The organism is Mongoliimonas terrestris (genome assembly GCF_001927285.1).
Taxonomy (GTDB): Bacteria; Pseudomonadota; Alphaproteobacteria; order Rhizobiales; family Pleomorphomonadaceae; genus Chthonobacter; species Chthonobacter terrestris.
In genome coordinates, this window is sequence record NZ_MSIG01000002.1 from 455,702 (window position 1) to 502,653 (window position 46,952).

Annotated in this window: 37 protein-coding genes and 1 other RNA gene; 14 read left to right on the forward strand and 24 right to left on the reverse strand. The window is 68.5% G+C overall.

The annotated features are described in order from the left end of the window. Positions 1-23: 23 nt before the first annotated feature. The 6 genes from rnpB to nrdR all read right to left on the reverse strand — a co-directional run bounded on the left by rnpB (position 24) and on the right by nrdR (position 4,524). Positions 24-402, reverse strand: an RNA gene (gene rnpB, locus BUQ68_RS04465) — RNase P RNA component class A. Positions 403-506: 104 nt separating this feature from the next. After that, on the reverse strand, positions 507-1,133 hold the full coding sequence (locus BUQ68_RS04470; RefSeq protein WP_075214716.1) for a lytic transglycosylase domain-containing protein: 627 nt from the start codon (positions 1,131-1,133) through the stop codon (positions 507-509). Positions 1,134-1,452: 319 nt separating this feature from the next. Then, positions 1,453-2,196: an N-acetylmuramoyl-L-alanine amidase gene (locus BUQ68_RS04475; RefSeq protein ID WP_075214717.1), complete on the reverse strand. Its 744-nt coding sequence runs from the start codon at positions 2,194-2,196 to the stop codon at positions 1,453-1,455. 10 nt (positions 2,197-2,206) lie between these two features. Next, on the reverse strand, positions 2,207-2,809 hold the full coding sequence (locus BUQ68_RS04480; protein ID WP_075214718.1) for a riboflavin synthase: 603 nt from the start codon (positions 2,807-2,809) through the stop codon (positions 2,207-2,209). Between the two features lies 1 nt (position 2,810). Next, positions 2,811-3,980, reverse strand: a complete 1,170-nt coding sequence (ribD, locus tag BUQ68_RS04485; RefSeq protein ID WP_075214719.1) for a bifunctional diaminohydroxyphosphoribosylaminopyrimidine deaminase/5-amino-6-(5-phosphoribosylamino)uracil reductase RibD — start codon at positions 3,978-3,980, stop codon at positions 2,811-2,813. A gap of 79 nt (positions 3,981-4,059) precedes the next feature. Next, positions 4,060-4,524 (reverse strand): transcriptional regulator NrdR, encoded by a 465-nt coding sequence (gene nrdR, locus BUQ68_RS04490; protein ID WP_075214720.1) that lies wholly within the window; start codon positions 4,522-4,524, stop codon positions 4,060-4,062. Between the two features lie 194 nt (positions 4,525-4,718). Here nrdR and BUQ68_RS04495 point away from each other — a divergent pair, with 194 nt between their 5' ends. Then, the gene (locus BUQ68_RS04495) at positions 4,719-6,455 is read left to right on the forward strand and encodes a monovalent cation:proton antiporter-2 (CPA2) family protein (RefSeq protein WP_075214721.1); all 1,737 of its coding nucleotides are present in this window, start codon (positions 4,719-4,721) and stop codon (positions 6,453-6,455) included. Between the two features lie 83 nt (positions 6,456-6,538). Here the strand turns inward: BUQ68_RS04495 and clpA are convergent, their stop codons facing one another. The 3 genes from clpA to BUQ68_RS04510 all read right to left on the reverse strand — a co-directional run bounded on the left by clpA (position 6,539) and on the right by BUQ68_RS04510 (position 10,065). Continuing rightward, the gene (clpA, locus tag BUQ68_RS04500; protein WP_075214722.1) at positions 6,539-8,992 is read right to left on the reverse strand and encodes an ATP-dependent Clp protease ATP-binding subunit ClpA; all 2,454 of its coding nucleotides are present in this window, start codon (positions 8,990-8,992) and stop codon (positions 6,539-6,541) included. Positions 8,993-9,001: 9 nt separating this feature from the next. After that, positions 9,002-9,337: an ATP-dependent Clp protease adapter ClpS gene (gene clpS / locus BUQ68_RS04505; protein WP_075214723.1), complete on the reverse strand. Its 336-nt coding sequence runs from the start codon at positions 9,335-9,337 to the stop codon at positions 9,002-9,004. A 395-nt stretch (positions 9,338-9,732) separates the two neighbouring features. Then, positions 9,733-10,065: a phasin family protein gene (locus BUQ68_RS04510; protein WP_075214724.1), complete on the reverse strand. Its 333-nt coding sequence runs from the start codon at positions 10,063-10,065 to the stop codon at positions 9,733-9,735. Positions 10,066-10,619: 554 nt separating this feature from the next. Between BUQ68_RS04510 and BUQ68_RS04515 the strand changes: the two genes are divergently transcribed. Beyond that, positions 10,620-12,137 (forward strand): D-alanyl-D-alanine carboxypeptidase, encoded by a 1,518-nt coding sequence (locus BUQ68_RS04515; RefSeq protein WP_245293156.1) that lies wholly within the window; start codon positions 10,620-10,622, stop codon positions 12,135-12,137. Between the two features lie 61 nt (positions 12,138-12,198). Here the strand turns inward: BUQ68_RS04515 and BUQ68_RS04520 are convergent, their stop codons facing one another. Continuing rightward, the gene (locus tag BUQ68_RS04520) at positions 12,199-12,801 is read right to left on the reverse strand and encodes a DnaJ domain-containing protein (RefSeq protein WP_210215581.1); all 603 of its coding nucleotides are present in this window, start codon (positions 12,799-12,801) and stop codon (positions 12,199-12,201) included. 205 nt (positions 12,802-13,006) lie between these two features. Further along, positions 13,007-13,786, reverse strand: coding sequence for a hypothetical protein (locus BUQ68_RS04525; RefSeq protein ID WP_095407270.1), 780 nt, complete (start codon positions 13,784-13,786; stop codon positions 13,007-13,009). 142 nt (positions 13,787-13,928) lie between these two features. Between BUQ68_RS04525 and BUQ68_RS23010 the strand changes: the two genes are divergently transcribed. Then, on the forward strand, positions 13,929-14,921 hold the full coding sequence (locus tag BUQ68_RS23010) for a calcium-binding protein (protein ID WP_095407271.1): 993 nt from the start codon (positions 13,929-13,931) through the stop codon (positions 14,919-14,921). Between the two features lie 17 nt (positions 14,922-14,938). Here BUQ68_RS23010 and BUQ68_RS04535 read toward each other — a convergent pair whose 3' ends face one another. From BUQ68_RS04535 to BUQ68_RS04545, 3 genes are all read right to left on the reverse strand, one after another. Next, positions 14,939-15,313, reverse strand: coding sequence for a RidA family protein (locus BUQ68_RS04535; protein WP_095407282.1), 375 nt, complete (start codon positions 15,311-15,313; stop codon positions 14,939-14,941). Between the two features lie 293 nt (positions 15,314-15,606). Continuing rightward, positions 15,607-17,139, reverse strand: a complete 1,533-nt coding sequence (locus BUQ68_RS04540) for an acyl-CoA carboxylase subunit beta (RefSeq protein ID WP_075214727.1) — start codon at positions 17,137-17,139, stop codon at positions 15,607-15,609. Positions 17,140-17,650: 511 nt separating this feature from the next. Further along, on the reverse strand, positions 17,651-18,910 hold the full coding sequence (locus BUQ68_RS04545; RefSeq protein ID WP_245293157.1) for an amidase: 1,260 nt from the start codon (positions 18,908-18,910) through the stop codon (positions 17,651-17,653). Between the two features lie 134 nt (positions 18,911-19,044). On the opposite strand from BUQ68_RS04545, the gene BUQ68_RS04550 reads away from it, so the two are divergent. Beyond that, a complete protein-coding gene (locus BUQ68_RS04550) occupies positions 19,045-21,348 on the forward strand; it encodes a PAS domain-containing sensor histidine kinase (RefSeq protein ID WP_175577728.1) in 2,304 nt (767 codons plus the stop codon). Positions 21,349-21,443: 95 nt separating this feature from the next. Further along, entirely contained in the window at positions 21,444-22,664 is a 1,221-nt protein-coding gene (locus BUQ68_RS04555; protein WP_075214729.1) for an alanine racemase, read from the forward strand. Between the two features lie 80 nt (positions 22,665-22,744). Here the strand turns inward: BUQ68_RS04555 and BUQ68_RS04560 are convergent, their stop codons facing one another. The 3 genes from BUQ68_RS04560 to BUQ68_RS04570 form a co-directional block, all read right to left on the reverse strand. Continuing rightward, complete coding sequence (locus BUQ68_RS04560) at positions 22,745-23,416, reverse strand: hypothetical protein (RefSeq protein WP_075214730.1); 672 nt, start codon at positions 23,414-23,416, stop codon at positions 22,745-22,747. Between the two features lie 416 nt (positions 23,417-23,832). Next, positions 23,833-24,819: an aldo/keto reductase gene (locus tag BUQ68_RS04565; protein ID WP_075214731.1), complete on the reverse strand. Its 987-nt coding sequence runs from the start codon at positions 24,817-24,819 to the stop codon at positions 23,833-23,835. A gap of 273 nt (positions 24,820-25,092) precedes the next feature. Further along, positions 25,093-26,457 (reverse strand): aminotransferase, encoded by a 1,365-nt coding sequence (locus tag BUQ68_RS04570; RefSeq protein WP_075214732.1) that lies wholly within the window; start codon positions 26,455-26,457, stop codon positions 25,093-25,095. A gap of 363 nt (positions 26,458-26,820) precedes the next feature. Here BUQ68_RS04570 and BUQ68_RS24150 point away from each other — a divergent pair, with 363 nt between their 5' ends. The 4 genes from BUQ68_RS24150 to BUQ68_RS23565 all read left to right on the forward strand — a co-directional run bounded on the left by BUQ68_RS24150 (position 26,821) and on the right by BUQ68_RS23565 (position 30,821). After that, positions 26,821-27,327, forward strand: a complete 507-nt coding sequence (locus BUQ68_RS24150) for a CinA family protein (protein WP_075214733.1) — start codon at positions 26,821-26,823, stop codon at positions 27,325-27,327. 8 nt (positions 27,328-27,335) lie between these two features. After that, the gene (locus BUQ68_RS04580) at positions 27,336-29,411 is read left to right on the forward strand and encodes an NAD(+) synthase (protein WP_075214794.1); all 2,076 of its coding nucleotides are present in this window, start codon (positions 27,336-27,338) and stop codon (positions 29,409-29,411) included. Between the two features lie 356 nt (positions 29,412-29,767). Beyond that, positions 29,768-30,421, forward strand: a complete 654-nt coding sequence (locus BUQ68_RS04585; RefSeq protein WP_075214734.1) for a TerC family protein — start codon at positions 29,768-29,770, stop codon at positions 30,419-30,421. Between the two features lie 226 nt (positions 30,422-30,647). Further along, positions 30,648-30,821 carry a hypothetical protein gene (locus BUQ68_RS23565; RefSeq protein ID WP_175577729.1) on the forward strand — a complete coding sequence of 58 codons (174 nt, stop codon included), beginning with the start codon at positions 30,648-30,650 and terminating at the stop codon, positions 30,819-30,821. A 59-nt stretch (positions 30,822-30,880) separates the two neighbouring features. Here the strand turns inward: BUQ68_RS23565 and BUQ68_RS04590 are convergent, their stop codons facing one another. Beyond that, on the reverse strand, positions 30,881-31,180 hold the full coding sequence (locus BUQ68_RS04590; protein ID WP_075214735.1) for an Rdx family protein: 300 nt from the start codon (positions 31,178-31,180) through the stop codon (positions 30,881-30,883). Between the two features lie 189 nt (positions 31,181-31,369). Between BUQ68_RS04590 and BUQ68_RS04595 the strand changes: the two genes are divergently transcribed. Both BUQ68_RS04595 and BUQ68_RS04600 read left to right on the forward strand, forming a co-directional pair. Further along, positions 31,370-31,636 carry a DUF6455 family protein gene (locus BUQ68_RS04595; RefSeq protein WP_139315151.1) on the forward strand — a complete coding sequence of 89 codons (267 nt, stop codon included), beginning with the start codon at positions 31,370-31,372 and terminating at the stop codon, positions 31,634-31,636. A 348-nt stretch (positions 31,637-31,984) separates the two neighbouring features. Then, on the forward strand, positions 31,985-32,545 hold the full coding sequence (locus tag BUQ68_RS04600; RefSeq protein ID WP_075214737.1) for a BA14K family protein: 561 nt from the start codon (positions 31,985-31,987) through the stop codon (positions 32,543-32,545). A 67-nt stretch (positions 32,546-32,612) separates the two neighbouring features. Here the strand turns inward: BUQ68_RS04600 and BUQ68_RS04605 are convergent, their stop codons facing one another. Next, positions 32,613-33,188, reverse strand: coding sequence for a glutathione peroxidase (locus BUQ68_RS04605; RefSeq protein WP_075214738.1), 576 nt, complete (start codon positions 33,186-33,188; stop codon positions 32,613-32,615). Positions 33,189-33,230: 42 nt separating this feature from the next. Next, positions 33,231-34,877, reverse strand: a complete 1,647-nt coding sequence (locus BUQ68_RS04610) for an EAL domain-containing protein (RefSeq protein ID WP_075214739.1) — start codon at positions 34,875-34,877, stop codon at positions 33,231-33,233. 264 nt (positions 34,878-35,141) lie between these two features. Between BUQ68_RS04610 and BUQ68_RS04615 the strand changes: the two genes are divergently transcribed. Continuing rightward, positions 35,142-36,308: a hypothetical protein gene (locus tag BUQ68_RS04615; RefSeq protein ID WP_139315152.1), complete on the forward strand. Its 1,167-nt coding sequence runs from the start codon at positions 35,142-35,144 to the stop codon at positions 36,306-36,308. A 119-nt stretch (positions 36,309-36,427) separates the two neighbouring features. Beyond that, positions 36,428-38,482, forward strand: a complete 2,055-nt coding sequence (locus BUQ68_RS23570) for a hypothetical protein (protein WP_075214741.1) — start codon at positions 36,428-36,430, stop codon at positions 38,480-38,482. Positions 38,483-38,575: 93 nt separating this feature from the next. Here BUQ68_RS23570 and aspS read toward each other — a convergent pair whose 3' ends face one another. Continuing rightward, positions 38,576-40,360 (reverse strand): aspartate--tRNA ligase, encoded by a 1,785-nt coding sequence (gene aspS / locus BUQ68_RS04625; protein ID WP_075214742.1) that lies wholly within the window; start codon positions 40,358-40,360, stop codon positions 38,576-38,578. A gap of 240 nt (positions 40,361-40,600) precedes the next feature. On the opposite strand from aspS, the gene rnd reads away from it, so the two are divergent. Further along, positions 40,601-41,794, forward strand: a complete 1,194-nt coding sequence (rnd, locus tag BUQ68_RS04630) for a ribonuclease D (RefSeq protein ID WP_075214743.1) — start codon at positions 40,601-40,603, stop codon at positions 41,792-41,794. A 213-nt stretch (positions 41,795-42,007) separates the two neighbouring features. On the opposite strand, the gene BUQ68_RS04635 is transcribed toward rnd, so the two are convergent. From BUQ68_RS04635 to BUQ68_RS04645, 3 genes are all read right to left on the reverse strand, one after another. Beyond that, complete coding sequence (locus tag BUQ68_RS04635; protein WP_075214744.1) at positions 42,008-42,922, reverse strand: hypothetical protein; 915 nt, start codon at positions 42,920-42,922, stop codon at positions 42,008-42,010. A 153-nt stretch (positions 42,923-43,075) separates the two neighbouring features. After that, positions 43,076-44,509 carry a Ppx/GppA phosphatase family protein gene (locus BUQ68_RS04640; RefSeq protein WP_280949693.1) on the reverse strand — a complete coding sequence of 478 codons (1,434 nt, stop codon included), beginning with the start codon at positions 44,507-44,509 and terminating at the stop codon, positions 43,076-43,078. Positions 44,510-44,588: 79 nt separating this feature from the next. Then, entirely contained in the window at positions 44,589-46,766 is a 2,178-nt protein-coding gene (locus tag BUQ68_RS04645) for an RNA degradosome polyphosphate kinase (protein ID WP_075214795.1), read from the reverse strand. Between the last annotated feature and the right edge of the window lie 186 nt (positions 46,767-46,952).

A 46,952-nucleotide genomic window follows, 5' to 3' on the forward strand; every position in this document is an offset into this window, starting at 1 on the left:
GTGATGGCCGGGATCGAGGATGCTATGCCAGCCGGTCTGTAAGCCGGGTTCTGTAAGCGGTTGCCCGCCTGACGACCATTCATCTGGGACGCCCGTTGCCGGACGCCTCGCGCAACCTACCCGGGCGACTGGCTCGGAAACGAGCTGGGTTGCCCCGCGCCGCCCCTATTCGGTCTTGCTCCCGGTGGGGTTTGCCGTGCCGGTTCCGTTGCCGGTCCCGCGGTGGGCTCTTACTCCACCGTTTCACCCTTACCCCGGCACGCCAGGGCGGTTTGTTTTCTGTGGCACTTTCCCTAGGGTCGCCCCCGCCGGGCGTTACCCGGCACCGTGTTTCCGTGGAGCCCGGACTTTCCTCCCGAACGCGCTTTCGCGCCTTGTTCGAGCGGCCGTCCAACCGGCTGGCGTGCGGGGTGTGGCACGCGGGCGCCGGGGGGTCAAGGGCGCGGCCGGCGGGTTCGGCGCCGCGCCTCCCCCGCTCCGGCCGCGTGCGTCATCAGCCGGTTGCCTCAGAGCGAGGCGACGTAGCGGTTGACCTTGGAGCAGTAGGCGCGGACGCCCTTGGTCATGCGCTTGGCCGCGTGGCCGCCGTTGTAGCGCAGGATCGTGCCGCAGGTGTCGCCGCCGGCCATCTGGTAGGCCTTGGCGAGATAGAGCATGCCCCAGCGGATGTTGGTGTCCGGATCGTAGAGATCCTTGGTGCTGCCCAAGTAGCCGATGCCGCGCGCCGTCGCCGGCTTGATCTGCATCAGACCCACTTCGCCGGCGCGCCCGCGGGCCCGCGGGTTGAAGCGGCTTTCCACATGGACGACCGCCTCGGCGAGGTCTGCCGGAACCCCATGCGCCTTGGCGTGTTTCTGGATGAGAGCCCGGATGGCGGTCGGCGCGGTGTTGCTGGCGGACGGCGCAGCCTTGGACTCCGTGGTCGTCTCCACGTCCGGGGCCGGTTCCTCGTTGGCGCGCTGGGCGCGGCGGATCATGTCGAGGAGGCTCTTCGGCTCGTCGTCGGCCGGCTCGACCGACGCAGTGTCGATCTTCGCGCCCTTGTCAGTGTCGGACGCCGCCCAGGCTGCGTTTGCGTTTAAGGCAACTGCCGCCACAACGACAGCGCTCAGCAGCGCGATGCGTCCGCCCATCAGATCATTCATTCCGCTAAACCCACTTTTTGTTAAGTCTTGATGGGCTCTTCTTCGCGGCTCAATGAGGCAGAATTGGGCCATAAGCCAAAACGCGGAAATCTGATCGCTCAGACGAAAACTAAATCTATCCTATACTGTCGAGGGGGCGGGCATCTTACCGGACCATGCGGCGGTAGCAGGGCGCAAATGCGGCCATTTCGCGATCGGGCTGCGCGCGGACGTCGCACGACCCCGCTCCGGCCCTTCGGCATGGCGACGGATCGGGACGCCCGGCGGCGGGTCCGGACCGGCGGGACCCTGTGCGGGACGGTCTCGATCAAGAGAGGCTCGGCAACGCCTTCAGCAGCTGGTGCAAGGTGTCGATGGTGGAGACGTCCGCCACCCCGTCGACCCGTGATGGCCGGAAATGGCGCTGGAAGGCCGTCACCACGGCGGCCGTCTGCGGGCAGAAGGTGCCGGAGATCGGCACCTCGTAGCCGTAGATGGCGAGCATGGACTGCAGCGCCTCGATCGGCTGCCCGCTCTCGCCGCGCTGCAGGAAGCGCCCGCCGCGAATGGGCGCCGGCGCCACGTGGTGGCCGACCCCGGCGGCGGCGAGGCGGTCCCAGGGGAAGAGCTCGCCCGGATCCTCCTTGCGGGTCGGGGCCACGTCCGAGTGGGCCACCACGTTGCGCGGCGGAATGGGATGGCGATCCAGGATGGCGAGGCAGAGATCCGTGACCGCCTCGATCTGCCGGTCCGGGAACGGCCGGTACCCCCACTCGTGGCCCGGGTTGGCGATCTCGATACCGACCGACCGGCTGTTCACGTCGCCCGCCCCGCGCCAGGACGAGCGTCCGGCGTGCCAGGCGCGGCGGCCCTCGTCGACCAGCCGGTGGATCCGTCCGTCCTCGTGCACATACCAGTGGCAGGAGACCTCGCTGCGCGTGTCGCAGAGCCAGGAAAGCGCCTGATCCGCCGACGGCATGCCGGTGTAGTGGAGGACGAGCATGTCGACGGGCACGCCCTCCGGGCGCGGGCCGTGGTTGGGCGACGGGCAGTCGGTGATCGGACCGGTCATCGGGAGAGGGTCATTCCGCTTCGCGCAGGCGCGCCACGTAGCGGGCCATCATGTCGATCTCCAGGTTGACCCTGTCGCCGGCGCGCGACGCGCCCCAGGTGGTCACCGTCAGGGTGTGCGGGATCAGGAAGACCGAAAAGGTATCCGCGCCGACGTCGTTCACCGTCAGCGAGGTGCCGTCGAGGGTGACGGATCCCTTCTGGGCGATGAAGCGCGCCAGGGGCTTCGGCACCTTGAAGGTGAGCTTGGCCATGTCGCCCACGTTCTCGCGGGCGATCAGGTCCGCCACCCCGTCCACGTGGCCGGTGACGATGTGGCCGCCGAGCTCGTCGCCGATCTTCAGCGCCCGCTCCAGGTTGATGCGCGTGCCGGGCTGCCAGCCGCCGAGGGTGGTCTTGTCGAGGGTCTCGATGGAGGCCTCCACGTCGAACCAGTTGCGACCGCCGTCCCGGCCCTTGGCGATGACCGTGAGGCAGGCGCCGGAATGCGCGATGGAGGCGCCGAGCGCGATGCCGTCCGGGTCGTAGGCGGTGGCGATGGTCAGCTTCACGCCGGTCTCGCGCGGAGTGATGGAGACGACTTCGCCGACGTCGGTGATGATCCCGGTGAACATGTCAGCCGATTTCCTTGCGGACCAGTTGGATGAGCCGATCGTCGCCGAGCCGGCGCCGAAGGCGGGTTTGAAAGCGCGGGCTCGCGATGAGATCCTCGACGGGCAGTCCGGCGAGCGCCGGCACGCCGCCGGCCCCGATCGTTACGGACCCGAACACCAGTTGGACCTCGTCCACGAGATCCTCCTCGATCAGCCGCCGGGCGACGGTGGACCCGCCTTCGACCATCAGCCGCGTGAGACCCTTCTGGCCCATCTGGAAGAGCACGTCGGCGAAATCGACCCCGCCGGACCTGTCCCGCTCGGCGACCGCGATGGAGACGCCTGCGTCCGCCAGGGTCTCCACCGCGTCGGAGGGCGCGTCGGGCGCGGTGAAGATCCAGGTCGGCACCGTGCGGGCCGTCGCGACGATCTTCGCCGTCGGCGGGGTGCGCGCCATGCTGTCGAGGATGATGCGGACCGGCGACCGGTCGAACAGGCCGGGCAGCCGGCAGGTCAGCTCCGGGTCGTCGGCCAGCACGGTGCCGACGCCGACCAGGATGGCGTCGTTCTCCAGACGGAGCGTGTGGGCGTAGGCGCGCGACAGCGGACCGGAGATGGAAATCTGGCCGTCGCCTTCCCGGCCGATGCAGTGGTCGGCCGAAAGCGCGAGCTTCAGCATCACCCGCGGGCGGCCGAGGCGGATGCGGGTGACGTGGCCGGAGAGATCGTACCGGGCGTCGCGCTCGCAGCAGCCGCAGGTGACGATGACGCCGGAGCGGCGGAGGAGTTCGTGGCCGCGGCCGGCGACCCGCGGGTCCGGGTCCTCGATGCCGGTGACCACGCGGGAAACGCCGGCGCGGATGAGCGCCTCCGAACAGGGCGGCGTGCGGCCGTGGTGGGAGCACGGCTCCAGCGTGACATAGGCCGTGGCGCCGCGGGCCCGCTCGCCCGCCATGGCAAGCGCAACCGCCTCCGCGTGAGGACGGCCGCCCGGAGCGGTGGTGCCGCGGCCGACGACCTCCGGGCCGTTCGGGCCGAACTGCACCAGGAGGGCGCCGACGGACGGATTGGGCCAGGCGACGCCGTTGTTCCGCCGGCCGAGCGCCAGGGCGGCCGCCATGAAGCGGCGGTCCAGCTCCGGGTCGACGGTTGGGCGCTTCACGGCGCCAGGGGCACGCACCGGCCGGTTCATGGGCATGAGATCCTGATGACGATCGTCGTCGGCAGTGGTGGCACGCCGCATGCCGCACTGCAACGCGCGATGTGGCGACCTATTCTCCGGGAGAATCCGATGTAAGCTCGCCGATCAGGGTCTCGAAGTCCTTGGCTTCGCGAAAGTTGCGATAGACGGAGGCGAAGCGCACGTAGGCGACGTCGTCGAGACCCTTGAGGCCGTCCATCACCAATTGGCCGATCTGCTCGGCGGAGACATCGGACTCGCCGTTGCTCTCCAGTTGGCGCACGATGCCGCTGACCATCCGCTCGATCTTCTCCGGCTCCACCGGCCGCTTGCGCAGCGCCACGGACACGGACCGCATCAGCTTGTCGCGGTCGAACGGCACGCGCCGGCCGCTTCGCTTCAGGACCGTGAGCTCGCGCAGTTGCACCCGCTCGAAGGTGGTGAACCGGCCGCCGCAGGTGGAGCAGACCCGCCGGCGCCGGATGGCACCGCCGTCCTCGGTCGGACGGCTGTCCTTCACCTGGGTATCGTCTCCGCCGCAATAGGGACAACGCATGAAACGCCCCTCCCCGGGGCATCGGGCCAAGAGAATCGGATCTGCCGAGAAGTAGCGTACCGCGCGGAATAATTCACCCGTTCCGCCCACCGAACCCGACGCGGCCCGATCCGGCACCGAAATTGCCGGGCATCAACGGTTCGTCGCCGCGCCTCGGATAGACTGGACGGCAGCCAGCAGAATCGGACCTGTCGATGCACTCCGAGATCCCCGACCTTCGCGAACTCATCGTCTTTTTGGCCGCCGCCGGGGTGATCGTGCCGCTGGCGCAGCGCATGCGCGTCAGTCCGGTGCTGGGATTCCTGCTCATCGGCCTCCTGATCGGACCCTACGGCGCCGGGCGCCTCGCCGACAGCGTGCCGCTGATCGGCTACCTGACCATCGCCGATCATCCGGGCATGCACCTTCTGGCGGAACTTGGGGTGGTGCTCCTCCTCTTCGTCATCGGGCTGGAGCTTTCGGTGGACCGGCTGATCGCCATGCGCCGGCTGGTGTTCGGGTTCGGGGGCGCCCAGGTGTCGGTGACGGCCCTGGTGATCGGCCTCATCGCCTTTCTCTTCGGCAACACCCTGCAGGCCAGCATGGTGCTCGGCCTTTGTCTCGCGCTCTCGTCGACGGCGATCGTGATGCAGCTCCTGACCGAGCACCGCCAGCTCGGCTCGCCAACCGGCCGGGCGGCCTTCTCGGTGCTGCTGCTGCAGGACCTCGCGGTGGTGCCCATCCTCTTCCTGGTGGGTCTCTTCAGCGCCGGAGAGACCGAATCCCCGGCCCTTGCCTTCCTGACCTCCGTCGCCGAGGCGGTGGCGGTGATCGCGGTGATCGCCATCGCGGGCCGGCTTCTGGTGCGCCCCCTCTTCCGTCTGGTGGGCGCCACTGGCAGCCGCGAGCTCTTCATGGCGACGGTGCTTCTGGCGGTGATCGGCACCGCCTGGATGACGGCGGCGGCGGGGCTTTCCATGGCGCTCGGCGCCTTCCTCGCCGGCCTGCTCCTCGCCGAGACCGAATACCGACACCAGATCGAGGTGGACGTGGAGCCGTTCAAGGGCCTCCTCCTCGGCGTGTTCTTCATCTCGATCGGCATGGGCATCGACCCGCTGGTGGTGCTGCCGGATGTCTGGCGCATGCTGATGGGCGTCGTCGGGCTCCTCGTCATCAAGGCGAGCCTGCTCTTTGCCATCGGCCTCCTGTTCCGCCTGCCAAAGCCGGTGGCGGCGGAGACCGCCATCCTGCTCGGACAGGCCGGGGAGTTCGCCTTCGTGGTGATCTCGCTCTCGGTCGCCGGCGGCGTGATCGAGCCCGGCATCGCCCAGTACATGCTGATCGTGACGGGGCTTTCCATGATGCTGACGCCGCTGATGGCGCGGCTCGCCCGGTCGGCGGCGCTTCACCTGGAAGCGCGCGAACGGTCGGCCAACACGGACAGGCCGGACGGCGGGGCGGAGGGGCTGGACCGGCACGTGGTGGTGGCCGGATACGGCCGGGTGGGCCAGATGCTCGGCTCGCTCCTCGACGAACAGTCGGTCGCCCATGTGGGGCTGGACCTCGACGCCGTGCTGGTGTCGCGCTTCCGCAAGGACGGCGCGGCCGTCTACTTCGGCGACGCCAGCCGGCCGGAGATCCTCGACAAGGTGGGCATCGACCGGGCGAGCGCCTTCGTGGTCACCATGGACAGCATGGCGGCGAGCGAACGGATCGTGCGGGCGGTCCGCACCTCCCGGCCGGGGCTGCCCATCTACGTGCGCGCGCGGGACTCCGGGCATGCGCACCGGCTGGTGGAGGCGGGCGCCACGATGGCGGTGCCGGAGACGATCGAAGCGAGCCTGCAGCTCGGCGAGGCGGTGCTCTCGGGCGCCGGCCTGCCGGAGGACGCCGCCCGCGCGGTTGTGGAGACCCGCCGGCTGGCCGAGCGGTCGCGCTACAGCCGGCACTAACGGATCAGGGCGGTCGTGGCCACGAAAAAGGACCCGCGGATCGCTCCGCGGGTCCCGATGGTCTGTTCCGATCGCGCGACGGCTCAGGGCGTCTTCAGCGGCACCTTGGGCACGAGGCTGCGGCGCGGCTTGTCGCCGCCGTCCGGGGCCGGGCCGCTGGAGGCCGCCGGCTTGGACGGCTTCTTCGGCGGACGGCGGGCGGCCTTCTTCTCCTCGGCCGCCTCCTCGCCCTCGACCTTGCGCTTCAGCGCCGGATCCGGGATGGAGTCGAGCTTGAGGCCGGTCTCGCCGTCTTCCAGCGTCTCCACCGAGACCTTCACCGTGCCGCCCTTCTTCAGGACGCCGAAGAGCACCGCGTCCGCGAGCGGGCGCTTGATGTACTCCTGGATCACGCGGCCGAGCGGACGGGCGCCCATGCGCTCGTCGTAGCCCTTGACGGCCAGCCAGTCGATCGCCTCGTCGGTCAGCTCGAACGTCACGTTGCGGTCGGCGAGCTGAGCCTCCAGCTGCATGACAAACTTCTGCACCACCGAGCGCACCACCTCGGCCGGCAGGGCGCCGAACGGGATGATGGCGTCAAGCCGGTTGCGGAATTCCGGCGTGAACAGGCGGTTGATCGCCTCCTCGTCGTCGCCTTCCCGCTTCGACCGGGTGAAGCCCACCGCCGCCTTGGCCATGTCGGCCGCGCCGGCATTGGTGGTCATGATCAGGATCACGTTGCGGAAGTCGACCTGCTTGCCGTTGTGGTCGGTCAGCTTGCCGTGGTCCATCACCTGCAGAAGGATGTTGAAGAGGTCCGGGTGGGCCTTCTCGATCTCGTCCAGCAGGAGGACGCAGTGCGGGTGCTGGTCGACGCCGTCGGTCAGCAGGCCGCCCTGGTCGAAGCCCACATAGCCCGGGGGCGCGCCGATGAGGCGGCTCACGGTGTGGCGCTCCATGTACTCCGACATGTCGAAGCGGATCATCTTGACGCCGAGCACCGCCGCCAGCTGACGGGCCACCTCGGTCTTGCCGACACCCGTGGGGCCGGAGAAGAGGTAGTTGCCGATCGGCTTCTCCGGCTCGCGCAGGCCCGCCCGGGCGAGCTTGATGGCCGACGCCAGCGTGGTGATGGCCTTCTCCTGGCCGTAGACGACGCGCTTCAGGCTCTGCTCCAGGTGCTCCAGCACCTCGGCGTCGTCCTTGGACACGCTCTTCGGCGGGATGCGGGCCATGGTGGCGATCGTGTTCTCGATCTCCTTGACGCCGATGGTCTTCTTCCGGCGGTTCTCCGGCAGCAGCATCTGCGAGGCGCCCGTCTCGTCGATCACGTCGATCGCCTTGTCGGGCAGCTTGCGGTCGTTGATGTAGCGGGCCGACAGTTCCACCGCCGCCTTGATGGCGTCGTTGGTGTAGCGGACGCGGTGGTAGTCCTCGAAGTAGGGCTTCAGGCCCTTCAGGATTTCGATGGCGTCCGGGATGGTCGGCTCGTTCACGTCGATCTTCTGGAAGCGCCGGACGAGGGCCCGGTCCTTCTCGAAGAACTGCCGGTATTCCTTGTAGGTGGTGGACCCGACGCAGCGCAGCGTGCCGGAGGCAAGAGCCGGCTTCAGGAGGTTGGACGCGTCCATGGCGCCGCCCGAGGTCGCGCCGGCGCCGATCACCGTGTGGATCTCGTCGATGAACATCACCGCGCCGGGATAGTTCTCGATCTCCTTGACGACCTGCTTCAGCCGCTCCTCGAAGTCGCCGCGGTAGCGGGTGCCGGCGAGAAGCGCGCCCATGTCGAGGGCGAAGATGGTGGAGCCCATCAGCACCTCCGGCACGTCGCCTTCGACGATCCGCTTGGCGAGGCCCTCGGCGATGGCGGTCTTGCCGACGCCGGGATCGCCCACGTAGAGCGGGTTGTTCTTGGAGCGCCGGCAGAGCACCTGGATCGTCCGGTTGATCTCGTCGGCACGGCCGATGAGCGGGTCGATCTTGCCCTTTTTGGCCTTCTCGTTGAGGTTGACGCAGTAAGCCTCGAGCGCGTCGGTCTTCTTCTTCTCGCCGCCCGGACCCTCGGTCGCCGCGGCGTCCTCGTCCGCGCCGCGCGCCGGACGGCTGTCCGACATGCCCGCCCGCTTGGCGATGCCGTGGCTGATGTAGTTGACCGCGTCGTAGCGGGTCATATCCTGCTCCTGCAGGAAGAAGGCCGCGTGGCTCTCCCGCTCGGCGAAGATGGCGACGAGCACATTGGCGCCCGTGACCTCGTCGCGCCCGGACGACTGGACGTGGATGACCGCGCGCTGGATGACGCGCTGGAAGCCGGCGGTCGGCTTGGACTCCTCACCGAGTTCGGTGACGAGGTTGTCGAGTTCGGTGTCGACATACTCGACGAGATTGCGCCGCAGCAGGTCGAGATCGACGTTGCACGCCCGCATGACGGCGGCCGCGTCCTGGTCCTCGATCAAGGCCAGCAGCAGATGTTCGAGCGTCGCATATTCCTGGCGCCGCTCATTGGCCAGGGCGAGGGCCTGGTGCAGGGCCTTTTCGAGGCTACGGGAGAATGACGGCACGGGCGTACCTCACTTCTTTTCCATGACGCACTGCAGAGGGTGCTGATGACGCCGGGCGAAATCCATCACCTGGGTGACCTTCGTCTCGGCCACTTCGTAGGTGTAGACCCCGCATTCCCCGACGCCGTGATGATGTACGTGGAGCATGATCCGGGTCGCTTCTTCCCGCCCCTTGTTGAAGAAGCGCTCCAACACATGCACGACGAACTCCATGGGCGTGTAGTCGTCGTTCAGAATGAGAACGCGGTACATGCTCGGCTTCTTGGTCTTCGGCCGCGTTTTCGTAACGACGCCGGTGCCGTTGTCGTTGTCGTCAGACTCGTTCCGGCGGTTGTCTTTGCTCATCGTGACCGCAAAGCCTGTCTCTTCTCGGTAATCGCCGACCCGACGCTGATGGGTTTCGCTCCACCCGTCGGGGAGACGGGCGGGACGGGACGCGCTCGGCTTGGACCAGACCGGCTCTCCCGAACCGGTCGCGACAGACGGCCCGAGCGGCCTCGGCAGAACCCCATATAGGGTGCCCCCTTCATCCAAAACAGGTCGGCTTCGGTTCCTCATGTTGAGGGAGTCGAACACGTCCCGCGGCGTTTGTGAAGACGAGACTTTCATCGACGTTGCCACAGGTGTTCCGCGGCGGACGCGCGCCTTCCGGGCAAACGGAAAGAGGCCCGGTGCAGGGCACCGAGCCTCTCAATTCCGCGTGATGAACGCCTGGCGTCGCCCGTCGACGGGCGCCGGCCTTACTTGGCGAACTTGACGCCGAAGCTCTCGTACGGCTTCACCATCTCCTTGGCGAGGTCCATGTAGAGTTCGGTCATCTTGGTGGCCTGACCGACCGCTTCCTCGTAGGACTTCTTGAGGAATTCCGACTGGATCTCCATCACGGCGTCGAGCGACTTGGCGCCCATCAGCTTCTCGCCATGCTTGCTGAAGTCCTCGACGGACTTCTTGGAGTAGTCGGTCGCCTCGACGGCGATCGCCTGGAAGCCCTTCGACACGACGCCGGCCGACTTGATGGCGTTCTCCATGTTGTCCTTGATCAGCTTCTGGACGTCTTCATAGCCATTGGTCATCGGGGCATTCCCTTGCGCTGCTGGATGTCGGTCTCCCGATCCGCACTGCACAGTCCATGCGCAGTTCCGCTCGGGGTTGTGCGGATTATATGCAATGCCACAGGTCCGTCAAGATTTTTTGTGCAGCGCACAACAGAAACCAAGGACTATGAGACGAAGGTCGACCCGCCGGCCTCCTCTATAGACGGCCCGCCCGGGGAGGATGGGCGCCCTCTGGTCGGCTTGGCACAAGCAAGCCGGCTCAGGCTGGAAAGCAGTGGCGGACCGGTGGTCGGCACCGCCGCCGAACCCGAGCCGATCATCCGACGGCCCCGCTTCCGCTCGCGCTGCGCCGCAACAGGACCGTTTAACTTTACCGAATGGTAACCGCGATCCCTCTACCTTGACCGTCATGGGGGCACGGCCTCCGGGGGTGCCTTTGCGGTCACCCGCCGAGGCTGCCGATCGCAGGCGACGAGGTCGGCTGTCGGACGAACTCGCTCAACCGCGGGGATGTGCACGTGTTTTGTAAGCGTTTCCAGGTCAATCCGCGCGTTCGCGTCGCGGTTCGTGGTGTGGCTGCGGCGGTTCTCGCCCTCGGCATGGTGGCCGCGGCCCCGAAGATCAGCGAAGCCAATCCGAAATATGCGGCGATCGTGGTGGATACCGCGACCGGCAGCGTCCTCTATGAGGCGAACCCGGACGCGCGCCGCTATCCGGCCTCGCTGACCAAGATGATGACGCTCTATGTCCTCTTCGAGGATCTGGAGCGGGGTCGCTTCAAGCTGAGCTCCGAGTTGAAGGTGTCGAAGAACGCGGCCGCGCAGGCGCCGTCGAAGCTCGGCCTGCGGGCCGGCGGCACCATCAACGTGGAGGACGCCATCAAGGCGCTGGTGACCAAGTCGGCGAACGACGCGGCGGCGGCCATCGGCGAGAACGTCTCCGGCTCCATCCCGGCCTTCGCGGAACGGATGACCCGCACGGCCCATGCCATCGGCATGCGCTCCACGCGGTTCCGCAACGCCAACGGCCTGCCGGACAACGGGCAGTACACCACCGCGCGCGACATGATGAAGCTCGGCGTCGCCCTGCAGGTTCGCTTCCCGCGCTACTACGAGTTCTTCAAGACCCGCTCCTTCGCTTTCCGCGGCCGGGTCTACGGCAACCACAACAACCTGCTCGGCAACGTGGCGGGCGTGGACGGCATCAAGACCGGCTACATCAACGCCTCCGGCTTCAATCTGGTGAGTTCGGTAAAGCGCGACGGCCGCAAGATCGTCGCCGTGGTGATGGGCGGACGCACCGCCCGGTCCCGCGACGCCCACATGGTGCAACTCATCAACACCTATCTGCCGAAGGCGAGCCGCGGCCGCGGCTACGACCAGGATCTGGTGGCGGCGGTGAAGTCCGCCCCCCGGGTCGCCGCCTCGGTGCCGCATCCGGAACCGGCGGCGCTCGCCGGCCTCGGCACCCATCCGACGCCGGAAGCCCGCCCGTCCATGCCCACGATGGCGTCCGTCGATCCGGCCGACAGCTTCGGCCAGGCGCGCCTGCCGCGGGTGCTGACCATGGCCGAGGCCACCTTGCCGTCGTCCGCGGCGGAAGCCTTCGCCGACGTCGCCGCCATGGAGCAGGGCTCCACCGACGAGGGCGAACTGGAAGGCGAGACCCAGGACCTTCTCGGCGAGATGATCGCCCGCAAGACGGGGGTTCCCGCCGCCACGGAGATCGCCGCCCTGGCGCCGGCCCCGGTGGTTCCGGTTCCGCCGGCGAGTGTGCCCGCCGCGCCGCGCAAGATCGCGACCGCGTCGGTCGCCGCCGCCCCGGCCGCGCCCCGCGCCGCCGCCAGCGGCTGGCTGATCCAGATCGGTGCGGTGGGCGACCAGACCGCCGCCGAGGCGCTGCTTCAGAAGGCCCGGGCGAAGGCTGCCTCGGCGCTGGCCGGCGCCGATCCGGTGACCGAGCCCTTCGCCAAGGGCGGCCAGACCTACGTGCGCGCCCGGTTTGCCGGCTTTGCCAACGAGAAGCAGGCGCAGAAGGCCTGCGCCCAGCTGAAGAAGAACGACTTCGCCTGCTACGCGCTGCGGCTCTGAGCCGCCGCGCCGGGCGTCCGGTCCACCCTTTGTCCCGCGAATTTGTGTGCGCGTTCGGGAGCTAGCGATGTTTGGAGAGAAGACGGTCCTTGGCTTCGTTGATCCGCGCCGCCAGGAAGGTGGAGCCGCCGTGGTCGGGATGAACCTTCTTCATCAGCCGGCGGTGGGCGGCCCGGATCTCGGGCTCTCCGGCGCCCTTCTGAAGCCCAAGGATCTGGTACGCTTCCTCCTCGCTCATGGCGCCCGCGTACGCCGGTCCACGCTCCCCCGCTGCGGCGTCAGCCTTCATGTGCTCGCGCCAACGGGGCATCCGGCGGTCGAGATATGCCTCCAGGAGCGCCCGGCTCTCCGCGTCGCCGGCGATCTCCGCCGCTAGCCGACCGAGCGACGAGAGGCCGAGACCGTCGAGGTCCCGGCCCTCGAACGAGCCGGCGAGGACGCGCCCGGTCATCTTTCCCGTGTCGTGGTGAAGCTCCATCTCCAGCGCCGCCGAGCGCACCATGGACACCCGCCCGGCGGCGGCCTTCCGGCCCCGGACCCGGCGGTTGGGCGTGAAGAAGCCCTGGCCGTAGAGCATCAGGAGCGCGAAGCCGATCGGCACGGCAAGGCCGATCCGCCCGGTGACGGCGAGCGCGATGGTGACCATCACGCCGATGAGGAGCATGGCCGTGCGTCCACTGGACAGGATCGCGGATGGCTTCGCGTTCACGAACCACCGCACCCCGACCAGTACGACCGCCAATCCGATGAGTCCGAGCAAGAATAGGTTCATGCCGATCCGCGGGGTCGGTCCGCCGAGTCCGATGGTCCGCCCGCATGTCCTCCCATATCAGTTCTAGCACGCGCATCCGGCGCGCCAAGCGCCGCCGTCAAGATTTCATCGCCCCGATCAGCGCGCGGGCCGATCCGTCGCGGGCGGCGAGCGCCTCCAAGGCGGCCATCCCGCCGGTCGCATAGGCGGCGACGCCGCGAAGGAGGCCCTTCAGGGTTTCGGCGGCGGCGGCGTCGAACCGCACGTGCGCGCCCTTGGTGAGGCGGGCGATCTCTTCGAAGGCCGCAAGGGCGGACGGGTCGCGACCCTCCTGGAACAGGAAGGCCTTGGTGCCGAAGAGCGACAAGGTGCCGGCGGCGGCGGCAAGATCGTCGACCCGCTCCTCCATGGCGTCGCCTACGTAGACGAGAGCCGCGACCTTGCGGTTCCGCGATTCGGCGATGGTGTGGCTCAGCACCTTGCCGATCTGCGTGTGGCCGCCGCGGCAGTCGATCTTCCCCATCAACGCCTGAAGCGTGCGGGCGTCCCTCACGAACTTCGACGCGCGGCATTCGCCGAAGCCGCGGAAGTAGACCAGTTGCACGTCGAGCCCGCCGACCCGCGCGGCTTCCTGGAACATCTCGGCCTGCCAGGCCGCGGCCCGGTCCCAGGTGGGCTGCCGGCTCATGGTGGCGTCGAGCGCGAACACGATGCGCGCGCGATCCTCGCCCGCGACGGGCGCGGGCGCTTCGGCCGCCGCGTCGAGAAAGGCCGCGATGGCGGACGGGTCGGACCGGGCAACCGGTTGGTCCGCCGCGGGCGCCGGTGGCCGCGCGGTCGGCGCCCGGTCGGGCGTGCGGGTCGGCGCCCTGTCGGGCGTGGAGGTCGTCTTCTTCATGATCCGTTTCCGATCCGACCGGGCGAGGCCCGGGCGTTAGGGCGGGCTTAACGGCTCCGCCCGGACTCTCGTGTCTTCCAGCCTTCAAGGTGGGGCGCATCGACCGTCCTGTCCACCAAGGGAGCCCCGGGGGCCACCGGCCATGTCCAGCGTCTCGTCCCCTACCCTTCTGGCGAATTTCTTCCGCGCCACCTCGGCGACGGACCTTTTCAGCGCGCGCTCCACCTACGCGGAACGCAAGTCCACGGCCGGCCCGGTGGACACGGTGGCGATCTCGGACGAGGCGAACATGCTGTTCGGGGTCCATCGCGCCATGTCGCTGATGCAGATGTTCTCCCGCGCGGGCATCGACCAGTCGAGCCAGATCGCCGAACTGCAGGAGATGACCGAGGACGGCTTCGACACCTATGTGAGCGTGCCGACGGACAACCTCGTCATCTTCGGATCGTCGACGAGCCGGAACCAGAAGTACGAGACGCTCGCCAACGCGCGGGTGTGGACGGGCGGCGGCGCCGACACCGTGACGGCCGGGTCGGCCTCGGAGGTCTTCCTCGGCGTCGGAGCCGACACGGCCGAGGTCGGCGACAGCGCGCTGGTGGACGGCGAGGACGGCGACGACACCTTGACCGCCGGCGCCAACAGCGTGGTGGTCGGCGGGGCCGGCGAGGACACGCTGACCGCCAGCTCCCAGAGTGAGATCTACGGCGGCGACGGCAACGACACCATCACCGCGGGCGCGCTGAACTGGGTGGAGGCCGGCGAAGGCGACGACACGGTCACCGCCATCGGCGACGAGGCGGAGGTCTGGGGCCAGGCCGGCAACGACACGCTGACCGTCGCCGGAAATTCGACGGTCTCGGGTGGTGTCGGCGACGATGCGATCGTGCTGACCGGCGACGATTCGACCGTGCTTTTCGGGACGGACCATGGCTCCGACACGGTGCGGGGCTCCGTGTCGTCCACGCTGAAGTTCGGCGAGGGATTCCAGGCGAAGACGCTGGCCGTGAAGGTGGAGGGCGACGACCTGATCATCGCCTTCTCGGGCCGGGAGGAGACGATCACGTACAAGGACTACAAGGGATCGTCCCCCTCGCTGGTCTTTGCCGACGGCACCACCTTCAGCCTGAAGTTCTGACGCGAGTCGGAGCCCGGTCAGGGCCGGCGGGCGATCATGTCGATCTCCACGAGAGCGCCGACCGCGAGGCCCGAGACGCCGATCGTGGTGCGGCCCGGCAGTTTGCCCTCCTCGAAAAAGGCCTTGTAAGTGGCGTTCATGGCCGCGTAGTCGCGATCGAAGTGCGTGAGATAGATCCGCACGAAGGTGACGTTCTGAAGGCCGAGGTCGAGGCCGCCGAGCACCAGCTTCAGGTTCTCCATCACCCGTGCGGTCTGGGCCTCGATGCCCTCCGGCAGCGGACGGTCCGGCTCGCCCGGATAGGTCGGCATCTGGCCGGTGAGGAAGACCCAGCCATCCGCCTCCACCGCGTGGGAGAAGGGCGCCACCGGACGGGGGCCGGAGGCGATCATGTGGTGGATGGGCAGGGACATGCGCGGGCTCCTTCGCGGGCGGGGATTCGGGCGGAGCGTAGCGGATGGGGCGGCGGTGTCGAGAGCCGCCGCCGGCTCGGGTTTGGCTTTTGACCGTCGGTCGACGCCGTCACCCAGGTGCCAAGCCGGGGGTCAGCCGCTCGAATGCGTCGCCGCAACGGCACCGCGGATCGAACGTCGGCTGGGTCCCGGCTTTCGCCGGGACGACGGCCTCATTTCGATGCGCCGTGCCTCTCCCCTGACGATCAAACGCCGCCCGGCCGGCATCCCGCTCAGAGCGGGATGTTGTCGTGCTTCTTCCAGGGCTGTTCCATGTGCTTGTTGCGCAGGAGCCGGAGCGCCCGTGCCACGCGGCGGCGGGTGGAGTGCGGGAAGATGACCTCGTCGATGTAGCCGCGCTCCGCGGCGACGAACGGGTTGGCGAAGCGCGTCTCGTATTCCTTGATGCGCACCGCGATCCGCTCCGGGTCGGCGAGATCCGACCGGTAGAGGATCTCGGCCGCGCCCTTGGCGCCCATCACGGCGATCTCGGCGGTCGGCCAGGCGTAGTTGATGTCGCCGCCGATGTGCTTGGACGCCATCACGTCGTAGGCGCCGCCGTAGGCCTTGCGGGTGATCACGGTGATCTTCGGCACGGTCGCCTGGGTGTAGGCGAAGAGGAGCTTGGCGCCGTGCTTGATCAGGCCGCCATACTCCTGCGCCGTGCCCGGCAGGAAGCCCGGCACGTCCACGAAGGTGAGGATCGGGATGTTGAAGCAGTCGCAGAAGCGGACGAAGCGCGCCGCCTTGCGACTGGCGTCGCTGTCGAGCACGCCGGCGAGCACCATCGGCTGGTTCGCCACCACGCCGACCGTCCGGCCCTCGACGCGGCCGAAGCCGGTGATGATGTTCTTGGCGTGGGCGCCCTGGATCTCGAAGAAGTCGCCCTCGTCAAGCGTCTTCAGGATCAGCTCCTTCATGTCATAGGGCTTGTTGGCGTTGTCCGGAATCAGCGTGTCGAGCGACTTGTCGATCGCCTCGGCATCGTGATGACACTCGATCTCGGGCAGGTCCGCCTGGTTGTTCGACGGCAGGAGGTCGATCAGGCGGCGCATCTCCACCAGCGCCTCAATGTCGTTCTCGAAGGCGCCGTCGGCGATGGACGACTTGGTGGTGTGGATGGACGCACCGCCGAGCTGCTCGTGGGTCACCGTCTCGTTGGTGACGGTCTTCACCACGTCCGGGCCGGTCACATACATGTAGGACGTGTCGCGGACCATGAAGATGAAGTCGGTCATGGCCGGCGAGTAGACGTCGCCGCCCGCGCACGGGCCCATGATGAGCGAGATCTGCGGGATGACGCCCGACGCGCGCACGTTGCGTTCGAACACCTCGCCGTAGCCGCCGAGGGCCGCGACGCCTTCCTGGATGCGGGCGCCGCCGGCGTCGAAGAGGCCGATGATGGGGGCGCGGTTCTTCAGCGCCATGTCCTGGATCTTCACCATCTTCTCGGCGTGCGCCTCGGAGAGCGAGCCGCCGAACACGGTAAAGTCCTTGGCAAAGACGAAGATGACGCGGCCGTTGACCGTGCCCCAGCCGGTCACCACGCCGTCGCCGGAGATCTTCTGGTCGGCCATGCCGAAGTCGGTCGCGCGGTGCTGGACGAACATGTCGAACTCCTCGAAGGAGCCCTCATCGAGCAGCACGGCGATGCGCTCGCGCGCGGTGAGCTTGCCCTTGGCATGCTGCGCCTCGATCCGGCGCTGGCCACCGCCGATGCGCGCCGCGTCCCGGCGTCGATCGAGTTCCTCGAGCACGTCCTTCATTCCCGTCCCCTCGCCTGTCGAATGGTCGACTGTTGGTCTTGTCGTCCCCACGCATACCGCAGATGCGAAGCCCCGGCACTTTAGACGTTAGCCGACAGGGGACCACGTGACACGGCGGCGCGGCGCCGGGCGAAGGACCGGCGCATCGATGGTGATCCGTATATTTGACAGTCTGGCACCGGTGTTCGAGCTTCGTTCCGCTCAGGCGAAAGCAGGCGTGCCGATCCAGCGGCACCACCGGGGAGGACGGGCCGCCCCGGCCAGGGCGAAGGCCTCGCCGATGGCCGCCCCCCGGTAACGGGGAGCGGCGAGAGCCGGAGTCTGACCGATGTCGCGAATGCGATGGAAGTTGGAGATCACACTCGGACGTTATGCGGATCGCTGGACAATCACGATCCGGATACAGATGGGTCGCTGATTACAGGAGCGGGCGGCTGCAACCGCCCGCTCCACTCCGTAATTCTAGCACAGGCGCGGTCGCGATCAATTCCGCCGACGCGCTTCCCGGCCATCATCCGCGGTCGATGGTCCGCTCCAGCCAGTCCGCGGCCGCAAGCGCAGTGCGGTCCTTGCCGAAGGGCGCGACGATCTGGACGCCGAGGGGCATTCCGGCGCCGTCGCGCAGGCCAGGCACGTTGACGGCGGGCACGCCGAGGAGGGTCCAGAGCGCGTTGAACTTCGGGTTGCCGGTGGCGCCGAGACCCTCCGGGGCGGCGCCCGGCGCGGAGGGCGTCATCAGGACGTCCACGTCCTGGAAGAGGTCGGCGAACTTGCGGCGGGCGGCATGGGCGGTCGACCGGGCGGCGTCGTAGGCGGTGGTGGAGAGGTGCCGGCCGTGGTCGAGGGCCTTGCGCAGTTCCGGCGCCAGGCTGGCCCCGTGGGTGTCGTACTCCCAGGCAAGCGATTCCGCGCCCTCGAAGTCGTTGATGATGCGGTGCGCGTCCGCCGCCTCGGCAAAGAGGCTCGGCAGGCTGACGTCGATCACCATGGCGCCGCGCGCGGTCGCCCGGCGGGCGAGGCTCTCCAGCGCGGAGCGCGTATCGGCCGACGCCTCCTCCCACCGGTGGGTGCGGGCGAAGCCGATGCGGGGCGCGCCGAAATTCTTGGTGTCGACCCGGACCTCCCGGCCCGTGATGGCGGCCAGCACGAAGGCGCAGTCGGCCACATGGGGGGCGAACAGGCCGATGGTGTCGAGGTGCCAGGAGAAGGTCTTGACGCCGACCGTCGGCAGCAGCCGATAGGACGGCTTCAGCGCGGCGACGCCGCAGAAGGCGGCCGGGCGGATGGTCGAGCCCGCCGTCTGGGTGCCGAACGCGAACGGCACCATGCCGGCCGCCACCGCCGCCGCGCTCCCGGACGAGGACCCGCCCGGCGTGCGGCTGGAATCGTGCGGGTTGGTGGTGACGGTCGGGTGCAGGTGCGCCAGTTCCGTCGTCCGCGTCTTGCCCACCACGATGCCGCCGGCGCGCCGCGTGAGGGTGACCACCGGGGCGTCCGCGCGCGGCTGCCAGCCCGCCCAGATGGGCGAGCCATACTCGGTCGGCATGTCGGCCGTGTCGATGATATCCTTCACCGCGAAGGGCAGGCCGTGGAAGGCACCGCCCGGGTGTTCGGCCGCCCGGCGGCGGGCACCGTCCAGGTCCAGGTGCGCGAAGGCCCGCACGGTGCCCTCGCGGCGGTGGAGGGCTTCCTCGACACGATCGTAGACGCCCTGGATGGACAGCCGGTCGGAATCGAGGTCACGCAATAGTCCGAGTACCGACAGCATCATCCAACCTCGTCGGGGCATGGGCGTTAGGGAGAGCCGTGCATGAAAGCGTCTGGCAGCAGGTCATGCAAGTCCGCATGGGCGCGCATGCGCCCGGGCAGGTCCGCATCCGTTCGCACGCGCCCGGCGGTGCGCCCATGACCGACGACCTGCGCACCCTGTTCGACGGCGCTGACGCGGCCGAAACGCTGGAGCGGATGATGGGCGGGCTCCTCTCCGCCGCCCACGTGACCGGTTGGATCAAGGACCGGGACCGCCGCTACATCTACGTGACGCCGGCCTGGGAAAGCGAGGCGGGCTTTCCGGCGGCCGCGGCCCTCGGCGCGCGCGACGAGGACTTCCGCGCTCCCGACGTGGCCGCCCGCTACCGGGAGGTCGACGAGCGCATCCTGAAGGGCGGCGCGCCGGAAACGCGGGAGGACACCACGTCCGGCCCGGACGGCACGCGCTGGTTCATGGTCACCAAGTTTCCGGTGCGCGACGCCGCCGGAGGGGTGATCGGCATTGCGGGCGTCGCTACGGAAACCACGCCCTTCCGCTCGCTCCAGTCCACCCACCGGGCCGACGACGATCTCCTCAGCACCGTGCTGGAGTCCATGCCGGACCTGATCTGCCGGTTTACGCCCGACCTGGTGACGACCTTCGCCAACCCCGCCTTCACGGCGACCTATGCGCGGCTCGGCGAGACGCTGCAGGGCCGGTCGCTGGCGGGCGTCCTGCCCACGGCGGTGGCGGACGATCTTGCGGCGGCGGTGGCCCGCCTGTCGGTGCAGAACGAGCAGGCGACCTTCGACGAAGTGACGCACGGCCAGAACGGCCGGGCACGCTGGCGCGAATACCGGATCCGCGGCGTGTTCTCGCCGGACGGCACCCTGCAGGAGGTGCAGGCGGTCGGCCGCGACGTGACGGAGGAGCGACGGTACCAGACCACGCTGGAGCGGATGGTGCTGACGGCCAACAGCCGGACCGCGCCGCTCGCCGAGACGGTGACGGCGCTGCTTGCGCTCGGCCTGGAGTTCTTCGACATGGACCTTGCCGGGATCGGCCGGTTCGTGGACGGGTCCTTCCAGGTGGAGCACCTGCAGCGGCGCGACGGCTCGGTCGGCCTGCCGATCGGCCGCATCCCGGCGGAGGAGCGGCTCGCCCTCGTGGCGCACGACCACAACGAGCCGATCGCCATCGAGGACCTCGCCTCCCGCCGGCTGCCGCAGTTCCTGCTCGACGGGACCAAGCACATCAAGAGCTTCATCGGCCAGCGGATCGAGGTGGCCGGCTCCATCTACGGGACGGTGATGTTCTGCGGCACCACGGCCCGCCACCGGCCGTTCCGGCCGAACGAACTGACCCTGCAGCGCCTGCTGTCGCAGTGGATGGCCTTCGTGTTCGAACGACACAACCAGATCGCCGCCCTCGGCCAGCGGCAGGCGGAGTTGCAGGTGATCCTGGAGAACGTGCCCGCCCATATCGTGACCCGCGGCCCGGACGGCGCGGTGCTGACCGCCAACGCGGCCGCCCGCGACCAGTCGGCGCCGGCCGTGGTCACCGAGGCGGATCGTGCGGCCCTGCAGAGCGGCGATCCGCTGCTCGGCCGGTTGGAGCGCTGGGAGGAGGCGGACGGACAGACCCGCTGGATGCGCACGGACCGGATCCCCTTCAAGGATCCGGCAAGCGCGGAGCCGCGGCTCCTGGTGGTCGCGACCGACGTTTCCGAGCTGATCGAGAAGGAGCAGGCGCTCGCCCAGGCGAACGAGGGGCTGAAGCAGTTCGCCTACATCGCCTCCCACGACCTGCAGGAGCCGCTTCGCAAGATCGGCACCTTCGCGGACATCCTCAGCCAGGGTCTTTCGGACGGCAACAAGGACGACGTGGACTATGCGCTGACGGTGATCAAGGAGGGCGCGCGGCGTTCGAGCCAGCTGATCCGGGATCTTCTGGCCTGGTCGCGGCTCACCAACCAGCCGATCGAGCGCCAGAGCATCCGCCTCGACGCCCTGGTGCGCGACACGCTGGCCGACGTCCTGGCCGGCCGACCGGACGCGGGGCTGACGGTGATCGACGCCCTCGACCCGGTCACCGTGATGGCGGACCAGACCCAGGCGCGGCAGCTGGTGGAGAACCTGATCGTCAACGCCCTGAAGTATCGCGCGCCCGACCGTCCGGCCCGCCTCGTCCTGCGGCTCGCGCGGGAAGGCACCCACGGGGCGGTGGTGCTGGAGGTGGAGGACAACGGCATCGGCTTCTCGCAGGACTATGCGGCGCTGATCTTCGAGCCGTTCCGGCGGCTCCACTCGGAACGGCAATACACCGGCACCGGAGTCGGCCTCGCCATCTGCGCGCGGGTCTGCGAGCGCCATGGCTGGACGATCGCTTGCACCGGGCGGCCGAACGAGGGCGCCACCTTCCGCGTGGAAATCCCACGCCGGGCCCTTGTGAACAGCTGAGCGAGGGAAGCGCCGGGCACGGAACCGCGGCCGTCACCCGATCGTCATCACCATGGGATCCAACAGGACAGTCGAAGGGCCCGAGCGAGGTGAGCATGGATGTCTATCGAAGCGCGCGCGACATGGCGCTCGCCGAACGGCCGGACCACCCGGTCTACTGCTTCCACAAGGGCGTGCTGGAGGCCGACGCCCGCGCCTTCCGCACCATGTTTCCCGGCAAGACCGCCTACGCGGTGAAGACCAACGGCGAACCCTTCGTGCTCCAGACCCTCGCCGGGCTCGGCTACGACTGCTTCGACGTCGCCTCCCCGGCCGAGTTCGAGGCGGTGCGCGCGGTCGCGCCTCGGGCCGAGATGCTCTACATGCATCCGGTGAAAGCGCAGTCCGACATTCGGCTGGCGCTGGAGACCTTCCGGATCCGGGTGCTGGCGGTCGACCACGAGGACGAGGCGGCGAAGATTCTGCGCATCGTGCGGGCGCTCGACCTCGACCCGACCGAGATCACCCTCTCCGTGCGGATCGCCACCAAAGGCCACGCGGCCTACGAACTGTCGAAGAAGTTCGGCGCCGCGCCCGGCCACGCGGTGGAGCTGTTGCAGCGGATCCACAAGCTCGGCTTCCAGTGCGGCATCTGCTTCCACGTGGGCAGCCAGATCGAGGATCCGGACACCTACGAACGGGCGATCGCCTCGGCCGCCTGGGTGCGGTCGCGCGCGGGCGTGCCGCTGGCGGGGCTCGACGTCGGCGGCGGCTTTCCGGCGGTCTACGGGGCGGATCCGCGCAAGCGCGGCAACGGCATGCCGACCCTGCCGGCGCTGATGGAGCAGATCCGCTCCGACATCGCCGAGTGGGGGTTCGACGACGTGCCGCTGGTGGCCGAGCCTGGCCGCGTGGTGGTGGCGCACTGCCTGTCGCTGGTGGTGCGCGTGCTCCTGAAGAAGGGCCGGCGCCTCTACATCAACGACGGCATCTGGGCGTCGCTGTCCGACAGTTGGACCGGCAAGCTGACCTTGCCGGCGCGCCACATCCCCGATCCCGCTCGTCGCCGACGCACCGGCAACCCGAATACGCTGGTGGCCTACAAGGTCTGCGGCGCCACCTGCGACAGCGTCGACATCCTGTCCCGGCCGTTCTGGCTGCCGGAGACGGTGGATACGGGCGACTGGATCGAGATCGGCCACATCGGCGCCTACTCGCTGGCGCTCCGCACCCACTTCAACGGCTTCTATCCGGACCGGGTGGTGGAAGTGACAACCGCCTTCGAGGAGGGCGGCGAGGTGTTCGGCACCGCCTCCGTGGAGACGATGGGGGAATAGCCGCCGCGCTATCGCACCAGACGTGGAGAAGCCCGCCGGCGGAACCGGCGGGCTCGATCGTTCGCGGAAGGCGCGCTGCCTTACTGGGCGTTGCGGGCTTCCTCAAGGGCGTCCATGCAGGCCTGCTCGTTGCCGGCAGCCTGCGCCTCGCGGGCGCGCTCCAGGGCGGCCATCTGCGTGCTGCTGCCGCTGGAGGCGCTGTCGAGACCCGGCTGGGTCAGCGTGCCGCCGGCCGAGCCGCCGGTTGAGGCGGTCGCGCCGGTGGTGTCCTCGGCGGCGCTCGCGGCCGTCTGGTTGCCCGACTGCTGCGACTGGGCGTCCTGGCCAGACATGGCGCGGGTCGGATCGCCGCCGTTGTCCGACTGGGCGAGCGGCATGGTGCCGCCGTCCTTGGAGATCTCGCCGGAGCCGGACCCGGCCTGGGCCGTGTCGCCGCTCATGCCGGTGCTGCCGGACGAACCGCCGGTGGTGGACGACGAGCCCGTGCCGGTGGTGGCCTGCTGGGTGTTCATGCTGTCCTGGCTGGTGCCGGACTGGCCCGGAGCGCCACCCGTCATGGCCTGGTCGGCGCTCTCCAGCGGTGCGAGGCTGCCGTCCTTGGAGATCTCGCCGGAGCTGCCGGACTGGACGGAGCCGGTCGCCTGCTGGCTGCTGGTGAACTGGGCGAGGTCGGCGGCGCAATCGGCGTAGGCCGGGGCGGCCCCGAGGGCGAGGAAGGCGATGCCGGCGAGGAGGGCTGTCTGACGTTTCATCCCGTGTCTCCTGTTGTCGTCGGGGCGCCGGTCGTCCGTCTCCCGCATGGAGACGCCGGGTCGGCACCCGTGTCGGCCGGTTTGAAGCGCACGGCCGGCGCGACAGGGCGGCGGGAGGTCGGTTGAGGCGGGCACCGCACGGGACCGACATGTCGCGGTCCGGCCGGCGCTTACAGCAACGGGCACTCCCTCGCCCCTATCGATGACTACAACAGAGAATTCGTCAGCTTCGTTCCGAGGAAACGTCAGCAGCATCCCGATGCTGAAGCTTAAGCCTCAGTGTCCTTTCCAGTGTATCGAACCGGTCAAAGACAGGCGCAATGCGGTTTGACTGGATAATCGACATGGAACGTGCGCCGAGTCATCCGAAATCAACGCTCCGATGGGCTCGGCGCAAACAATCACGCGGGCCGCCGTCAAGAGAAGCCGGCGACCGCGTGCGGTACGTAGGGCGCCTCGAGGGCGGCGATCTCGTCGTCGGTCAGGCGGACGGCGAGCGCCGCCACCGCGTCTTCCAAGTGCTGCATCTTCGTCGCGCCGATGATGGGGGCGGTGACGCCGGGCTTCTGGAGGACCCAGGCGAGCGCCACCTGGGCCCGCGGAAGCCCGCGTGCCTCGGCCACCGCGCCGACGGCCTCGATAACCTGCCGGTCGGCGCTCTCGGTCTTCTCGTAGAGCATCTTGTCGACCTTGTCGGAGCCGGCGCGCTCGGTCGCCGGCTCGACCGAGTACGGCCGGGTCAGCCGGCCGCGGGCGAGCGGCGACCAGGGGATGACGGCGACGCCCTCCTCGCGGCAGAGCGGGATCATCTCGCGCTCCTCCTCCCGGTAGAGGAGGTTCACGTGGTTCTGCATGGAGACGAAGCGGACCCAGCGGTTCTGGCGCTGGAGGCCGAGCGCCTTCATGAACTGCCATGCGGCCATGGAGGATGCGCCGATGTAGCGGGCCTTGCCAGCCTTGACGATGTCGTGGAGCGCTTCCAGCGTCTCCTCGAGCGGCGTCTCCGGGTCGAAGCGGTGGATCTGGTAGAGGTCCACGTAGTCGGTGCCGAGCCGGGTGAGGCTGGCGTCGATCTCGCCCATGATGTGCTTGCGCGACAGGCCGGCCCCGTTGGGCTCATCCCGCATATGACCGTGCACCTTGGTGGCGATCACCACCTCGTCGCGCTTCATGTAGGCCTTCACCGCCCGCCCGAGCACCTCCTCGCTGGCGCCGGTGGAGTAGACGTTGGCGGTGTCGAAGAAGGTGATCCCGGCCTCCACCGCGCGGCGGTAGAAGGGCTGGCTCTCCTCCTCCCGCAGAACCCAGCCGTGGCCGGGTCGGTCCGGGTCGCCGTAGCTCATGCAGCCGAGGCAGATGCGGGAGACCTTGAGGCCGGTGGTGCCGAATCGAACGTATTCCATGCGCATGGCTCCTCGCGAAAGGGTCGGCCGGAGAGTGGACGAGGATGGTGGAGGAGGAAAGACGGGGAAGAAGGATGGGTGGGGGGGGGGACGGCCGCGTCCAGTGCGCGCGACGCTTCCCCTCGCTGCCGTCACCCCGGCGAAAGCCGGGGCCCAACCGACGGCAGCGGCATCCGCACGGCCGCGGGTCTGTCGCGGTCGGTTGGATCCCGGCGGACGCCGGGATGATGGTTTGGGGAGGCCTGGCGTTCAGCAGCCGCCCTCCCCTCGTCCTCAGACTTTCAGACCGTCCCACACCTGATCGAGCGCCTTCTTGAAGCGCACCAGCAGCTCCTCCACCTCGGCCTCGGTGATGATCAGCGGCGGCGTGAAGGCGATGCGGTCCATGATGGCGCGGACGATGAGGCCGTGTTCGGCGCAGGCGTCCATGACGCGGACGGCGATCTTCTGCTCCGGCGCGAACGGCGTGCGGCTCACCTTGTCGGCCATCAGTTCGACGCCGGCCACGAGGCCGATGCCGCGCACGTCGCCGACGAGCGGGTGGTCCTTGAGGGCCATCAGCCCGTCGAGGAAGGGCTTGGAGACGCGCTTCACGTGGCCGACGATGTCGCGCTCCTCGTAGATCTTCAGCGTCTCCAGCGCCACCGCGCAGGCGACCGGGTGGCCGCCGTAGGTGTAGCCGTGCCCGAAGGTGCCGAGCTTGGCGGACTGGGCGACCAGCGCCTGGTCGATCTTCTCGGAGATCATCAGCGCCGAGATCGGCTGGTAGGAGGCCGACAGGGCCTTGGCGCAGGAGAGCATGTCGGGCTTCAGGCCGTAGGTGGTCGAGCCCCACATCTCGCCGGTGCGGCCGAAGCCGCAGATGACCTCGTCGGCGAGGAAGAGGATGTCGTACTTCTTCAAGACCGCCTGGATCTTCTCGAAGTAGGTGGCAGGCGGCGGCAGCGCCCCGCCGCCGCCCTGCACCGGCTCGGCGAAGAAGGCGCCGACGGTCTCGGGTCCCTCGGCGAGGATCAGCTTTTCAAGGTTCTCCGCCATGCGCGTGGCGAAGGCCTCCTCGGTCTCCCCCTCCAGGTGGAAGCGGTAGTAGTGGGGGTGGTCGGTGTGCTTGAAGAGCGACAGCGGCGCGTCGAAGTCGGTGTGCATGTGCGGCTGGCCGGAGACGGACACCGCCGCGATGGTGTTGCCGTGGTAGCCGCGGATGCGCCCGATGATCTTCTTCTTCTCCGGCTTGCCGATGGCGTTGTGGTAGTACCAGACGAGCTTGATGGCGGTGTCGTTCGCCTCCGAGCCGGAACACTGGAACAGCACCTTCGACATAGGCACCGGCGCGATGGACAGGAGCTTGGCGGCAAGCTCCACGGCCTGCACGTTCCCCTTGCCGAAGAAGGTGTGGTAGTAGGGCAGCTCCAGCATCTGCTTGTAGGCGACCTCGGCGAGACGCTTCTCGGAGAAGCCGAGCGAGGCGCACCAGAGGCCCGCCATGGCCTCCAGATACTTCTTGCCCGTCTCGTCGTAGACCCAGATCCCCTCCCCGCGCGCCATGATGGTGCCGCCGTTCTCCCGGTGGTCGGCGAGGTTGGTCTGCTGGTGGATCAGGCTGTCCCGGTCCATCAGGTCGTGCGAGTTGGCGAGCATCGGCGGCGTCTCCGGCGAAAGGTCAGGGCGACCGCGTCTGGGCCGGGCGGCGCATCGGCGCCGATCCCCGGGCGGTCCATGAGGTCGAGCACCCGCCCTTTGCAGAAAGCTTGCCACCGGGCCGATCCGGGGTTCGCGCCCGCTTTTGAAGCGCGCACGCACGCCGGCTGGCGCCTTGCGAGGCAGGGCTGCCAAGCCGGGCCGCAGGGCCGAAGACGTTATCGGAAAAGGCCGATCCGTGAAGCGGCCCTGCCCGAAGCCTTTTCGGCGAGCAGGATCGCCCGCGCCGAACCGTTCGCCGGAGCCGGCGTTTCCGATCATCGCCGGGCCGCGTCCCCAACCCGGTTCTTCAAGGAGCCGACCGTGACCGAGACCCTTTCAAGCGTGCTGCCGGACCGCGTGGAACGGGCGACCCGCGACGTCTTGCAGGCGGCCTGCGCCCAGTCGCTGACGCTTGCCACCGCCGAGAGCTGCACCGGCGGCCTGATCGCCTCGCTTCTCACCGACGTGGAAGGCTGTTCGCATGCCTTCGCGGTAGGATTCGTGGTGTATACGGAAGAGGCCAAGATCGCGCTTGTCGGCGTACCGGCGGACCTCATCGAGGCCGAGGGGGTCGTCTCCAAGGCGGTGGCGGTGGCGATGGCGGAAGGCGCCCTCGCCCATTCGCGCGCCGACATCGCCATCTCGACCACCGGCTTCGCCGGCGCGGCCGGGGACGGCGACGAAGCCGGACTGGTGCATTTCGCCTGCGCCCGGCGCGGCAGGACGACCATGCACCGGGTGGAGCATTTCGGCGACATCGGCCGGGGCGCCGTGCGCCTCGCCTGCCTGGAGACGGCGATCGCCATGATGGGAGAGATGTTGCGGTGACCGAGACGATGAGCGGAACGCCGACCGGCCCGGCGCCGAGCCACCCCTTCTGGAGCCTGCACGGCCACGGCTTCGTGCGCCTCGCCACGGCGACGCCGCTGGTGTTCACCGCCGACCCCCACCGCAACGCGGAGGCGACGATCGCGCTCGCCCGTAAGGCGGACGCGGAGGCGGTGGACCTGGCGGTCTTCCCCGAACTCGGGATCTCGTCCTACGCACAGGACGACCTCCACCTGCAGGACGCCATGCTGGCGGACGTGGAGACGGCGCTCGCCGCCGTGGTGGAGGCGAGCCGGGACCTGAAGCCGGTGCTCCTCGTCGGCGCGCCGCTCCGCCGGGAAGGCCGGCTCTACAATTGCGCCGTCGTCATCGCGCGCGGCCGGGTGCTCGGCGTGGTGCCGAAGCTTTTTCTGCCCAACTACCGGGAATTCTACGAGAAGCGCTGGTTCGCCTCGGGAGCCGGCCTCAAGGGCCTTTCCATGACGCTCGGCGGCCAGACCGTGCCGTTCGGCACCGACCTGGTGTTCGAGGCGGAGGACCTCGCCGATTTCGTCTTCCACGTGGAGATCTGCGAAGACTACTGGGCGCCGACGCCGCCGTCCACGCTGGGGGCGCTCGCCGGGGCGCTCATCCTCTGCAACCTCTCCGCCTCCAACATCACCGTCGGCAAGGCGCTCGACCGGGCGCTGCTCTCCGCCTCCCAATCCATGCGGGCGATGGCGGCCTACGCCTATTCGGCGGCCGGGCCGGGCGAGAGCTCCACCGACGTCGCCTGGGACGGACAGGGCATGATCCACGAACTCGGCGACCTGCTCGCCCAGTCGGAACGCTTCCCGACCGGGCCGCAGCTGGCGATCGCGGACGTGGACACCCAGCGGCTCCGTCTGGAGCGCATGCGCACACCCACCTTCAACGACGCGGCCGCCCACGCCGGCCATCCGGAGACGGCCTTCCGGCGGGTGCGGTTCGCCCATCAGCCGCACCGCACCGACGTCGGCCTCCGGCGGTCGATCCGGCGCTTTCCTTATGTGCCGGCGAGCCGGGAACACCTGGACCTCGACTGCTACGAGGCGTTCAACATCCAGGTGTCGGCGCTGGAGCGGCGGTTCCGGTCGACGGCGGGCGACCACATGGTGATCGGCGTCTCCGGCGGGCTCGACAGCACCCACGCGCTGATCGTCGCCGCCAAGGCGTGCGACCGCATGGGCCTGCCGCGCTCCACCATCCTCGCCTACACCATGCCGGGCTTTGCCACCGGCGACGAGACGAAGGCCAGCGCCTGGGCGCTGATGCGCGCCCTCGGCGTGGAGGCGGCGGAGATCGACATCCGCCCGGCGGCCCGGCAGATGCTGGCCGACATGGGCCATCCGTTCGCCGCCGGCGAGCCGGTCTACGACGTGACGTTCGAGAACGTGCAGGCGGGCTTGCGGACCGACTACCTGTTCCGCCTCGCCAACCACCGGCACGGCTTCGTGATCGGCACCGGCGACCTTTCCGAGATGGCGCTCGGCTGGTGCACCTACGGCGTCGGCGACCAGATGAGCCACTACGCGGTGAACACCGGCGTGCCGAAGACGCTGATCCAGTACCTGATCCGCTGGTGCGCCCGCACCGGCCAGTTCGACGAGACCACGTCGGCGACGCTCACTCGCATCCTCTCAACGGAGATCTCGCCGGAGCTGGTGCCGGCGGACGCGGAAGGCAGGATCCAGAGCACCCAGTCGAAGATCGGCCCTTACGAGCTGCACGACTTCTTCCTCTTCCACATCCTCCGCTACGGCCAGCCGCCCTCCAAGGTGGCCTTCCTCGCCTGGCATGCCTGGAAGGACGCGGGAACAGGCGTATGGCCGTTCGAGTTTCCGGACGAGGCGAAGAACGCGTACGATCTGCCGACGATCCGGCGCTGGCTGGAGAGCTTTCTCTTCCGCTTCTTCACCATCAGCCAGTTCAAGCGGTCGGCGATCCCGAACGGCCCGAAGGTGTCGGCCGGCGGCAGCCTCAGCCCGCGCGGCGACTGGCGGGCGCCGTCGGATTCCACCGCCGATGTGTGGCTGCGCGAGTTGCGCAGCCGGTTACCGGACTGAGCGCATCGTCGGAAAGACCGGGAAGGGCGTTGCAGCGCCGCCACGGCGGCGAGGGTTCGACGTCCGAGTACGGCTTTACCCTGACAAGTCCATTGCGAGCGCCGGTACCGGGGCCTAAAGGCGCGTGTGGAACAGGAGCGGCAGACCAGCCGTTCTGCTCCGAATGCCAGGCCGGGCCCCTCTGGCAGTCCGTTGTCTCGGACTGCGATGTCGGACTGGACACCGCAACGGTTCGGCTCGGCGCGGCCTCGTCCCTTCCGGTCGTCGACAAACCCCTGTCGGCGCGCGAATGGCTGGCCCTTCCTCAAGGGGCGATCCCCCGGCGAGCCCGACCCTCATGGACAAGGGTTGGCTTCATGGAAATCTTTACGGGCGACGGTCTGGCCGCGCTCCTCCAGGTGATCGCGATCGACCTGGTGCTGGCCGGCGACAACGCCATCGTCATCGGCCTCGCCGCTGCCGGCCTGCCGAAGGATCAGCGCAACAAGGCGATCCTGATCGGCATCATCGCCGCGACGGTGCTGCGCATCGGCTTTGCGGCCGTCACCACCCAGCTTCTGCAGATCCTCGGCCTCTTGCTCGTCGGCGGCATCCTCCTGCTCTGGGTGAGCTGGAAGATGTGGCGCGAGCTGCGCCACCACAACGAGGAGGTGGCCGGCACCGAGGCGCTGGTCAACGAGGACCTCAACAAGGACGGCACCATCGGCGGCGCCGCGCCACGCAAGACCTTCGCCCAGGCGGCCTGGCAGATCGTCATCGCCGACGTGTCCATGTCGCTCGACAACGTGCTCGCCGTGGCGGGCGCGGCGCGCGAGCATCCGACGGTGCTGGTCATCGGCCTTGTGCTTTCCATCGCCCTGATGGGCCTTGCGGCGACCTTCATCGCGCGGTTGCTCAGCAAGCACCGCTGGATCGCCTACGTGGGCCTCGTGATCATCCTCTACGTGGCGTTGGAGATGATGTACCGCGGCGCGCTGGAAGTCTGGCCGGTGTTGATGGCGCAGCTCTGAACGCCGGTTTCCGAACAGGCCGGACACCTGGTCCGAACCGGACGATTCGATCGGCCGCGTGCGCACCCCGCACGCGGCCGGTTTTCGTTCGGACGAAGCTTAACAGACGGTTTCCGACGCGCCCGCCTTCCCATGCGGAAACCGCATGGCAGAGCCAGCGGTCGCGGGGCTTCTTTCGCACTGCACAATGGCCATATTCGCATCATCGGTATCAATGGAGCAGATCATGACCAAGCCCCGCACGCTCACCCTGTTCGGCCGCCTCAAGGCCGTCGTCGACGTGCTAGACGCAGCCCGTTCGAGCGCCGCCGCCGTCAACAGCGGCCGCCGCCCGTCGCGCCAGGCGCTGCGCCGCCTCGGCATCGCCGAGGACGCGTTCGACACCGTCCGGATCTACTGATCCGGGTTTCCTGACCGATGCCGCTCGCCCGCCGCCTTTCCGGCGGCGGGGCGGGATCGTCAAGCCGGGTCGCCGCCATGGCGATCCACGTGACCGAGGTCGCGGGTCGGTGCCAGCCTATCGCGCACCCGCTGCTTCAAGTCTTTCGGGCCGGGAAATCCGCCGTCCCGCTTGCGCTCCCAGATGAGCTCGCCGGCCACCTCGATGGTGAAGATGCCGCCGGTGCCCGGTACGAGCGCCAACTCCCCCACCTCCTCTGAAAACGTCGACAGCAGTTCCTGCGCCATCCAGGCGGCGCGAAGGAGCCATTGGCATTGCCGGCAATAGGTGATGACGATCCGCGGCTTCGGCTGATCCACGCGAGCGGTCTCCCGGGTTGGTGCTGCCGCGCAGCATGCACGGGCGTCGCCGGCGAGAAAACCCTCGCCCGGAACGGCACCGCACTCAGATCCCGACAGCGCCTTGATCCACATCAACGCGGTCGACCGCGTTCGGCGCGACGGTTGTCGCCGAAAAGGACCCGCCGGGTCCGCGCCTGGAGGTGGATCATGACGAGGTTGACCGAAGCGAACGCAGCCGAAGGTGTGGAGCCCCGGCTGATGCGCGAGATGATCCATGCTCTCGACATCGACGGCCTGGTGCAAGGCGAATTCCGCGCCGAGGCGGCGGATCTCTGCGACCAGTGCAAGGACCGGCACGCCTGCCGCGAATGGCTGGACGGGACCGCGCTTCGCGGGGCCGAGCATGCGCCGGACTTCTGCCTGAACAAGGACCGGTTCGAGGCCCTGTCGACGGAAGTGCCGACCGGCTTCTGAGACCCGGCTCGTGACGTTCGGACCTGTCCGCCCTTCACGAGCTTGGAATGAGCTTCGGTGCGGAGGAGCGCCGATCTCCGGCGGCGCGGCGCGATCGAACGCGCCCCCGCCGGACCCTCTCCTCGATCCCGGCGATTCCGCCAGAAACGGTCGCCGGTCGGGCTATGGTCCCGTGTTGCCTACGAAAACGTGAGTGGGGGCGCCGCAACGAAACGGCGCCCCCTTTCGTTCTCCTGACATGGCTCGTCGATCGGGCGCCACAGGCGTTCGAGGTTGGCGGGCATCTTCAGAACCGGCCATTGCCCGCCCAACGTGGCGCGGCGACACGGCCGCCAAAGGAGAACGAGTATGCGCAACCCCACCTTCTCCACCGCCACGCGCGGCCTTCGTGCGACCCTTGCGGGCGCTCTGGCCGGCGCTTTCGTGCTGACCTCCGTGGTCGCCCCGGCATCCGCCAACCCGGCCGCCGCCGCCCGGTCGGCCTCCCCCGCCGTCGCGACCGCCCCGGTGGTCGACGTCCAGAGCCGCGACGACTGGCGTCGCTGGCGCTCCGACCGCTCGCCGAGCTTCGGCCGGGACGACGATCGCCGCGGCTGGCGCGACCGGGACGACCGCCGGCGCTATTGGCGCGACCGCGATGACCGCCGCCGCTACTGGCGCGACCGGGACCGGGATCGGAACGACCTCGCGGCCGGCCTCGGCGGCCTTGCGGCGGGTGCCATCATCGGCGGCCTGATCGGCAACTCGGGCGCGATTTCCGCCGGTCCGCGAAGCGCCGTGCCGCCGGCCGGCGGCTACGCGCCGGGCAGCCGCGGCTACATCGCCTACTGTTCTGAAAAGTACCGCTCGTTCCGTCCGGAGACCGGCACCTTCACCGGTTACGACGGCAACACCTACTACTGCCGCTGATCCACGGATCACGCGTTTCGACAGGACAGGCTGGCGCTCCCGCGCCGGCCTGTTTCCGTATCTGCCCTCAGCCGGGGAGATTGGCCTCGATCGCGGCAACCACGCGCGGGTCGCGCGGGCTGACGGCGGACGGAAAGGCCTTCAGGAGCCGCCCGTCCGGGCCGACCAGGTACTTGTGGAAGTTCCAGCGCGGCGCGTTGAGCGTGCCGAGCGTCTCCGCCGCCCAGCGGTAGAAGGGATGCGCCTCGCCGCCCCGCACCCGGACCTTGGTGGTGAGCGCGAAGGTGACGCCGTACTCGGCGGTGCAGAAGCCGGCGATCTCATCCTCGCTGCCCGGCTCCTGGCCGCCGAAGTCGTTGGACGGCGTGCCGATGACCACGAGACCGCGCGACCCGTAGGTCTCGTGGAGCGCCTGCAGGTCCCGGTACTGGCCCGTGTAGGCGCATTGGGACGCGGTGTTGGCAACGAGAATCAGCCGGCCCGCGAAAGCGGAGAGCGGCAGCGGCTGACCGTTGATCCCGCTGAACAGGAAGCGGTGGGCGGGACCGGCGATGGACGAGCCGGCGGCGCGGGCCGGTCCGGCGATGGCCGCCGCCAGGACGGCGGCGGATCCGGCGGCGACGAAGGTGCGACGATCGATCATGACGACAGGCTCCGGTGCGACCGCCCCCACGGTCAACCGGATCTACGCGGCCGCCTTCGGATCGGTTTGGTCCGGCGCGTCGACGGCGGCGAAGAGATCGTCGGCGATCGCCTCGTCGTCGGCCCCACCGCCCGCGTCGCCGTCGCCCAGCATGGCATGGGCAAGTTCCAGGTAGGCGGCGGCGGGAAGCGGCTTGGCGAAGAGATAGCCCTGCGCGGTGGAGACGCCGATGCCCTTCAGGTGCTCCACCTGATCCACCCGCTCCACGCCCTCGGCGATGATGCCGAGGCCGAGCTGGTTGCCGAGTTCCACCAGCGTTTCAACGATGGACTGGGACGAATGGTCGGTGCTGATGTTGTCGATGAACATCTTGTCGATCTTGATGATGTCGACGCCGAGCTTCTGCAGGTAGGCAAGGCCGCCGTGGCCGGTGCCCACGTCGTCAAGCGCCACCTGCGCCCCGAGCGCCTGGATGCGCTGGATGATGGTCCGCGACAGGGTGAGGTCCTTCAGCGGATGCTGCTCGGTGACCTCGAAGCAGAGCTGCTCGTAGCCGATGCCGGACGTCTCGTAGATCTCCCGGATCTCGTCGACGATCCGCAGGTCGACGAAATGCATGGCGGTGAGGTTGATGGAGAGCTTCAGGCCGCGATGCCGGCTGTAGAGCGCGGAACAGTCCTCCACCGTCTGGTGCATGAGCTGCGTGGTGATGTCGCGGATGAGGCCCGTCGCCTCCGCGTAGGGGAGGAACTGGCCCGGCGGCACCATGCTGCCGTCCGGCCGCTGCCAGCGCACCAGCACCTCGCAGCCCTTGATTTCGCCGGTGAACATGTCGAACACCGGCTGGTAGAACGGCACGAACTCCTGGTTGGCCACCGCCCGGGTGAAGACGTCGCCGCCGTTGGCGCCGCGCGCCACCAGAACCGCGCCCCAGCCGAAAACCATCAGCCCCAGGAAAGCGCTGCCGATCAGAATGATGCTGCGAAGGGGCGCAACCGTCTGCCGCGCCGCCAGGGCGGAGACGGTGACGGATACCCGGAGTGGGTAGCGCGTGGAGATGGCCGTCTCCTCGATGCTGTCCGGTTCCTGCTCCGGTTTCCAGGTGCCCGACCGGCGCATCCAGGTCGATCCGTCGTCCAGGTAGACGGCGACCTGCTGGGCGGCGGAGAGGTAGTCGGGTCCGGTGACGAACTCCAGGGCCGACCGGTTGATGCGGGCGACCAGCCGTCTCGCCTCGTCGACCCGCACGAGCACGAAGGTCTGGCGGTCGTCCCGGCCGTCGCTGAGAACGCCGACCATCACGGACGGATCGCCCCGTTCGGCGGCAGGAAGGCGAATCGGCTGCTCCAGGGAGCCCATCGGCTCGCCGCAGAGAAGCGTGCCCTTCGGATCGGCGAGACCGATCTGCTGGATGTAGGTGGACTGGAAGGCGCTCGACCCGAACGCCTGGCGGTCGACCATGGTGCAGGTGACGGAATTGGCGTTCTTCAGGTCGCGGAGGAGCGTCAGGCCCTCGCCGATGGCCGCCTCGGCGCGCTCCAGATAACGCTCGGCCATGGCCCGGGTCTCCACCCGCGCCTCGGCCAGCGCGTGGTGGCCCAGAACATACTCGGCGACGGCGATCGGCGCTCCCGCCACGAACAGAGACGCGACGACGACGCGGACCCAGCGAAGGACGGAACTGGCCAACCCGGATCCTTTTGGCGACGGTTTTCGGACCTGTTAAGGATGCCTCGATCTGTATGAAAAAAACGTTCGCTCCCGGCTCTGGCTTGCCGTATGGGCGATCGGAACAGCATCGGCGAGGCTCCACAACAGGAGTGAAGGACAAGGCCCGCTCGCACAAAAAAAGGTGTGTTGTCCGTAAAAGTTGAGTGGAACAAGAATGAGCGGCCTAAACCGCCTGCCGCATTCTGCTCCTCGGTCGGTGCTTACATATTTTGGGAGATTGTCATGGTGCGGATTGCTACCTGGACTTCGTCGATTGCAGGTGCCGCCCTCGTGCTGACGTCCGCCACCTGGGCGCATGCGGCCACCGAGGCGGAGATCACCGAGGCCCTCACGGCCGTGTTCACGGCCACCGACACGGGGACGACGGTGACGCTCGGAACCCCGACCGCGAGCGGAAATTCGCTGGTCTACAAGGGCGTCGAATTCCGCCAGATGGACGGCGGTGCGGTGAACGTGTCGACGGTGGACACGATGACCGTCACCGGCGGCGACCTCAACGCGGCCGGCGCCCTCACGGCCGACCAGCTGATGCTGGAGGGCCTGACGTCCACGAGCCCGGACGGCACCACGGTGACGGTGGGCGAGATCACGGTCGAGGACCTCGACGTGAAGGAAAAGCCGGTGGCCGGAACGCCGCCGGTCGCAACCTACGCCAGCATCGCCGCCGGCGACATGACCGTCGCCCAGAACGGCAAGACGTCCGTCACCGTGGAGAGCCTGCTCTTCGAGGCCGAGGACTACGTGGGCAATGTGCCGCGCTCGGTGAACCTCACCGTGGAGTCGATCACCGTCGACCCGGCGGGCATGGACGACGGCGGCGCCGCCGCCGCGCAGCTGAAGGCGTTCGGCTACGAGACGCTGGTCCTGTCGCTGATCGGCAAGGGCGCCCTCGACGAGGCCACCGGCGACCTCAGCGTGGAGGAGTTCTCCATTTCCGGCGTCGATGCCGGCACCCTGTCGCTGACCGCGACCTTCGGTGGTTTCACGCCCGAGGTGATCGCCCAGATGAGCCAGCCGGAGCCGCCGCCGACGGTGCTCGACGCGATCACCATCCAGAATGCCGAACTGGTGTTCGAGGACGAATCGCTCGCCGGCCGCATCCTCGGCTTCCAGGCGAGCCAGATGGGCACGACGGCGGAGGCGCTTGCGGACCAGCTCGCCTCGGCCCTGCCGCTCATGCTGACGCCGCTGCAGAACCCGGCCTTCCAGAACACCGTCGCCACCGCGGCCGGGGCCTTCCTCAAGGACCCGCAGAACATCGCCGTGACGGCCGCGCCGGAGGCTCCGGTCTCGCTCGCCACCGTGATCGGCCTTGCCCAGAGCGCGCCGCAGACGCTGCCGCAAACACTCAACGTGAGTGTAACGGCCAATCAGGACCTTCCGGAGTAAGCTGCCCCGGATCGACACGTGACGGACACCGGCGCGTGCGCGCGCCGGTGTCATCGGGCTTCTCCCGAGCGCAACCGGCCACCGAAGAGCCGGACCAGAAAAGACGAGGGAGTGAACCGATGGCCGATCGCCGGCACCTTGCGCGGACACCGGGGCTTCTGCTCCTGCTCTTGGCCGGCACCGCCGCGAGCGGCCCGGCCGCCGCATCCACCGCGCGCGAGGATCTGGTGCGCGCCTGGCTGGACGCGATGGCGTTCGGCGCGCCGGTCAGCATCGGCGCCGTCAGCTTCAACCCCGCCGAAACGGCGGTCGAACTGACCGACGTCGCCATCGGCGCGCCGGACGGGCCGGTTCGGCTGAGCTTTCCCTCCCTGGTGATCACCGATCCGCGCCGGACCGCCGACGGCGACTTCGCCGCCCATGCCATCCGCGTGGAGCGCATCGAGGGCGAGATCACCCTCGATCCGGAGGCCCTGTTCGGCCTGCCCGCCGCCCCGACCACCGAGGGCGAACCGGTCGCGCCGATGACGATCGGACTCTCGTCCGGCGTGGTGCTCTACGAGCGCGTGGTCACCCCGTTGAAGCCGCCCGCGCTGGCGCCCGACGCCGACATCCCGACCCGGGTGATCGCCCACGGCCGGTGGTTTCAGGCGATGCGGGCCGACTGGATGGAGGCCAACGACCTCGAGGTTCTGACCGAGGGTGCCGAGGAGGGCTCCGGCACCACGCACTACGATCTGGTCTACGGCGCCGGGCTGCATGACGGCCGCATCGAGCGGTTCGGCTTCAACGGCCTGGAACAGACGACCTTGATCGAAGGCGCGCGCCAGACCACCACCATCGGGGCCTCCTACGGGACGGGCCTCGACAACGGCGCCTTGCTCGATGCCCTCGACCCGGCGACCTACGTCAACGGCAAGGGGGACGGGGTCTGGCGCACGGTGCTGCAGCAGTATCGCTACACCGACGTGACGGTGGCGGCGGCCGATACGACCTTCACGGCCGGCAGCGTGCAGGTGGACGGCGCGCGTGTGCGACAGACCGAACGGCCGCTGCTGGTGATCGCGGCCGACGCGCTGAAGGATCCGGCCGCCATCGAGGCCGATCCGGTCGCCTTCCTGACCACGCTCTGGCCGAACGTCACCGGCTTCTACGGGCTCGACGGCCTGTCCCTGGAGGGCATGGCGGTGGAGGCGCCCGGGGTGGAGCGGCTGACGCTTCAGGAGGTCGCCATGAACGGCATGGACAGCGCCGGCATTGGCTCGATCACCGCCCGCGGCTTCGATCTCGCTCTGGCGCACGACGGCGGCGCGGGCAAGTTCAACCAGGTGACCTTCGGTAACATCGTCTTCGGCGACATGGCGGCCTTCCTGACGCTGGCCGAGGCGGGCGGTGACGCGGCGGAGGGCGAGGTTCCGCCGGCCGTCGCCATGGAGGCCTTCCGGGCCGGCTCGCCCCGGCTGGACTTTATGGAGATGACCGGCTTTTCCGCCGATGTGCCGGGCGGAACCGTGTCGATCGACACGCTGGCCGCCACCAACGGGGACTTTCTGCAGTCCATGGCGCGCCGGCTGGACGTGACCCTGACCAATCTGGTCTTCCCGGTGGCGCTCCTGTCGGATCCGGAGGTGGTGCAGCCGCTCGAGGCGATGGAGTACGAACAGATTGCGCTCTCCGGCGGTGCCACCGTCGCGTGGGACACGGACCGCGGTCGTGTGCACGTGGAGGACGTGACCCTGCGGGCCGCCGACATGGGCGTGGTCTCCATGGACGCGGAGCTCTCCGGCCTGCCGCTCTCCATCCTGGACGATCCGGCCACGCTGGAGACGCGGCTTGACGACGTGGCCCTGGTGAAGGCGGCCGTCACTTTCGGCAACCTCTCCCTGGTGGAGCGCATCTTCGCCATGAAGGCCAAGGAGGCGAACCAGGATCCGGACACCTTCCGGCAGAACTTCGCGGGCGCGCTGCCGCTGATGCTCTCCATGCTGGGCGACAAGGCCGTGCAGGATCGGTTCACGGACGTGCTGAAGGACTTCTTCGCGGACCCGAAGTCGATCAGCGCCACGGTGGCGCCGACCGTGCCCCTGCCCTTCTCGGCCATCGGGTTGATGCAGGCGGATGGGTTCGGACCGCTGGCCGACGCGCTCAATCTGGCGGTGACGGCCAACGAATAGCGTCGGGGGTCGTCAGGTCGACACGCGCTTGGCACAAGAAAAGGGCGGCCCGTCGGACCGCCCTTTGCTTTTGTGGCGCTGCGTGGCCGCCCCTCAGGGGTTCGGCAGGTTCAGCCGGATGTGGAGTTCGCGGAGCTGCTTGTTGGTGGCGTCGGACGGCGCGCCCATCAGGAGATCCTCGGCCCGCTGGTTCATCGGGAAGAGGGTGATCTCGCGCAGGTTCTGGGCGCCGCAGATCAGCATGATGATGCGGTCGACGCCGGCCGCCATGCCGCCGTGCGGCGGGGCGCCGTACTGGAAGGCCCGGTACATGCCGCCGAACCGCTCCTCCACGTCCGCCTTGGAAAGGCCGACGAGTTCGAACGCCTTGACCATCAGGTCCGGCGACTGGTTGCGGATCGACCCGGAGGCGATCTCGTAGCCGTTGCAGACCATGTCGTACTGGTAGGCCTTGATGGTGAGCGGGTCCTGCCCGTTCAGCGCGTCGAGGCCGCCCTGCGGCATGGAGAAGGGGTTGTGGGCGAAGTCGACGCGCTTCTCCTCCTCGTTCCACTCGTAGAAGGGGAAGTCCACGATCCAGCAGAGCGCGTAGCGCTCCGTATCGACGAGGTTGAGCTCGGTGCCGACCCGCGTGCGGGCCTCGCCGGCGAACTTGTAGAACTTGGCCGGATCGCCGGCGACGAAGAAGCAGGCGTCGCCCTCGCCGAGGCCGAGTTGGGCGCGGATCGCCTCGGTGCGCTCCGGGCCGATGTTCTTGGCGAGCGGGCCGGCGCCCTCGAGCGCACCGTTCTCCGTCCGCCAGAAGATGTAGCCTAGGCCCGGCTGGCCGGCGCTCTGGGCCCAGCTGTTCATGCGGTCGCAGAAGGCGCGGGAGCCGCCGGTCTTGGCCGGGATGGCCCAGACCTCGGTCTTCGGATCCGCCTCGATCATGCGGGCGAACACCTTGAAGCCGGATCCGGCGAAGTGTTCGGTGACCGCCTCGATTTCGATCGGGTTGCGCAGATCCGGCTTGTCGGAGCCGTACTTGCGGATCGCCGTGTCGTAGGGAATGCGCGGGAAGTCCTGCGTCACCGGCTTGCCGGCGGCGAACTCCTCGAAGATGCCGCGGATCACCGGCTCCATGGTGGACCAGACGTCCTCCTGGGTGACGAAGCTCATCTCCAGGTCGAGCTGGTAGAACTCGCCCGGCAGGCGGTCGGCGCGCGGGTCCTCGTCGCGAAAGCAGGGGGCGATCTGGAAATAGCGGTCGAAGCCCGCGACCATCAACAGCTGCTTGTACTGCTGCGGCGCCTGGGGGAGCGCGAAGAACTTGCCCGGATGGATGCGCGACGGCACCAGGAAGTCGCGCGCGCCCTCCGGCGAGGAGGCGGTGAGGATGGGCGTGGAGTATTCGGCAAAACCCGCGTCCGTCATCCGCCGGCGCATGGCGGCGATCACCTTGGTGCGGGTGACGATGTTCTTGTGGAGCGTCTCGCGGCGAAGATCCAGGAAGCGGTACTTGAGGCGCACGTCCTCCGGATAGTCCGGCTCGCCGAAGACGGGCAGCGGCAGTTCCTTGGCCTGGGAGAGAACCTCCAGGTCGCGCACGTAGACTTCCACTTCGCCGGTCGCGAGACTGGCGTTGACCGTCTCGGGCGAGCGGGCCTTCACTTCGGCATCGACGCGGACGACCCACTCGGAGCGGACCGACTCGGCGAGCGTGAAGGCGGCGCTGTCCGGGTCGACGACGCACTGGGTCATGCCGTAGTGATCGCGCAGGTCAACGAAGAGCAGGCCGCCGTGGTCGCGCACGCGGTGCACCCAGCCGGACAGCCGCACCGTCTCGCCGACGTTGCCGGCGCGCAGTTCGCCGCAGGTGTGGGTGCGATAGCGATGCATGGTTCGGATCCCGTGGAGCTCAGGTCGTGCGCGGTGAGGGCGCGCCGGATCCGCCGCCGGCGGCGCGGATCTCAGCGGCGGGACATGGACACGGGCGGGCCCGGATTGTCAAGGATGCGCGCCAGCGGACGGCGCCCGAAGGCCCGACAGGGTGTCGCCGCAGGTCGGCCGCGAATTCGCCTTAAAGCGGAACGGCGGGAGGCGACAGGCCGCACCAATTCGTCTATAGACGTTTGAGCCATGACGATGATCACGACCACCGACGCCCTCGCCGCAGCTTGCGACCACCTTTCGAAGTTCGACGCCGTGACGGTCGATACGGAGTTTCTCCGAGAGACGACCTTCTGGCCGAAGCTCTGCCTGATCCAGATGGCCAGCCCAGAGCAGGCCTTCGTGGTGGATGCGCTTGCGCCGGACATCAGCCTGTCGCCCTTCTTCGACCTGATGCGCAATCAGGCGGTGATGAAGGTCTTCCATGCCGCACGGCAGGACATCGAGATCGTCTGGCACCTGGGTGGTTTCGTGCCGCACCCGGTGTTCGACACCCAAGTGGCTGCAATGGTTTGCGGATTTGGTGATTCCATCTCCTACGACCAGCTGGTGGCGCGCATCTCCGGCGCCCATATCGACAAGACGCACCGCTTCACCGACTGGTCCCGCCGGCCGCTGTCGCAGCACCAGCTCGACTACGCGATCGCTGACGTAACCCACCTCCGGGACGTCTACCGCTTCCTCAAGGCGAACCTTGAAGAGCAGGACCGGGCGGACTGGGTGCTGGAGGAGATGAAGGTTCTGACGTCCGAAGCGACCTATCGGTCGGAGCCGGACGACGCCTGGCAGCGCCTGAAGATGCGGGTGAAGAAGCCGCGCGAACTCGTTGTTCTGAAAGAGCTTGCCGCCTGGCGGGAGCGCGAGGCCCAGGGCCGCGACGTGCCGCGCTCGCGGGTGATCAAGGACGAGACCCTGTTCGAGATCGCCACCCAGGCGCCCACCGATCCGGGCAAGCTGGCCGAACTTCGAACGATTCCAAAGGGTTTCGAGCGCTCGCGCGCCGGCGAGGAGATCGTCGCCGCCGTCCGCCGGGCGCTGGAGACGCCGAAGGACGCGTGGCCGCGGGTGCCGAAGGGCCGCCAGTCGCCCGAGGGCACCGGGGCGGCGGTGGACCTCATGAAAGTACTGCTGAAACTGGTCTCCGAGAACGAGGGCGTGGCGGCGAAGATCATCGCCACGGTCGACGACCTGGAGGACATCGCCAGCAACGACTCCGCCGACGTGGCGGCGCTAAAGGGTTGGCGGCGTGAGCTTTTCGGCGAACTGGCCCTCAAGGTGAAGCGGGGCGAGATCGCGCTGACCTTCGACGGGAAGAAGGTGGTGGCGGTGCCGGGTCCCGGCCTTGCCGACAAGGACGGGCAGAGCAAGCAGGCGGCCGAGTAAAGGGTTGGGGCGGAAGGGATTTTGGCTCTCGCCTTGGGGCCTACTGTCCTCTGCCGTCATCCCGGCGGAGGCCAGGATCCAACCGACGGGCCCGTGGCTGGACCGGAGGCGAATGACCCGCAGTCGGTTGGGCCCCGGCGTTCGCCGGGGTGACGATCGACGGACCGCACTGCCTACGTAAGCACCTGTAAACGCGAGCTTTTCCAGCTCCCGCTACGCAGCCGGCAGGCTTGTCGCGATGCGGTCGGTGGCGGCCATTTCGGCGCTTTTCTCGGTGGCGAGGGCGTCCTTGAGGCGGCGGGCGAAGTTGTTGCAGGCGTTCACATAGGCGATGTTGAACAGGGGAAGACCGCAGAGGAAACGGCGGCGGTCGGGACCGAAGACGCCGGAGGCGTCCCACTCGTCGATCATGTCACCCCATTGATAAATAATTATTTTTTCGATGTCGGTGAGATTCCGGCCGCGGATCTCCGCGCGGGAGTAGGTAAAGGCCTTCGCCTTCAGGTCCCGGCGCAGCGTCAGGAAGGCGCTGAAGGTGCGTTCGAAGAAGAACGGGAAGAAGGTCGCCGGTTCCGGATAGAGCGCGGACGACAAAGCCGCGTTGGCGAGCGCCGGGTTGCTGTCGATCGCGCGGATCAGGCCATCGACAAAGGTCATGTATTCGTTCCAGAACTTGGCGCTTCCGACCCAATAGTTGCAAAAAAGCAGCGTATCCGGCCCGTTGCGCGGCAGATCCTCGGTGCGGAACTTGTGGCCGGCGGCCTGGAAGATGGTGTCGGCGAGCCGCTGCAGGCCCGGATGGAACACTTCACCGTGGTTCCAGACGTTGAACATCCAGTAGGGATGCTGCGGATAGGGGTTGAAGAAGTAAACGTCGTAGCCCGGATGTAACTCGATGTAGCGCACGATGTCGCCGCTCGTCATGCCGGTTTTCTGCGGAAACTTCGGCGACAGTAGCCCGGTGTAGTCGGCCTTGTCGTGATGCCCCGCCTGCCAGAAGCGCCACATGTGGTGGACTTCGCGGCGGTCGGGCGAAGGATCCTCCCGAACGTCCAATATCCCGAGCCCCGGATCGCGCCGGCGCATGACCTCTTCGTTGTAGCTGATCTGGTAGAGCGAGATCTTCATGGGTGCCGCGCCGCATCCGTCCTTGGCCGGGATTCGACGGCATCAGGAAAATGCGCTTTTGCGCATCGAATCGCAGGGGCAAGGATGCCGCGCAGCATGTCTGCCGACAAACGAATTTGTCGGCATAGCCGCGCGGCCCGAGACCGAGGTGGGTCAGCCGAGGATGCGGATGGCGCCTTCCCGTCCGCCGCCGATCTTGGCGGCGGCGGTGAGGCGCTTCAGGAGCCGCTCGCCGACGATCTCGGCGAGGTCCGGCGGCACCTCCAGCACCAGCTGGTCGCCCTCCATGACGAGGCGCGTGCGCGGGATGACACCCGACATGGACGCCGACACCAGATAGGCGACGCGCAGGACCGCCCCGAGGGTGCGGGCGCGTTCCTTGAGGCGGGTGGAGCAGAGCTCGCGGATGCGCGGGCTCACGGCCTCGTCCACGAGGCCCACGTGCCGGTAGAAGATGGCGAGCGCCAGATAGGCGCGGCCGGGGTGGTCGATGCCGATGAAGGAGGCGTTCGCCAGGATGGAGAGGCTCTGTTCGCCCCGGTAGTCCGGATGGGCGCGCCAGCCGATGTCGGAGACGAGGCAGCCGGCGACGCGAAGGCGGGCCTCCTCCTCCGTCTCCTCGATGCCGAGGGTGCGGAAGGCCTGCTCAACCCAGGGCACCAGTTCCTCGACGTGCCGCGGGGAGCGGGAGCGCAGATAGGCGAGCTCGGCGCAGGCCTCGATGAGGGGGTCCTGCGCACGTTCCTCGGGGCTCAGGAGTTCGTAGAGGTGGCCCTCGCGCACGCCGAGGGCCGAGATGACCACCTGGGACGGGCGGATGGCGCGGATGACGTTTTCGAGCACCAGGGCGCCGAACGGCAGCAGCGCGCGCCGGTTCCGGGAGACGACGCCGATCTGGTCGACGCTCTCCGGATCGCGCCGGGCCACCATGCGGGCGAACTCCAGGGCCTCGTCCGCCGAGATGGCATAGTTGTGCATCACGTGGAGGGGATAGCCGGTCTCGAACATGTGCAGCCGGGCGAAGGAGCGCCAGGTGCCGCCGACGGCGAAGAAGGGCCGGCCGTCGCAGGCGGCGTGCTCGGCCGCGGGGGCGAGCGCGTCGGCGACGATCTTCTCGGCCTTGCGGATGTTGCCCTCCGCCGCTTCCTCCAGGCGCAGGCCGCCGAGCGGATAGGTGCGGCCCGGCGCGACCTCGCCGTTGAGGACGGAAACGAGTTCCAGGCTGCCGCCGCCAAGGTCGCCCACGACGCCGGTCGCCCGGTGGAAGCCGGACACGATGCCGAGCGCGGAGAGCCGCGCCTCGTCGGCACCGGAGAGGAGCGTCACCGGCGCGCCGCAGATCGCCTCCACGGCCTTCAGAAATTCCGGGCCGTTGGCGGCATCGCGGGAGGCGGCGGTGGCCAGGATGGTGAGGTCGGTCGACTGGCTCTGGTCGACCAGGAACTTGAAGCGCCGGATGGCGCCGAGCGCCTGCTCCACCGAGGCCTTCTGCATCTTGCCGGTGGTGGCGAGACCCTTGCCGAGCCCGGCAAGGATCTTCTCGTTGAACAGCATGGTCGGCGAACGGGACAGTCGCTCGTAGATCACGAGGCGGACCGAGTTGGACCCGATGTCGATGATGGAAACAGGACCGCGGCCCGCGAGGCGCCCAGGGGCGCCCCGTCCGTCAAGCGCGCCGTCGACGACGTACGATCGGTTTTGGAGAATCGGTTTCAAGAGAATGTCCACGCCCCGAGAGCGACGGGTTGGTCATGAAGTAGTCGTGGGCGTTGAACGGCTCATCGCCCTCGTCCGGCACGATGCGCTCATGGCTCCCGTCGGCCAGCAGGCGCCAGCTCTGCTGGTTGTCGCGAAGGTTGGCGACCATGATCTGGTCGATGACCTGGGCGTGCACGGTCGCGGTCTCGAGCGGCACCAGAGTCTCAACCCGGCGGTCCAGATTCCGTTGCATCATGTCGGCGGAGCCGATGTAGACCTTTGCCTGCGGTGAAGGCAAGCCGTGGCCATTACCGAAGCAGAAGATGCGGCTGTGCTCCAGGAAGCGGCCGACGATCGACTTGACGCGGATGTTGTCGGAGAAGCCCGGAATGCCCGGGCGCAGGCAGCAGATGCCGCGCACCACGATGTCGATGGAGACACCCGCGCGGCTGGCGTCGTAGAGCGCGTCGATGATCTTCGGATCGACGAGGCTGTTCATCTTCAGCCATATCTGCGCGGGCTTGCCGGCCTTGGCGAACGCGGTTTCCGCGTTGATGCAGTCCAGGATGGTCTTGCGCAGGGTGAGCGGGCTCATGGCGAGCTTCTTCAGCGCCTGCGGCTCGGCATAGCCGGTGATGAAGTTGAACACCCGCGCCACGTCCTGGGCGATCACCGGATCGGCGGTGAAGTAGCTGAGGTCGGTGTAGATGCGGGCGGTGATCGGGTGGTAGTTGCCGGTGCCGAGGTGGCAGTAGGTGACGAGGCCCGTCACCTCGCGCCGGACCACCAGCGACATCTTGGCGTGGGTCTTCAGCTCGATGAAGCCGAACACCACCTGCACGCCGGCGCGCTCCAGGTCGCGGGCCCAGCGGATGTTGGCCTCCTCGTCGAAGCGGGCCTTCAGCTCCACGAGCGCCGTGACGGACTTGCCGGCCTCCGCCGCCTCGATAAGGGCGCGGACAATCGGGCTGTCCTTGGAGGTGCGGTAGAGCGTCTGCTTGATCGCCACCACCTCCGGATCCTGGGCGGCCTGGCGGAGGAACTGCACCACCACGTCGAAGGTCTCGTAGGGGTGGTGGATGACCAGGTCCTTCTGCCGGATGGCGGCGAAGCAGTCGCCCGCGTGCTCGCGGATGCGCTCCGGGAAGCGCGGCGTGTAGGGGGTGAACTTCAACTCCGGCCGCTCCAGGCCGACCAGCTGGCTGAGTTCGTTGAGGGCGAGCGCCCCGTCCATGAGGAAGAGCTCGTCCGGCGCCGAGCCGAGCGCCTCGGCCACGAAGGCGCGGAGCGGCTGGGGCGTGGAGCTCTCGAACTCGAGGCGGATCACCGACCCGCGGCGGCGGCGCTTCAGCGCCGTCTCGAACAGGCGGACGAGGTCTTCGGCCTCCTCCTCCACTTCAAGGTCGCTGTCGCGGATGATGCGGAAGGCGCCCTGCCCCTTCACCTCGTAGCCGGGGAAGAGGCGGCCGATGAAGAGCGCCACCAGGTGCTCGATCATCAGGAAGCGGGCGGACCCGTCGCCCCGGTCCGGCAGGCGGATGAAGCGGTCGATCTTGGCGGCCATGCGGATGAGCGCGGTCATGCGCTCGCCGTCGCGGGCGCGCTCCAGGTCGAGGGCGAGGGTGAAGCCGAGGTTGGGGATGAAGGGGAAGGGATGCGCCGGGTCGACGGCGAGCGGCGTCAGGACCGGGAAGACGGAGGCGAGGAAGTAGTCCTCGATCCAGGCGTGCTCCTCCTTCGACAGGTCCTCGGCGTTGAGGATGACGATGCCGGCGGTGGCGATCTCGCCCCGCAGGCGCACCCAGCGGCGCTGCTGCGATTCGGCGAGCTTGGCGGCGGCGTCGGAGATCTTGGCGAGCTGCTCCTGCGGGCTGAGGCCGTCGTCGGAGAGCTCGCTGACGCCCTCGCGGATCTGGCCCTTGATGCCGGCGACCCGGACCATGAAGAACTCGTCCAGGTTGTTGGCCGAGATGGACAGGAAGCGCAGCCGCTCCAGGAGCGGATGGTTGAGGTTGTCGCACTCCTCAAGGACGCGGCGGTTGAAGCCGAGCCAGGACAGTTCGCGGTTGATGAAGCGGGACGGGCTGCGGGACAGGGAGTCGACGTCGTTCTGATCGACCGTGACCGGGTCCGCGATGGTGGCCACTTCCTGCTGGACGTCGGTGATATCCACGACCTGTCTCCTCTCGCACCAAACGGCGGCACGTTATCGTCAGTTTATGACGGATGATATGGCTGCGGGAAGGAGAGTGGGGGATGAGGGGGATTGGGGGGACGTGGGGACGTGGGGACGTGGCGCGAAAGCGAATGCGTGGGTGGTCCGCCTGCGCGG

Coding starts and splice junctions, on each gene's coding strand:
- BUQ68_RS04470 (WP_075214716.1), bottom strand. CDS start 1,133: ATGGGCGGACGCATCGCGCTGCTGAGCGCTGTCGTTGTGGCGGCAGTT.
- BUQ68_RS04475 (WP_075214717.1), bottom strand. CDS start 2,196: ATGACCGGTCCGATCACCGACTGCCCGTCGCCCAACCACGGCCCGCGC.
- BUQ68_RS04480 (WP_075214718.1), bottom strand. CDS start 2,809: ATGTTCACCGGGATCATCACCGACGTCGGCGAAGTCGTCTCCATCACT.
- ribD (WP_075214719.1), bottom strand. CDS start 3,980: ATGAACCGGCCGGTGCGTGCCCCTGGCGCCGTGAAGCGCCCAACCGTC.
- nrdR (WP_075214720.1), bottom strand. CDS start 4,524: ATGCGTTGTCCCTATTGCGGCGGAGACGATACCCAGGTGAAGGACAGC.
- BUQ68_RS04495 (WP_075214721.1), top strand. CDS start 4,719: ATGCACTCCGAGATCCCCGACCTTCGCGAACTCATCGTCTTTTTGGCC.
- clpS (WP_075214723.1), bottom strand. CDS start 9,337: ATGAGCAAAGACAACCGCCGGAACGAGTCTGACGACAACGACAACGGC.
- BUQ68_RS04510 (WP_075214724.1), bottom strand. CDS start 10,065: ATGACCAATGGCTATGAAGACGTCCAGAAGCTGATCAAGGACAACATG.
- BUQ68_RS04520 (WP_210215581.1), bottom strand. CDS start 12,801: ATGCTCCTCATCGGCGTGATGGTCACCATCGCGCTCGCCGTCACCGGG.
- BUQ68_RS04525 (WP_095407270.1), bottom strand. CDS start 13,786: ATGAAGAAGACGACCTCCACGCCCGACAGGGCGCCGACCCGCACGCCC.
- BUQ68_RS23010 (WP_095407271.1), top strand. CDS start 13,929: ATGTCCAGCGTCTCGTCCCCTACCCTTCTGGCGAATTTCTTCCGCGCC.
- BUQ68_RS04535 (WP_095407282.1), bottom strand. CDS start 15,313: ATGATCGCCTCCGGCCCCCGTCCGGTGGCGCCCTTCTCCCACGCGGTG.
- BUQ68_RS04540 (WP_075214727.1), bottom strand. CDS start 17,139: ATGAAGGACGTGCTCGAGGAACTCGATCGACGCCGGGACGCGGCGCGC.
- BUQ68_RS04545 (WP_245293157.1), bottom strand. CDS start 18,910: ATGATGCTGTCGGTACTCGGACTATTGCGTGACCTCGATTCCGACCGG.
- BUQ68_RS04550 (WP_175577728.1), top strand. CDS start 19,045: ATGACCGACGACCTGCGCACCCTGTTCGACGGCGCTGACGCGGCCGAA.
- BUQ68_RS04555 (WP_075214729.1), top strand. CDS start 21,444: ATGGATGTCTATCGAAGCGCGCGCGACATGGCGCTCGCCGAACGGCCG.
- BUQ68_RS04560 (WP_075214730.1), bottom strand. CDS start 23,416: ATGAAACGTCAGACAGCCCTCCTCGCCGGCATCGCCTTCCTCGCCCTC.
- BUQ68_RS04565 (WP_075214731.1), bottom strand. CDS start 24,819: ATGGAATACGTTCGATTCGGCACCACCGGCCTCAAGGTCTCCCGCATC.
- BUQ68_RS04570 (WP_075214732.1), bottom strand. CDS start 26,457: ATGCTCGCCAACTCGCACGACCTGATGGACCGGGACAGCCTGATCCAC.
- BUQ68_RS04580 (WP_075214794.1), top strand. CDS start 27,336: ATGAGCGGAACGCCGACCGGCCCGGCGCCGAGCCACCCCTTCTGGAGC.
- BUQ68_RS04585 (WP_075214734.1), top strand. CDS start 29,768: ATGGAAATCTTTACGGGCGACGGTCTGGCCGCGCTCCTCCAGGTGATC.
- BUQ68_RS23565 (WP_175577729.1), top strand. CDS start 30,648: ATGACCAAGCCCCGCACGCTCACCCTGTTCGGCCGCCTCAAGGCCGTC.
- BUQ68_RS04595 (WP_139315151.1), top strand. CDS start 31,370: ATGACGAGGTTGACCGAAGCGAACGCAGCCGAAGGTGTGGAGCCCCGG.
- BUQ68_RS04600 (WP_075214737.1), top strand. CDS start 31,985: ATGCGCAACCCCACCTTCTCCACCGCCACGCGCGGCCTTCGTGCGACC.
- BUQ68_RS04605 (WP_075214738.1), bottom strand. CDS start 33,188: ATGATCGATCGTCGCACCTTCGTCGCCGCCGGATCCGCCGCCGTCCTG.
- BUQ68_RS04615 (WP_139315152.1), top strand. CDS start 35,142: ATGGTGCGGATTGCTACCTGGACTTCGTCGATTGCAGGTGCCGCCCTC.
- BUQ68_RS23570 (WP_075214741.1), top strand. CDS start 36,428: ATGGCCGATCGCCGGCACCTTGCGCGGACACCGGGGCTTCTGCTCCTG.
- aspS (WP_075214742.1), bottom strand. CDS start 40,360: ATGCATCGCTATCGCACCCACACCTGCGGCGAACTGCGCGCCGGCAAC.
- rnd (WP_075214743.1), top strand. CDS start 40,601: ATGACGATGATCACGACCACCGACGCCCTCGCCGCAGCTTGCGACCAC.
- BUQ68_RS04635 (WP_075214744.1), bottom strand. CDS start 42,922: ATGAAGATCTCGCTCTACCAGATCAGCTACAACGAAGAGGTCATGCGC.